At 74.1% G+C, this 55,377-nt stretch carries 58 protein-coding genes and 1 pseudogene (1 of these 59 only partly in view); 37 read left to right on the top strand and 22 right to left on the bottom strand.

Translation table 11 applies throughout. The features are described 5' to 3' along the window. The 9 genes in view from FQ330_RS06115 to FQ330_RS06070 are tightly spaced (at most 31 nt apart) and all read left to right on the top strand, a layout consistent with a single transcriptional unit that may run on beyond the window. Window positions 1-104 carry the final stretch of a tRNA (adenine-N1)-methyltransferase gene (locus tag FQ330_RS06115; RefSeq protein WP_396131187.1) on the top strand. 913 nt of this gene lie to the left of the window's left edge, so only the last 104 of its 1,017 coding nucleotides appear in the window; its start codon lies off the left edge, out of view; it ends in the stop codon at window positions 102-104. Window positions 105-135: 31 nt separating this feature from the next. Continuing rightward, a complete protein-coding gene (locus FQ330_RS06110; protein WP_128189371.1) occupies window positions 136-1,116 on the top strand; it encodes an FKBP-type peptidyl-prolyl cis-trans isomerase in 981 nt (326 codons plus the stop codon). A 22-nt stretch (window positions 1,117-1,138) separates the two neighbouring features. Next, complete coding sequence (locus FQ330_RS06105; RefSeq protein WP_146356056.1) at window positions 1,139-2,182, top strand: helix-turn-helix transcriptional regulator; 1,044 nt, start codon at window positions 1,139-1,141, stop codon at window positions 2,180-2,182. Beyond that, window positions 2,179-3,123, top strand: coding sequence for a helix-turn-helix transcriptional regulator (locus FQ330_RS06095; RefSeq protein ID WP_192575861.1), 945 nt, complete (start codon window positions 2,179-2,181; stop codon window positions 3,121-3,123). Before FQ330_RS06105 ends, FQ330_RS06095 begins: the two co-directional genes overlap by 4 nt. 26 nt (window positions 3,124-3,149) lie before the next feature. Then, window positions 3,150-3,416: a twin-arginine translocase TatA/TatE family subunit gene (locus FQ330_RS06090; protein ID WP_128189367.1), complete on the top strand. Its 267-nt coding sequence runs from the start codon at window positions 3,150-3,152 to the stop codon at window positions 3,414-3,416. Window positions 3,417-3,419: 3 nt separating this feature from the next. Continuing rightward, complete coding sequence (gene tatC, locus FQ330_RS06085; RefSeq protein ID WP_225792718.1) at window positions 3,420-4,205, top strand: twin-arginine translocase subunit TatC; 786 nt, start codon at window positions 3,420-3,422, stop codon at window positions 4,203-4,205. Then, window positions 4,202-6,622, top strand: a complete 2,421-nt coding sequence (locus FQ330_RS06080; RefSeq protein ID WP_128189365.1) for a DEAD/DEAH box helicase — start codon at window positions 4,202-4,204, stop codon at window positions 6,620-6,622. Before tatC ends, FQ330_RS06080 begins: the two co-directional genes overlap by 4 nt. A gap of 13 nt (window positions 6,623-6,635) precedes the next feature. Continuing rightward, the gene (gene lnt / locus FQ330_RS06075) at window positions 6,636-8,210 is read left to right on the top strand and encodes an apolipoprotein N-acyltransferase (protein ID WP_146356054.1); all 1,575 of its coding nucleotides are present in this window, start codon (window positions 6,636-6,638) and stop codon (window positions 8,208-8,210) included. Further along, window positions 8,203-8,931 carry a glycosyltransferase gene (locus FQ330_RS06070; protein ID WP_128189363.1) on the top strand — a complete coding sequence of 243 codons (729 nt, stop codon included), beginning with the start codon at window positions 8,203-8,205 and terminating at the stop codon, window positions 8,929-8,931. Before lnt ends, FQ330_RS06070 begins: the two co-directional genes overlap by 8 nt. A gap of 18 nt (window positions 8,932-8,949) precedes the next feature. Here the strand turns inward: FQ330_RS06070 and FQ330_RS06065 are convergent, their stop codons facing one another. From FQ330_RS06065 to FQ330_RS13270, 3 genes and pseudogenes are all read right to left on the bottom strand, one after another. Beyond that, entirely contained in the window at window positions 8,950-9,690 is a 741-nt protein-coding gene (locus FQ330_RS06065; RefSeq protein ID WP_128189361.1) for a glycerophosphodiester phosphodiesterase family protein, read from the bottom strand. Between the two features lie 332 nt (window positions 9,691-10,022). Beyond that, window positions 10,023-10,940 (bottom strand): annotated as a pseudogene (locus FQ330_RS06060) (SPFH domain-containing protein); the annotation flags it as partial. Window positions 10,941-10,954: 14 nt separating this feature from the next. Further along, window positions 10,955-11,413 carry an NfeD family protein gene (locus tag FQ330_RS13270; protein ID WP_225792717.1) on the bottom strand — a complete coding sequence of 153 codons (459 nt, stop codon included), beginning with the start codon at window positions 11,411-11,413 and terminating at the stop codon, window positions 10,955-10,957. Between the two features lie 124 nt (window positions 11,414-11,537). Between FQ330_RS13270 and FQ330_RS06050 the strand changes: the two genes are divergently transcribed. Beyond that, on the top strand, window positions 11,538-12,329 hold the full coding sequence (locus tag FQ330_RS06050; protein ID WP_146356048.1) for an SDR family oxidoreductase: 792 nt from the start codon (window positions 11,538-11,540) through the stop codon (window positions 12,327-12,329). Continuing rightward, the gene (locus tag FQ330_RS06045) at window positions 12,329-14,338 is read left to right on the top strand and encodes a S9 family peptidase (protein WP_146356046.1); all 2,010 of its coding nucleotides are present in this window, start codon (window positions 12,329-12,331) and stop codon (window positions 14,336-14,338) included. Before FQ330_RS06050 ends, FQ330_RS06045 begins: the two co-directional genes overlap by 1 nt. A gap of 59 nt (window positions 14,339-14,397) precedes the next feature. Here FQ330_RS06045 and FQ330_RS06040 read toward each other — a convergent pair whose 3' ends face one another. The 3 genes from FQ330_RS06040 to FQ330_RS06030 are packed head-to-tail and all read right to left on the bottom strand — an operon-like array spanning window position 14,398 to window position 17,494. Beyond that, a complete protein-coding gene (locus FQ330_RS06040) occupies window positions 14,398-15,453 on the bottom strand; it encodes a hypothetical protein (RefSeq protein WP_146356044.1) in 1,056 nt (351 codons plus the stop codon). Further along, window positions 15,450-16,367: a diacylglycerol/lipid kinase family protein gene (locus FQ330_RS06035; protein WP_146356042.1), complete on the bottom strand. Its 918-nt coding sequence runs from the start codon at window positions 16,365-16,367 to the stop codon at window positions 15,450-15,452. The genes FQ330_RS06040 and FQ330_RS06035 overlap by 4 nt, the downstream gene beginning before the upstream one ends. Window positions 16,368-16,387: 20 nt before the next feature. Then, the gene (locus FQ330_RS06030; protein ID WP_146356040.1) at window positions 16,388-17,494 is read right to left on the bottom strand and encodes a DNA glycosylase AlkZ-like family protein; all 1,107 of its coding nucleotides are present in this window, start codon (window positions 17,492-17,494) and stop codon (window positions 16,388-16,390) included. 36 nt (window positions 17,495-17,530) lie between these two features. Here FQ330_RS06030 and FQ330_RS06025 point away from each other — a divergent pair, with 36 nt between their 5' ends. After that, on the top strand, window positions 17,531-18,592 hold the full coding sequence (locus FQ330_RS06025) for a trans-sulfuration enzyme family protein (protein ID WP_146356038.1): 1,062 nt from the start codon (window positions 17,531-17,533) through the stop codon (window positions 18,590-18,592). After that, window positions 18,589-19,089, top strand: a complete 501-nt coding sequence (locus FQ330_RS06020) for a GNAT family N-acetyltransferase (protein WP_192575860.1) — start codon at window positions 18,589-18,591, stop codon at window positions 19,087-19,089. The genes FQ330_RS06025 and FQ330_RS06020 overlap by 4 nt, the downstream gene beginning before the upstream one ends. Window positions 19,090-19,117: 28 nt before the next feature. On the opposite strand, the gene FQ330_RS06015 is transcribed toward FQ330_RS06020, so the two are convergent. Then, the gene (locus FQ330_RS06015) at window positions 19,118-19,429 is read right to left on the bottom strand and encodes a hypothetical protein (protein WP_146356036.1); all 312 of its coding nucleotides are present in this window, start codon (window positions 19,427-19,429) and stop codon (window positions 19,118-19,120) included. Between the two features lie 126 nt (window positions 19,430-19,555). Between FQ330_RS06015 and FQ330_RS06010 the strand changes: the two genes are divergently transcribed. The 7 genes from FQ330_RS06010 to FQ330_RS05985 all read left to right on the top strand — a co-directional run bounded on the left by FQ330_RS06010 (window position 19,556) and on the right by FQ330_RS05985 (window position 25,028). Beyond that, on the top strand, window positions 19,556-20,089 hold the full coding sequence (locus FQ330_RS06010; protein ID WP_128189347.1) for a MarR family winged helix-turn-helix transcriptional regulator: 534 nt from the start codon (window positions 19,556-19,558) through the stop codon (window positions 20,087-20,089). 127 nt (window positions 20,090-20,216) lie between these two features. Beyond that, the gene (locus FQ330_RS13530) at window positions 20,217-20,396 is read left to right on the top strand and encodes a hypothetical protein (RefSeq protein ID WP_225792716.1); all 180 of its coding nucleotides are present in this window, start codon (window positions 20,217-20,219) and stop codon (window positions 20,394-20,396) included. Continuing rightward, complete coding sequence (locus FQ330_RS06005) at window positions 20,393-21,172, top strand: phosphatase PAP2 family protein (protein ID WP_225792715.1); 780 nt, start codon at window positions 20,393-20,395, stop codon at window positions 21,170-21,172. Before FQ330_RS13530 ends, FQ330_RS06005 begins: the two co-directional genes overlap by 4 nt. 73 nt (window positions 21,173-21,245) lie before the next feature. Beyond that, window positions 21,246-21,716 carry a cupredoxin domain-containing protein gene (locus FQ330_RS06000; RefSeq protein ID WP_146356032.1) on the top strand — a complete coding sequence of 157 codons (471 nt, stop codon included), beginning with the start codon at window positions 21,246-21,248 and terminating at the stop codon, window positions 21,714-21,716. Window positions 21,717-21,726: 10 nt separating this feature from the next. Then, window positions 21,727-22,245: a metallophosphoesterase family protein gene (locus tag FQ330_RS05995; RefSeq protein ID WP_146356030.1), complete on the top strand. Its 519-nt coding sequence runs from the start codon at window positions 21,727-21,729 to the stop codon at window positions 22,243-22,245. Window positions 22,246-22,337: 92 nt separating this feature from the next. Beyond that, window positions 22,338-23,789, top strand: coding sequence for a serine/threonine-protein kinase (locus FQ330_RS05990; protein ID WP_146356028.1), 1,452 nt, complete (start codon window positions 22,338-22,340; stop codon window positions 23,787-23,789). A gap of 36 nt (window positions 23,790-23,825) precedes the next feature. Beyond that, window positions 23,826-25,028: a cysteine desulfurase-like protein gene (locus FQ330_RS05985; protein WP_146356026.1), complete on the top strand. Its 1,203-nt coding sequence runs from the start codon at window positions 23,826-23,828 to the stop codon at window positions 25,026-25,028. Window positions 25,029-25,059: 31 nt separating this feature from the next. Here the strand turns inward: FQ330_RS05985 and FQ330_RS05980 are convergent, their stop codons facing one another. The 3 genes from FQ330_RS05980 to FQ330_RS05970 are packed head-to-tail and all read right to left on the bottom strand — an operon-like array spanning window position 25,060 to window position 27,514. After that, window positions 25,060-25,836 (bottom strand): alpha/beta fold hydrolase, encoded by a 777-nt coding sequence (locus FQ330_RS05980; RefSeq protein WP_225792714.1) that lies wholly within the window; start codon window positions 25,834-25,836, stop codon window positions 25,060-25,062. Beyond that, window positions 25,829-26,257, bottom strand: a complete 429-nt coding sequence (locus FQ330_RS05975) for a GNAT family N-acetyltransferase (protein ID WP_128190020.1) — start codon at window positions 26,255-26,257, stop codon at window positions 25,829-25,831. The genes FQ330_RS05980 and FQ330_RS05975 overlap by 8 nt, the downstream gene beginning before the upstream one ends. A gap of 9 nt (window positions 26,258-26,266) precedes the next feature. Beyond that, on the bottom strand, window positions 26,267-27,514 hold the full coding sequence (locus FQ330_RS05970) for a saccharopine dehydrogenase family protein (protein WP_146356024.1): 1,248 nt from the start codon (window positions 27,512-27,514) through the stop codon (window positions 26,267-26,269). A 163-nt stretch (window positions 27,515-27,677) separates the two neighbouring features. On the opposite strand from FQ330_RS05970, the gene FQ330_RS05965 reads away from it, so the two are divergent. The 5 genes from FQ330_RS05965 to FQ330_RS05945 all read left to right on the top strand — a co-directional run bounded on the left by FQ330_RS05965 (window position 27,678) and on the right by FQ330_RS05945 (window position 31,405). Continuing rightward, complete coding sequence (locus FQ330_RS05965) at window positions 27,678-28,052, top strand: pyridoxamine 5'-phosphate oxidase family protein (RefSeq protein ID WP_263970111.1); 375 nt, start codon at window positions 27,678-27,680, stop codon at window positions 28,050-28,052. Then, window positions 28,049-28,426, top strand: a complete 378-nt coding sequence (locus FQ330_RS05960) for a DUF6578 domain-containing protein (protein ID WP_146356022.1) — start codon at window positions 28,049-28,051, stop codon at window positions 28,424-28,426. The genes FQ330_RS05965 and FQ330_RS05960 overlap by 4 nt, the downstream gene beginning before the upstream one ends. A gap of 44 nt (window positions 28,427-28,470) precedes the next feature. Further along, entirely contained in the window at window positions 28,471-28,998 is a 528-nt protein-coding gene (locus FQ330_RS05955; RefSeq protein ID WP_146356020.1) for a hypothetical protein, read from the top strand. Window positions 28,999-29,007: 9 nt separating this feature from the next. After that, entirely contained in the window at window positions 29,008-29,811 is an 804-nt protein-coding gene (locus FQ330_RS05950; protein WP_146356018.1) for a thioesterase family protein, read from the top strand. A 91-nt stretch (window positions 29,812-29,902) separates the two neighbouring features. Then, a complete protein-coding gene (locus FQ330_RS05945; RefSeq protein WP_146356016.1) occupies window positions 29,903-31,405 on the top strand; it encodes an alanine/glycine:cation symporter family protein in 1,503 nt (500 codons plus the stop codon). Window positions 31,406-31,435: 30 nt separating this feature from the next. On the opposite strand, the gene FQ330_RS05940 is transcribed toward FQ330_RS05945, so the two are convergent. Together FQ330_RS05940 and FQ330_RS05935 are read right to left on the bottom strand one after the other, a co-directional pair. Further along, window positions 31,436-32,296, bottom strand: a complete 861-nt coding sequence (locus tag FQ330_RS05940; protein WP_146356014.1) for a hypothetical protein — start codon at window positions 32,294-32,296, stop codon at window positions 31,436-31,438. Window positions 32,297-32,499: 203 nt separating this feature from the next. Continuing rightward, complete coding sequence (locus FQ330_RS05935) at window positions 32,500-33,165, bottom strand: DsbA family protein (RefSeq protein WP_146356012.1); 666 nt, start codon at window positions 33,163-33,165, stop codon at window positions 32,500-32,502. An 83-nt stretch (window positions 33,166-33,248) separates the two neighbouring features. On the opposite strand from FQ330_RS05935, the gene FQ330_RS05930 reads away from it, so the two are divergent. Next, on the top strand, window positions 33,249-33,545 hold the full coding sequence (locus tag FQ330_RS05930) for a DUF1905 domain-containing protein (RefSeq protein WP_318655685.1): 297 nt from the start codon (window positions 33,249-33,251) through the stop codon (window positions 33,543-33,545). A gap of 57 nt (window positions 33,546-33,602) precedes the next feature. Next, window positions 33,603-35,888, top strand: coding sequence for a protealysin inhibitor emfourin (locus FQ330_RS13690; RefSeq protein WP_146356010.1), 2,286 nt, complete (start codon window positions 33,603-33,605; stop codon window positions 35,886-35,888). A gap of 1 nt (window position 35,889) precedes the next feature. Here FQ330_RS13690 and FQ330_RS05920 read toward each other — a convergent pair whose 3' ends face one another. Continuing rightward, window positions 35,890-37,569 carry a thiamine pyrophosphate-binding protein gene (locus FQ330_RS05920; protein ID WP_225792713.1) on the bottom strand — a complete coding sequence of 560 codons (1,680 nt, stop codon included), beginning with the start codon at window positions 37,567-37,569 and terminating at the stop codon, window positions 35,890-35,892. A 174-nt stretch (window positions 37,570-37,743) separates the two neighbouring features. Continuing rightward, window positions 37,744-38,898, bottom strand: coding sequence for an ATP-binding protein (locus FQ330_RS05915; RefSeq protein ID WP_164877198.1), 1,155 nt, complete (start codon window positions 38,896-38,898; stop codon window positions 37,744-37,746). Between the two features lie 91 nt (window positions 38,899-38,989). On the opposite strand from FQ330_RS05915, the gene FQ330_RS05910 reads away from it, so the two are divergent. Then, window positions 38,990-39,724, top strand: a complete 735-nt coding sequence (locus FQ330_RS05910) for a lysoplasmalogenase family protein (protein WP_164877199.1) — start codon at window positions 38,990-38,992, stop codon at window positions 39,722-39,724. 70 nt (window positions 39,725-39,794) lie between these two features. Further along, window positions 39,795-40,601 carry an aspartate/glutamate racemase family protein gene (locus tag FQ330_RS05905; protein WP_146356006.1) on the top strand — a complete coding sequence of 269 codons (807 nt, stop codon included), beginning with the start codon at window positions 39,795-39,797 and terminating at the stop codon, window positions 40,599-40,601. On the opposite strand, the gene FQ330_RS05900 is transcribed toward FQ330_RS05905, so the two are convergent. Together FQ330_RS05900 and FQ330_RS05895 are read right to left on the bottom strand one after the other, a co-directional pair. Continuing rightward, on the bottom strand, window positions 40,494-41,390 hold the full coding sequence (locus FQ330_RS05900) for a LysR family transcriptional regulator (protein ID WP_146356004.1): 897 nt from the start codon (window positions 41,388-41,390) through the stop codon (window positions 40,494-40,496). The two genes, FQ330_RS05905 and FQ330_RS05900, sit on opposite strands and share 108 nt — an antisense overlap. A gap of 35 nt (window positions 41,391-41,425) precedes the next feature. Continuing rightward, on the bottom strand, window positions 41,426-42,355 hold the full coding sequence (locus FQ330_RS05895; protein WP_128189962.1) for a DMT family transporter: 930 nt from the start codon (window positions 42,353-42,355) through the stop codon (window positions 41,426-41,428). Between the two features lie 31 nt (window positions 42,356-42,386). Here FQ330_RS05895 and FQ330_RS05890 point away from each other — a divergent pair, with 31 nt between their 5' ends. Then, window positions 42,387-42,677 carry a GNAT family N-acetyltransferase gene (locus FQ330_RS05890; RefSeq protein ID WP_128189961.1) on the top strand — a complete coding sequence of 97 codons (291 nt, stop codon included), beginning with the start codon at window positions 42,387-42,389 and terminating at the stop codon, window positions 42,675-42,677. Window positions 42,678-42,683: 6 nt separating this feature from the next. On the opposite strand, the gene dhaM is transcribed toward FQ330_RS05890, so the two are convergent. Genes dhaM through dhaK form a run of 3 tightly spaced genes read right to left on the bottom strand, consistent with a single transcriptional unit; the run spans window position 42,684 to window position 44,981 of the window. Further along, window positions 42,684-43,349, bottom strand: a complete 666-nt coding sequence (dhaM, locus tag FQ330_RS05885) for a dihydroxyacetone kinase phosphoryl donor subunit DhaM (RefSeq protein ID WP_128189960.1) — start codon at window positions 43,347-43,349, stop codon at window positions 42,684-42,686. Then, window positions 43,346-43,975 (bottom strand): dihydroxyacetone kinase subunit DhaL, encoded by a 630-nt coding sequence (gene dhaL, locus FQ330_RS05880; protein WP_146356002.1) that lies wholly within the window; start codon window positions 43,973-43,975, stop codon window positions 43,346-43,348. Before dhaL ends, dhaM begins: the two co-directional genes overlap by 4 nt. 1 nt (window position 43,976) lies before the next feature. Beyond that, window positions 43,977-44,981 (bottom strand): dihydroxyacetone kinase subunit DhaK, encoded by a 1,005-nt coding sequence (dhaK, locus tag FQ330_RS05875; protein WP_146356000.1) that lies wholly within the window; start codon window positions 44,979-44,981, stop codon window positions 43,977-43,979. A 187-nt stretch (window positions 44,982-45,168) separates the two neighbouring features. Between dhaK and FQ330_RS05870 the strand changes: the two genes are divergently transcribed. Together FQ330_RS05870 and glpK are read left to right on the top strand one after the other, a co-directional pair. Continuing rightward, entirely contained in the window at window positions 45,169-45,945 is a 777-nt protein-coding gene (locus tag FQ330_RS05870) for an MIP/aquaporin family protein (RefSeq protein ID WP_128189957.1), read from the top strand. Window positions 45,946-46,022: 77 nt separating this feature from the next. Further along, window positions 46,023-47,534, top strand: a complete 1,512-nt coding sequence (gene glpK, locus FQ330_RS05865) for a glycerol kinase GlpK (protein WP_146355998.1) — start codon at window positions 46,023-46,025, stop codon at window positions 47,532-47,534. A gap of 100 nt (window positions 47,535-47,634) precedes the next feature. On the opposite strand, the gene FQ330_RS05860 is transcribed toward glpK, so the two are convergent. Together FQ330_RS05860 and trpD are read right to left on the bottom strand one after the other, a co-directional pair. Further along, window positions 47,635-48,585, bottom strand: a complete 951-nt coding sequence (locus FQ330_RS05860; protein WP_128189955.1) for a hypothetical protein — start codon at window positions 48,583-48,585, stop codon at window positions 47,635-47,637. Window positions 48,586-48,589: 4 nt separating this feature from the next. Further along, the gene (gene trpD / locus FQ330_RS05855) at window positions 48,590-49,645 is read right to left on the bottom strand and encodes an anthranilate phosphoribosyltransferase (RefSeq protein WP_146355996.1); all 1,056 of its coding nucleotides are present in this window, start codon (window positions 49,643-49,645) and stop codon (window positions 48,590-48,592) included. Between the two features lie 69 nt (window positions 49,646-49,714). Here trpD and ctaE point away from each other — a divergent pair, with 69 nt between their 5' ends. The 5 genes from ctaE to FQ330_RS05830 all read left to right on the top strand — a co-directional run bounded on the left by ctaE (window position 49,715) and on the right by FQ330_RS05830 (window position 55,058). Further along, entirely contained in the window at window positions 49,715-50,359 is a 645-nt protein-coding gene (gene ctaE / locus FQ330_RS05850; protein ID WP_128189953.1) for an aa3-type cytochrome oxidase subunit III, read from the top strand. Between the two features lie 17 nt (window positions 50,360-50,376). Further along, window positions 50,377-51,186, top strand: a complete 810-nt coding sequence (gene qcrC, locus FQ330_RS05845) for a cytochrome bc1 complex diheme cytochrome c subunit (RefSeq protein WP_449683387.1) — start codon at window positions 50,377-50,379, stop codon at window positions 51,184-51,186. A gap of 29 nt (window positions 51,187-51,215) precedes the next feature. Then, on the top strand, window positions 51,216-52,328 hold the full coding sequence (gene qcrA / locus FQ330_RS05840; protein WP_146355994.1) for a cytochrome bc1 complex Rieske iron-sulfur subunit: 1,113 nt from the start codon (window positions 51,216-51,218) through the stop codon (window positions 52,326-52,328). Beyond that, the gene (gene qcrB / locus FQ330_RS05835; RefSeq protein WP_128189950.1) at window positions 52,325-53,914 is read left to right on the top strand and encodes a cytochrome bc1 complex cytochrome b subunit; all 1,590 of its coding nucleotides are present in this window, start codon (window positions 52,325-52,327) and stop codon (window positions 53,912-53,914) included. Before qcrA ends, qcrB begins: the two co-directional genes overlap by 4 nt. 103 nt (window positions 53,915-54,017) lie before the next feature. Beyond that, a complete protein-coding gene (locus FQ330_RS05830) occupies window positions 54,018-55,058 on the top strand; it encodes an LLM class flavin-dependent oxidoreductase (protein WP_225792712.1) in 1,041 nt (346 codons plus the stop codon). On the opposite strand, the gene FQ330_RS05825 is transcribed toward FQ330_RS05830, so the two are convergent. Then, on the bottom strand, window positions 55,055-55,377 hold a 323-nt coding region (locus tag FQ330_RS05825), incomplete at its 5' end, for an integrase core domain-containing protein (protein WP_146355990.1). The two genes, FQ330_RS05830 and FQ330_RS05825, sit on opposite strands and share 4 nt — an antisense overlap.

Genomic DNA, 55,377 nt, shown 5'->3' with positions numbered 1-55,377 from the left:
TGCGCCGCGCGGTGCGGGATGCGCGGCGCCAGGCGGATGCCATCACCGGCGGTGCCGCGGACGGCGGCGCGGGCCGGGAGCCCGACGCCCCGCAGGTAGACTGACCGCGTCTCCCCGACCCTGAAAGGCCTCGCCGTGCGCACACGCCCCCTCTCGATCGCCGCGCTGCTCGTCGCAGCCGCGGGCCTCACCGCGTGCCAGGCGCCCGCGGGCAGCGTCGACGGCTGCTCGCCGCTGCTGCAGCCGGGGGATGCGTCCGACCAGGTGAGCGTCGTCATGGCCGAGGGCGCGCCCGAGGTCGACTTCGAGGTGCCGCTCGTGACCGAGGGCAACCAGGCCCGCCTGCAGGGCGGCGAGGGCGACCGGGCCCGCGAGGGCGACATCGTCGACGCCGACTACGTCGTGTACTCGGGCAAGACCGGCGACCTCATCTCGACCTCCTACGACGACGCGAGCCAGGAGATGGCCCCCGCGAACTCGCTGCGCCTCACCGCCGGCGGCGAGTCTGTGCTCGCCGACGCCGTCACGTGCGCCGCCCCCGGCACGCAGGTGACGCTCACGACGACGGTCGCCGACCTCTTCGGACCGGACGCCGCCTCCGCCCAGCTCGACATCACGCCCGCCGACACCGCCGTCGTCGTGCTCGGCGTGCAGGACCTGCACCCCGGCCGCGCCGAGGGCAACGCGCGCCCCGGCCAGCAGGGCATGCCCGCGATCGCGCTCGCCCCGAACGGCCAGCCCGGCGTCACCTTCCCCGGCAGCCCGGCCCCTGAGGGCCTGACCGTGATGCAGAGCATCGCCGGCACCGGCGAGGAGGTCGCCGAGGGCGACACGCTGCTGCTGCACTACACCGGCATCATCTGGGAGACCGAGGAGGTCTTCGACTCCTCGTGGGACAAGGGCACGCCGGCCGAGTTCGTGATCGCCGACGGCAGCCTCATCCCCGGCTTCGTCGACGCGGTCGTGGGCCAGCCCATCGGCAGCCAGGTCGTCGTCTCGATCCCGCAGGAGCTCGGCTACGCCGACCCTGCGACGCGCCCCGCCTCGATCGGGGAGGGCGAGCACCTGCTGTTCGTCATCGACATCCTCGACCGCGTCGAGCCCGCGCAGGGCTGACGCGGGCAGCGGGGGCGGGCCGATGCAGAGGATCGAGGCGGAGGAGCGCCAGTTCTCGCTCCTGCTCGCGCTCGTCGACACGCGCACCGGCTTCACGAAGCAGGAGCTCTTCTCCCGCGTCGCCGGCTACCAGGGCCAGAGCGCCGGCCAGGCGCTCGAGCGGATGTTCGAGCGGGACAAGGACGCCCTGCGCGAGCACGGCATCGTCATCGACGTCGTGCAGCCCCCGGGCGACGACAGCAACCACGAGGCCCGCTACCGGGTGCTCGACGGCGTGCTGGGCGACCCGGCCGAGCTGCAGTTCGACGCCGAGGAGCGCGAGCTGCTCGACCTCGCGCTGCGCATCTGGCACGAGGGCGGCCTCACCGAGGAGGCGCAGCGCGCAGCCCTGAAGCTGCGCGCCGACCCGGAGTTCCGGGGCGGGCTGCCGCTCGAGCGCACCCCCGGCCGCACCGACGAGCCCGAGGCGAGCGCCGCATCCGTCCTGCAGCCGCGCCAGCGGCCCCGCGAGAGCGCCTTCCAGGCTCTCAAGCGCGCTGCCGACCGTGGCCGCGAGGTGGTCTTCGACTACTTGAAGCCCGGCGACCGCTCGCCCCGCACGCGCACGGTGCAGCCGTGGGCGACGGTGCTCTTCCGGGGGCGCTGGATGCTCGTCGGCCACGACCTCGGCGCCGAGGACGCCCGCACGTTCCTCATGCAGCGCATCGTCTCGCCCGTGCACGACCGCGCCGCGAAGCAGCCCTTCGAGGCGCCGGCGGATGCCGCGGCGGCGGCGCTCGAGAAGCTCGAGGAGATCTGGCAGGGCGCCACGGTCGCGGTGCGCGCCGTGCCCGGCAGCGATGCCGACATCCGGCTGCGCCACCGGCCCGGCACCGCCGAGGAGGACGGCCTGCTCGTGATCCACCACGCCGACCGCCACCTCATCGCCGACGAGCTCGCCGGCTTCGGCGCCGACGTCGCGGTCGTCCGGCCCGACGAGCTGCGCGGCCTCGTGCGCGAGCGCCTCGAGCGCATCCGCGACGCCCATGCGCCCGCATCCGCTCCCGCCTCCGGGGCGCAGGCATGAGCGCCGCGCGCGTCGAGCGCGGCATCGGCCTGCTGCTCTCGCTCATCCAGTACGTCTCGGCCTCGGGCTCGGCGACCGTGGCGGAGGCCGCGGCGCACTTCGGCGTCGACGAGGAGCGGATCCGCGAGGCGGTGCAGCGCGTGTTCATGGCGGGCGTGCCCGACGGCGCCGGCGACTTCATCCGCTTCGACATCGACTTCGACGCGTTCGAGGAGCAGGACGTCATCTCGGTGACGATGCGCCCGGCCTTCGAGGACGAGACGGTGCGCCTGTCGCCCCGCGAGGCGAGCGCCCTCATCGCCGGACTCACCCTCGTCGCCGGCTACACCGACGCCTCCCCGGAGCGCGTGGAGGCGCTGCGCGCCAAGCTGCGCCGCGCCGCCTCGCGCGGCGCCGACACGGTCGCGGTCGACGCGCTCGGCGCGCCGCGGCTCGCGCAGCAGGTGCGCGACGCCATCCGCCGCCGGCAGGTGCTCGAGCTCGACTACCGCAAGCCCGACGAGGGCTCGTCCCGACGCCGCGTGGCGCCGACCCGCCTCGAGCTGCGCGAGGGGCAGGTCTACGTCGAGGGCGTCGACCTCGACCGCGAGGCGATGCGCACGTTCCGCCTCGACCGCATCGAGCGGCTCGAGCCGGCCGACGACGCATGGCCGGATGCGCTGCCCGCGCACGAGCGGCACGTCACGGGCACCGCGCAGGTCGTCGCCACGCGCGCGGCCGCCGCCATGCTCGCCGACTACGCCGCCTCCGCCCCGGTCTCGATCGACGGGGAGCGCGTACGGCTCGACATCGAGGTGTGGAGCGAGGCGAGCGTGCTGCGCGCGGTGGCGGCGTGCGGCGGCGACGCCGAGATCGTCGCGCCGCCGAGCCTGCGCGCCGCGATGCACCGGTTCGCCGAGGCGGCGCTCGGCGCCGCCGCCGACGCCGCCGACGGCCGCTAGACTGGAGTCCGACGGAAGGGGACGCCATGCCATTGGGGAACGCGTTCAACGGCTGGCACCTGCTCATCATCCTGATCGTGGTGCTGCTGGTGTGGGGATCCACGAAGCTGCCCGCGCTCGCCGAGAGCCTCGGCAAGTCGGCGAAGATCCTGAAGAAGGAGATGCGCTCCGACGACGAGGCGCGGCCCGGCACCCCCGGTCCCACCGGCACCGGCACGCCCTCCGGCCCCGCGACCGGCACCGACCGCTCCACCTCGGCACCGGGCAGCGACTCGACGAGCGACCAGCGCTAGCCGATGGCCCGGTCCCGGGCCCGCGGCACCCGCAACGCTGAGGGCCGCATGCGCCTCGGCGAGCACCTCGTCGAGCTGCGCCGTCGCCTGCTCATCTCCGCCGCCGCCGTGCTGGCGTGCACCGTCGCCGGCTTCTTCGTGGTCGACTGGCTGCTCGAGGTCCTGCAGCGCCCGCTCACCGAGCTCGCCGAGCAGGGCCGCATCACCGACCTGCTCTACACGACCGTCACCCAGGCGTTCGACCTCAAGCTGCGCATCGCCATCACCACGGGCGTGATCGTCGCGAGTCCCGTCTGGCTGTACCAGCTCATCCGCTTCTTCCTGCCCGGGCTGCGCACCAACGAGCGCAAGTACGTCTTCGGCTTCCTCGCCGCCGCGCTGCCGCTGTTCCTCGCCGGCTGCGCCGCCGGCTGGTTCGTGTTCCCGCACATCGTGCAGCTGCTCGTGCAGATCGCGCCGGTCGGGTCGCTGTCGTACCTCGACGCCACGATCTACTACGACTTCGCCTTCAAGCTGCTGCTCGCGGTCGGCGTCGGCTTCGTGCTGCCGGTGTTCCTCGTGGTGCTCAACTTCGCCGGCGTCGTCACCGGGCGCGGCATCCTGCGCGCCTGGCGCTGGGCGGTCATCGCGATCACGCTCTTCACCGCGATGGCGACGCCCGCAGCCGACGTGATGAGCATGTTCCTCCTCGCGATCCCCATGCTGGCGCTCTACTTCGGCGCCGCGGGCATCGCGATCTGGCACGACCGCAGGCTCGAGAAGCGCGCTGCTGCCAAGGTGGACGCATGAGCATCGCCACCGACGCGTTCGCCCGCGCGATGCCGTTCGGGCTCGACCCGTTCCAGCGCGAGGCGTGCGAGGCGATCGAGGCAGGCTCGAGCGTGCTCGTCGCCGCGCCGACGGGCGCCGGCAAGACGGTGGTCGCCGAGTTCGCGATCCACCTCACCATGGAGGCGCCCACCGGCCGCGTCTTCTACACGACGCCGATGAAGGCGCTCTCGAACCAGAAGCACCGCGAGCTCACCGAGGTCTACGGCAGCGCATCCGTGGGCCTCCTCACCGGCGACACGTCGATCAACGGCGACGCCCGCATCGTCGTGATGACGACCGAGGTGCTGCGCAACATGCTCTACGAGGGCCGCGACCTCTCGGCGCTCGAGTACGTCGTGATGGACGAGGTGCACTACCTCGCCGACCGCTTCCGCGGCGCAGTGTGGGAGGAGGTCATCATCCACCTCCCGCGCCACGTGCGGCTCGTGTCGCTCTCGGCGACGGTCTCGAACGCCGAGGAGTTCGGCGCGTGGCTCGACGCGGTGCGCGGCGACACCCGCGTGATCGTCAGCGAGCACCGGCCGGTGCCGCTCGACGCCCACGTGCACATCCGCGGACGCCTCGTCGACCTCTTCGACTCGAAGGCGGCGGAGGAGTCGCACCGGCCGAGCCGCGAGCTCGTCGAGCTCGCGCGCGGCGGCGACGTCGCCGACTCGGCCGCGCACGGCCACCGCGACCGCGGCGGGCACAACCGCTACCGCTCGCGGCGACCTCCGAAGGGCGGCCGCCGGCCCGCGCCGCCCGGCCGCGGCGGCTTCGGCGGCCGCGTCGACCGCGTCGCGCTCATCGCCATGCTCGACGAGCGCGAGATGCTGCCGGCGATCGACTTCATCTTCTCCCGGGCCGGATGCGACGCGGCCGTCCGGCAGGTCGTCGAGGGCGGGGTGCGGCTCACCACCCCCGAGGACCGCGCCGAGATCCGCGCGATCGTCGACGAGCGCTGCCGCCTGCTCGACGACGCCGACCTCGGCGTGCTCGGCTACTTCGACTGGCTCGACGGGCTCGAGCGCGGCGTCGCCGCGCACCACGCGGGCCTGCTGCCGGTGTTCAAGGAGGTCGTCGAGGAGCTCTTCCGCGCCCGCCTCGTGAAGGTCGTCTTCGCGACCGAGACGCTCGCGCTCGGGATCAACATGCCGGCCCGAACCGTCGTGCTCGAGCAGCTCGAGAAGTTCAACGGCGAGGCGCGCGTGCGCATCACGCCGGGGGAGTACACCCAGCTCACGGGCCGCGCGGGCCGCCGCGGGATCGACACCGAGGGGCATGGCGTCGTCATCTGGAACGGGGCGCTGCAGCCGGTCGAGGTCGCCTCGCTCGCGTCGCGCCGCACCTACCCGCTGCACTCGAGCTTCCGCCCGACGTACAACATGGCCGTGAACCTCGTCGACCGGCTCGGCGTCGTCGGCACCCGCGAGGTGCTCGAGACGTCGTTCGCCCAGTTCCAGGCCGACCGCTCGGTCGTGCAGCTCGCCCGGCGGGTCGTCGACCAGCGCGAGAGCCTCACGGCGTACGAGTCGTCGATGACGTGCCACCTGGGCGACTTCTCCGAGTACGCCGAGCTGCGCCGGGAGGCGAGCGAGCTCGAGCGCGACGACCAGCGGCAGGGCATCAGCCACGGCGACCACGAGCGCAACCAGCGGCGGCTGAAGCGCCTCCGAGCCGCCATGCGCGCGCATCCGTGCCACGCGTGCCCGGAGCGCGAGCAGCACGCCCGCTGGGGCGAGCGCTACTGGCGGCTGCGGCGCGACATCGAGAAGGCGGAGCGGCAGATCGAGCGCCGCACCGGCCAGATCGCGCAGGCGTTCGACCGCATCGCCGAGATCCTCCGCGAGCTCGGCTACCTCGAGCGCACCGAGCACGGCGAGCGGGTCTCGGCCGCCGGCGACATGCTGCGCCGCATCTACGGCGAGCGCGACCTGCTGACGGCCGAGAGCCTGCGCCGCGGCCTCTGGAGCGGGCTCGACGCGCCCGCGCTCGCCGCGATCGCGTGCGCGCTCGTCTACGAGGGCCGGCGCGACGACGGCATGCTGCCCGAGCGGATGCTGCCGAAGGGGCCGTTCCTCGACGCGCTCGACGCGACGCAGCGGCTGTGGGCGCAGCTCGACGACCTCGAGCAGGCGCACCGGATGCCGGGCACCGAGCCGCTGCAGACGGGGCTCACGCTCGCGATGCACCGGTGGGCGCGCGGCTACCCGCTCGAGCACGTGCTGCGCGACACCGAGCTCGCCGCGGGCGACTTCGTGCGGTGGACGAAGCAGACGATCGACGTGCTCGAGCAGCTCGAGCACGTGGCGCCCAAGCGGCTCGCGCGCACCGCCGCCGAGGCCGTCGACCGCATCCGCCGCGGCGTCGTCGAGGCGTCGGGGTCGGCGCTGTGACGGGCGCGCGCCCGTGACCGTCGGCAGCGCCACCGCGCGCCGCACCCGCGCCCACCTGCCGCTCCCGACCGCGTACGCGTGGGCGGCGGCGATCGCCGCGGGCGCCGTCATGCCGTTCGCCTTCCAGCCGTTCGACTGGTGGCCGCTCATCCTGCCGGCCGTCGCGCTCGCCCTCGTCGCGCTCCGCGGCCGCACCCTCGGGGCCGCCTTCGGCATCGGCTTCGTCACCGGCGCGCTCTTCTTCCTGCTCCACATCCAGTGGATCACCGTGTACCTCGGCCCCGTGCCGCTCATCGCCCTCACCGCGTGGATGGCGACCTGGTGGGGCCTCGGCGGGATGGCGCTCGCCCTCGCGTGGCGCTGGGGGGAGCCGCGGATGCGCGGTCCCGTGGGCTCGTTCCTCGGCCTCCCGGCGCTGCTGGGCGCCGTCTGGACGCTCCGCGAGAGCGCGTCGGCCACGGTGCCCTGGGGGGGCTTCGCCTGGGGCAGGCTCGCGCACTCGCAGGCCTCGAGCCCGCTCGCCGACACGACGAGCTGGGTCGGCCTCACGGGCCTCACCTTCCTCGTCGCGACGGCGTCGGCCCTCGTGCTGCAGCTCGTGCTCCACCACCGCACGATCCTCCGCCGCCGGCTCACGATCGGCGCCGCGGCGCTCATCCTGCTCGTGGCGATCCCCGCGTTCCCGGTCGAGCGCAGCGGCAGCCTGCGCGTGGGCGCGGTGCAGGGCGCGAGCGAGGCGGGGCTGCTCGCGCCGTACACGCAGGGCGAGATCCTGCAGCAGCACGTCGACGCGACCGAGGCGCTCCGCGGCGAGGAGCTCGACCTGCTCGTGTGGCCCGAGAACGCGGCGGAGTTCTTCGCCGACGAGTCGCCCCGCACGATGGCGACCCTCGACCGCATCGCGACCGGCTTCGACGCGCCGCTCGTGGTCGGCACGGTCACCCGCGACGGCGACGACACCTACAACGCGCTGCTGCAGGTCGAACCGGGGGAGGGCGCGGTCGCCGAGTACCGCAAGCGCCACCCGGTGCCCTTCGCCGAGTACCTGCCCCAGCGCGAGGTCCTCGCGCCGATCCTCGACGCCCTCGGGTTCCTCGAGCTCATCCCGCGCGACTACAGCGTCGACCCCACGAGCGCGAACGCCTTCGACGTCGCGGGCACGATCGCGGGCGTCGCGATCTGCTTCGACATCGTCGACGACGCGCTCGCCCGCGAGATGGTGCTCGACCACGGCGCCGAGATCATCCTCGCGCCCACGAACAACGCCGACTTCGGCCGCGGCTCCGCCGAGAACGTGCAGCAGCTCGCGATCGCGCAGCTGCGGGCCGTCGAGGCGGGTCGCGCGCTCGTGAACATCTCGACCGTCGGCACGAGCGCCGTGATCGCCCCCGACGGCACGATGCTCGACCGCCTGCCGCAGTACGAGCCGGGTGCGATGCTCGAGGAGCTGCCGCTGTCGACGACCGTCACCCCGGGCATCCGTCTGGGAGCATGGATCGACCTGGCGCTCTCCATCGGCGCCGCACTCGCGCTCGCGGGCCTCGGCGCCGCGCACCTCGTACAACGGAAGGGACGGGCGGATGCCTGACGTGATGATCGTCGTGCCCACGTACAACGAGGTCGAGGGCCTCGAGCGCACGGTGGGGCGGCTGCGCCAGTCGGTGCCGCACGCCGAGCTCGTGATCGTCGACGACGGCAGCCCCGACGGCACGGGCGAGCTCGCCGACCGGCTCGCCAAGCACGACGCGGGCACGCTCGTCATCCACCGCTCCGAGCGGGGGTACCGCTCGGCCGTGATCGAGGGGATGCGCTTCGCGATGTCGCGCGGCGCGACCCGCGTGGTCGTCACCGACGCCGACGGCTCGTACGACGCCGACGGCCTGCCCGAGCTGCTCGCGGTCTCGAACGAGGGCGTCGACCTCGTCATCGGCTCGCGCTTCGTGGAGGGCAGCGACGTGCGCAACATGGGCGTGCGCCGCCGCCTCGCCGCGCAGCTCGGCAACGCCTACGCGCGCGCCATGCTGCAGACCGACGTGCAGGACCTCACGAGCTCGCTGCGCGTCTACCGCACGCGCATCCTGGCTTCGCTCGACCTCGACGCGATCCAGGTCGACGCGTACGCCTTCCAGATCGCGATGGCCGTGCGGGTCGCGCAGGCCGGCGGCACGATCGCCGAGGTGCCGATCGGCTTCATCGAGCGCGCCGTGGGCAGCTCGAAGATGCGCGTGGCCGAGGAGCTCGGCACGCTGGGCGCGGTCACGAAGTGGGGCCTCGCGGGCGTGCGCGCCCTGCCCAAGCCGCCGCGCTGAGCCCGCGCGCCGATCCGCCTACGGCAGCAGCGGCCGCGCCAGGTCGCAGCGATCGGTGACGATCCCGTCGACGCCCATCGCGAGGAGCTCCTGCATCTCGGCCGGGTCGTTGATCGTCCACGCGTGCACCTCGACGCCCGCCGCGCGGAACGCGGCGATGCTGCGCTCGGTGAGGATCTCGATGCCGCGGTGCCGCCGCGGCACCTGCAGCGCCTCGACCGGCTCGAGCACGCGCGCGAGCGCCCGCTGCAGCCCGAGCCGCTGCGCGGCGAGCGCGCGCACCACCATCGGCTGCGAGGCGCTCGTCGCGACCTCCGGCAGCAGGGCGAGCGCCTGGCGCCGACGCCGCTCGGAGAACGAGGTGAGGAGCACGCGCGAGGCGGCCTTGGCCTCGACGACCGCGCGCACCGCCGGCACGACCGCCGCATCCGACTTCAGGTCGATGTTCCAGCGCGCGTCGGGCAGCGCCAGCAGCGCCTCGCGCAGGCCCGGCACGCCCTCGCTCTGGCCGAGGTCGATCTCGGCGAGGTCCTGCCAGAGCGTCTGCTCGATCACGATGTCGCGCCCGGCCACGCGGTCGAGGCTCGGGTCGTGCGCGATGACCGCGACGCCGTCGGCGGTCGCGTGCACGTCGGTCTCGAGGAACGTCGCCCCCGCGTCGAGCGCCGCGATGAAGGCGCGCATGGTGTTCTCGGGCGCCTCGAGCGCCAGCCCGCGGTGGGCGAGCACCCGCGGCGGGGCCGGGGTGAGGTAGGTCACTGCCGGGGCGACCCGCTGCCGTCGGATGCGCCGCGCGGGTCGTCGCCGTCGGCGCGCGGCAGGTCGGCGGCCGCGTCGCGGGCCGCCTCGAGCGCCTCGCCGTAGTCGGCGTCGGGCGTCTCGTCGGCGAGCGACGTCGAGGAGGAGACCGCGTCGGTCTGCCCGGCGCCCTGCGGGTCGATGCCCGACGCCTGCAGCGTCTCGGCGATCGACGGCACCTCGACGTCGCTCACGGAGTCGGCCTGGAAGGTCTCGTCGAGGATCGACGGCTCGGCGGCGTCGGAGTGCTTGCCCTGCTGCTTCTGGAACGGCACCTGGGCGCGGCCCTCGAAGAACCCGCGTCCCACGCCCTGCAGGGCATCCGTGAGCTCGGACGGGATGATCCACAGCTTGTTGGCGTCGCCCTCGGCGAGCTTCGGCAGGGTCTGGAGGTACTGGTAGGCGAGCAGCTTGTCGTCGGCGTCACCCTCGTGGATGGCGGCGAAGACGCGCTCGATGGCCTCCGACTCGCCCTTCGCGAGCAGCACCTGCGCCTCGGCATCGCCCTTGGCGCGCAGCACCTGGGCCTTCGCCTGGCCCTCGGCGCGGAGGATCTCGGACTGGCGGAGGCCCTCGGCCTCGAGGATCTGCGACTGCTTCGAGCCCTCGGCGGTGAGGATCGCGGCGCGGCGGTCGCGCTCGGCGCGCATCTGCTTCTCCATCGAGTCCTGGATGGAGTGGGGCGGGTCGATCGCCTTCAGCTCGACGCGGCCGACGCGCAGGCCCCACTTGCCGGTGGCCTGGTCGAGCACGTTGCGCAGCTGGCCGTTGATCGTGTCGCGGCTGGTGAGCGCCTCCTCGAGGTTCATGCCGCCGACGACGTTGCGGAGCGTCGTGGTGGTGAGCTGCTCGACGGCCGACAGGTAGTCGGCGATCTCGTAGGTCGCCGCGCGCGCGTCGGTGACCTGGAAGTAGACGACGGTGTCGATCGAGACGACCAGGTTGTCCTCGGTGATCACCGGCTGCGGCGGGAACGATCGCACCTGCTCGCGCATGTCGACGTGGTACGCGACCCGGTCGATGAACGGCACGAGGAAGTTGAGGCCTGGCTGCAGCACCCGGTGGAAGCGGCCGAGCCGCTCGACCACGCCGGTGAAGCCCTGCTTGATGATCCGGATCGACCTGAAGAGCGTGACGAGCACGAACAGGACGACGAGGATCACCACGATCGTCAGGAACACTCCGAGGATGAATCCTCCGTCGATCGGCATGGGGTCTCCTTGGTCTATCGCTGGGCGGGGACGACGATCGCCGTCGCCCCGTCGATGGCGGTGACGACGATGCGCTCGCCGACGTCGGGGTCGCGCGGCTGCACGGTGGGGGAGAGGCGGGCGGTCCAGGTGTCGCCGTTCGCGAGCGTCACCTCGCCGGCGCCGCGCTCGAACGAGCGGGTGACCTCGCCGGGCATCCCGAGCAGGGCCTCGATGCCCTGCTTGTTGACCTCGCCGGACTCGTGGAGGCGCTGCAGCAGCTTGGGCCGCACGAGCAGCAGGAGCAGCAGGGCCGACGCGGCGGCGATCAGGATCTGCGCCCACCAGGGGAGGCCGGTGATGCTCGAGACGAGGCCGACGACCGACGACATCCCGATCATGAGGAACGTGAACTCGAGCGTGACCATCTCGATGATGAAGCACACGAGCGCCACCACGAGCCACGCGATCCATGCGTATTGGATGAGGTCCACGTCGCCAGCGTAGTCAGCGGATGCTGTGTCCGGGCCAGGCGCGCGGCTGCCTGCCCGCGCCTCGCGCCCCGGCCCATCTCGCACGGGCGGCCCAGTAGTGTCGTGGGGAACCGAAGGAGCTCCCGTGCCCGATCCCGCCTCCGCATCCCTCGCACCCGGCTCGCTGTCGGGCCGCACCGCACTCGTCACCGGCTCGAGCCGCGGCATCGGCGCCGCGACCGTCGACCTGCTGGCCCGCGCGGGCGCCGACGTGGTCGTCAACTACCGCGCCAAGGCCCCGCGCGCCGAGAAGGTCGTCGCCGCGGCCGAGGCCCAGGGCGTGCAGGGGATCGCCGTGCAGGCCGACCTGACCGACGCCGCCAGCGTCGCGGCGATGTTCGCCGCCGCCGAGGAGCGCTTCGGCGGCCTCGACATCCTCGTGATGAACGCCTCCGGCGGCATGGAGGCCGGCATGGGCGAGGACTACGCGATGCGGCTCAACCGCGACGCGCAGGTCGCGCTGCTCGACGCGGCCGTGCCGGTGCTGCGCGACGGCGCGCGGGTCGTCTTCGTCACGAGCCACCAGGCGCACTTCATCCGCACGACGCCGACGATGCCCGAGTACGAGGCCGTCGCGCTGTCGAAGCGCGCGGGCGAGGACGCCCTCCGCGAGCGCATCCCCGCCCTCGCCGAGCGCGGCATCGAGCTCGTGGTGGTCTCGGGCGACATGATCGAGGGCACCATCACCGCGACCCTGCTCGAGCGCGCCAACCCCGGCGCGATCGCGAGCCGCCGCGAGGACGCCGGCCGGCTCTACAACGTCGAGGAGTTCGCCCGCGAGGTGGCGCTCGCCGCCGTCGAGCCGGTGCCCGCCGACAGCACGCGCCTCGTCGGCGACGTCTCCGGCTTCGCGACCGACGAGGGAGGGCAGGCCTGATGCGCGCCGACGACATCGAGCGCCTCGTCTCGCTCTCCCGCCCGGCCGTCCACCCGAGCGGCGAGTACGCCGTGGTCGCCGCCTCGAGGCCGAGCCTCCGCGCCAACCGCAACGTCGGCCAGCTGTGGCGCGTGTCGCTGCGCGACGGAGCCCGGCGCCGCATCACCGGCGGCGTCGCCGACCGCTCGCCGCGCCTCACGCCCGACGGCGGCACGCTGCTGCTCGTGCGCGACGACGATGCCGGCAAGCCGCAGGTGTGGGCGATGCGCGTCGACGGCGGCGAGCCGGTGCAGGCCACCGCGCAGCCCGGCGGCGTGCTCGAGTACGCCGTCTCGCCCGACGGCACCCGCATCGCCTTCACGGCAGCCGTGCTCGAGCCGGGCCGCTACGGCTCGGTCGAGGGCGTGAGCGCCGCGCAGGAGCCCGCGCGCCTCATCACGCGCAACCGCAACCTGGCCAACGGCACCGGCAGCCTCATCGGCCGCCGGTCGCACCTGTTCGTCGCGCCGCTGCCCGACCTCGACGGCGAGCCCCGCTACGAGCGCGCCGCGCACCCGCACGACGAGCCGGGTCGCATCGACGACGCCCCGCACGCGCCGGAGGCCATCCGCCTCAGCCACGGCGAGTTCGACCACTCGGCGCCGGCCTTCTCGGCCGACGGCGAGCGCGTGCTGTGCATCACGGCGCGCCACGACACCCGCGACGACGACCTGCTGAACGCGGTCGTCGAGTTCGACGCGGGCGTCGCCGAGGGCGAGCCGCACACGATCCTCAGCTCGCGCGCCGGGCTCTCGGTCGCCGAGGTGCAGCCGACGCCCGACGGCGGCTTCGTGCTGCTCGCGCAGCAGATGGGGGAGTCCGGTCGCGACTTCGTCGGCCGCAGCACGCAGCTGTTCGTGCTCGAGCACCCCGGCGCGCACCCGGAGGAGGTCACCGAGGGCGACACCGTCGACCTGGGCGAGCCGGGCAGCCACGCGACCGTCGTCGAGGACGGCGTGCTCGTGCAGCAGCGCCGCCGCGGCCGCGTCCTGCTCGTGCACGTCACCGGCGGCGGCTCGAAGGAGCTCATCGGCGGCGACGTCGAGGTCATCGGCCACGGCGTGGGCGACGGCGTCACCGTCGCGACCGTCGCGACGCCGACATCCGCGGGCGAGGTGGCCGTGCTCGACGACCGCGGCGTGACCGTGCTCACCGACTTCGGCGCGCCCCTCGCGGAGGCCGGCGTCGCCGCGCCCGTCGAGCACGAGTTCCCCACCCGCGACGGCGGCACGGTGCACGGCTGGGTCTGGGTGCCCGAGGGCGAGGGGCCGCACCCCGTGCTGCTGAACATCCACGGCGGGCCGTTCGCGCAGTACGGCGTGGGCGTGTTCGACGAGGCGCAGGTCGCGGTCGACGCCGGCTACGCGGTCGTGCAGTGCAACCCGCGCGGCTCGGCCGGCTACGGGCGCGAGCACGGCATCGCGATCCGCCAGGCCATGGGCACGGTCGACATGGCAGACGCACTCGACTTCCTCGACGCATCCATCGACGCCCACTCCGAGCTCGACCGCGAGCGGCTCGGCATCATGGGCGGCTCCTACGGCGGCTACCTCACGGCTTGGACGATCGCGCACGACCACCGCTTCGCCGCGGCGATCGTCGAGCGCGGCTTCCTCGACCCCGAGTCGTTCGCCGGAACGAGCGACATCGGCTGGTTCTTCGGCGGCGAGTACACCGGCACCGACCCGGATGCGATGCGGGCGCAGAGCCCGATGGCGCGCGTCGGGGACGTGCGGACGCCGACGCTCGTCGTGCACTCCGAGCAGGACTGGCGGTGCCCGCCCGAGCAGGCGCAGCGCTACTGGGCCGCCCTCAAGCGCAACGGCGTCGAGACGGCGCTGCTGCTGTTCCCGGGCGAGAACCACGAGCTGACGCGCTCGGGCCAGCCGCGGCACCGCGTCGAGCGCTTCGAGCACGTGCTGCGCTGGTGGGCGAAGCACCTGCCGACGCAGCGGAACCACGGGCAGTAGGCGGGACGGCCGGCCCCGTCGAGCGGCATCGCTCGCGCGGCGGGGCTAGGCGGCCCGGGCTAGGCCGTGGGCTGCACCCCGTCGGCGACCGCGGCCACGACCCGGTCGCGGCCCTCGTCGTCGAGCAGGCCCAGCTCGTGCGCGATGCGCGCCGCCTCGTCGTAGGAGGAGTGGAAGCGGATGCCGGCGGCCTCGAGCTCGGCGCGCGCCGCGCCCTCGACGGGCACGACCTCGTGGATGAGCACTGCCACGCCGAGGCCCGCGCCGCGGCGCAGCATCTCGGCGCCCACCTGCGGGTCGGCCTGGCCGCTGTCGCCGAGGAACATGAAGCGGCACTCGGGGAACAGCTCGCGCTCCCGGTCGAAGTTCTGCAGCTTGCGCTGCTTGATCGACTTCTTCGTGAAGAGGTTGAGGAAGGAGCCGCCGAGCACCGCGTGCGGCGGCAGCCCCAGGTCGGCGAGCCCGCCGCGCGTGTACTGCTCGATGAGGCCGCGGGGCCCCTCGGGGCGCGCGGTGACGAACGTCAGGTCGCCGGGGCGCGACGGCTCGCCGGAGTGGCCCTCGTCGAGCTCGATGAGCAGCTCGACCACGCCCGGGTAGACGATGCCGCGCGGGTAGCGCGTCTCGTGCAGCATGGCGCGCACCGTGTCGTCGATGTCGCACAGGATGCGGAGGTCGTGGACGGGGGAGTCGGCGGCCTCGGCGGCGATGTGGGCGAGCACCGCCTCGCGGTCGGCTGGCAGCAGCCGCTCGTAGACGACGTGCTCGAGGTCGTGCCGGTCGCCGGAGGCGTTCAGCAGGTACTTCATGTCGCGGAACGGCTCGCCCGTGAGCGACAGCAGCATGCTGCGCACGCCGTGCGACACCGTCGGATCGAGCGGCAGGCCGCGCAGCGCGTGCACGATGCGCGCGCGCATGGCGGGGCTCAGCTCGGCGGAGCGGTCGACGCACAGCAGCTGCACGAGCTCGCGCCGCTCCCGTCGGCGCAGGAGCCCCGTGAGGAGGTTGCCGGCGATGGCGTCGACCGTGCGCTGCAGGTCGATCTGGGCGAGCACGGACTCGAGCGCGCCCTCGGGGGTCGCGCGCAGCTTGGCCAGGGCCTCGGAGGGATTCACGGCTCCGATCCTGGCACCCGCACCCTGAGCGCGGCGTGATCGATGCGCGCGTCGATCCGCTCAGCCCTGCCCGCCGGGTCGCCGTCGAGCTGCACGGGCATCGGGGCGTCGACGGCGCCGAGCGTCACCCGCTCGGCGCGCCGGTGCCGCAGCACGCCCTCCGCGCGCGCGAGCCCCGCGCCCGCGGCTGCGATGCGGCCCCAGTGCGCGAGGTGGCGCGGGCTCACCGTGGCCACATGCAGCAGTCCGTCGTCGAGCCGGGTGCCCGGCAGCACCCGCAGCCCCGCGGGGATGCGCGCGGCGTTGTGCACGAGCACGCTCCACGCGCGGGCCGCCTCGACCGGCCCGCCGTCGAAGCGGCCGCGCACGGCGAAGCTCGGGTGCCCGAAGCGGCGCGCGCCCGCGGCGACGTAGGAGAGCCAGCCGAGCCGGCGCTTCGCGCGCAGCGACGACGCCTCGACGGCGAGCGCGTCGTTCCCGACCCCGACGACGACCAGGAACGGCGCCTCCGGCTCGCGCTCGCCGCCGGCGCGCGTCAGCACCACGCGGCCGAGGTCGATGTGCGCGGTCGGGCCGGAGACCGCGGCGCGCGCCGCGGCGGCGACGTCGTGCAGCGGCAGGTCGAGGTTCCTCGCGAACAGGTTGGCCGTGCCGGCAGGCACGATGCCGAGCGGCATGCCGGTGTGCGCGAGCTCGGCCGCGACCGCACGGACCGTGCCGTCGCCGCCGACCGCCACGACCGCATCCGCCCCGGCTGCGAGCGCCGCGCGGGCCTGCGGGCCGCCCGGCTCGGCCGCGGTGGTCGCAGCGACCCGCGCGTCGAGGCCCGCGCGCGCCGCCTCGCGCAGCACGGCGTCGACGGCCCGCGCGGCACCGCGGGCCGTGGGGTTGCCGATGACGACGAGCTCGGGCACGCGGCAAGGCTAGCGAGCGCTCAGCCCGCGTCGGCCACGACCAGCCTGCCGCCGAGCCACGCCGCCATCGACTCGAGCTCGGCGTCGACGGCGCGCCGCAGGCGCCGGTCGGGCTCCGCGTCCCAGTGGATGCGGGCCACGCGCAGCGCGCCCGCGTCGCGGTCGGTGCGGGCGTCGACCTTGCCCACCAGCCGGTCGCCGTCGAGGATGGGCAGCGCGAAAGCGCCCCAGCGACGCCTCGCCGCCGGCGTGTACTGCTCGAGCGCGTAGTCGAAGGCGAAGAGCTCCGCCATGCGCCGCCGCTCGGCGATGAGGCGGTCGACGGGGGAGAGGATCGCGACGCGCCCGGCGAATCCCTCCGCGGTCGCCGCCTCGTCGAGCCGCCACTCGCGCCGCGTGCCCTCGACGAGCACCGGCACGCCCGCGTCGCCGACGAGCGCCGGACGCGCGATGCCGAGGGAGCGCAGCCGCCGGCGGTCGCGCTCCGCGGCGGCCTCGGCCGCGTCGAGCGACGGACCCGGCGGCAGCACGCGCTCGGCGAGGTCCCACACCCGCTCGAGGCCGGCGCGCTCGGCGACCGCGACGACCCCGGCGCGCAGCAGGTGCTCCAGCATCATGGCGACGTCGCGGCCGGTGTTCCAGCCGCTCGAGGCGTAGGGCGCGTCGGCGGTGTCGTCGATCTCGCGCTGGGGGAGCGGCCCGTCGGCGCGCAGCTGCTCGAGCAGCCGCTGGCGGAAGCCGGCGTTCTGGTCGAGCCACTCGCCGCCGCGTGCGGCGGCCGCGGCCATCTCGGGTCGGTGCAGCGGCAGGTCGGCCGTCGGCACGAGGGCCACCGCGTGCGGCTCGCGCGGCGACGGCTGCAGGATCCACTCGAACGGCGACTGCTCGACCTCGGCCGCCCGGCGCACCGCGCCGGCGTCGATCGCGTGCCCCAGCCGCGACCAGGCGACGTGCTCGGCGGCGGGCATCACGATGTCGGTGACGTTGACCTGCAGCAGCGTCAGGTGCCGCGCCACGTCGACGAGGTCGTCGGAGCCGCCGACGAGCGCGCGGTCGGCGTCGAGCAGCTGCGCCCGCACCGCGATGCGGCGCGCCTCGGCGCGCGGGATCGTGCGCGGCTCGGCCATGCGTCGACGGTAGTGCCGCGGTGCCAGGATGGTGCCATGTCTGATCGCGCTGCGCTCCGTCCCGAGACCGTCACGGTGAGCGCGGGCCGCCCCGCCCACGTGCCCGGCGCCCCCTTCAACGAGCCGGTGACCTTCGCGAGCGCGTTCGTCGCCGGCGGCGAGCTCGAGTACGCGCGCTACGGCAACCCGTCGTGGACGGCGCTCGAGGAGGCGCTCGGCGCGCTCGAGGGCGGCGAGTGCATCTCGTTCGCGAGCGGCATGGCCGCGGTGAGCGCGGTCGCCGCGCTCGTGCCGCACGGCGGCGCGGTCGTCGTGCCGCAGCACGCATACCAGCACACCCTGATGCTGCTCGACACCGGCGCCGCGGAGGGCCGCTTCGAGGTGCGTCGGGTCGACATCGCCGACGCCGCCGCGGTCGAGGCGGCGATGCCCGGCGCGGCGATGGTGTGGATCGAGTCGCCCACGAACCCCGCGCTCGAGGTCGCCGACATCGCGAGGCTCGCGGCCGCGGCGCGGGCTGCCGGCGCGCTGAGCGTCGTCGACAGCACGTTCGCGTCGCCGCTCGTGCAGCGGCCGCTCGAGGACGGCGCCGACGTCGTGGTGCACTCCGCGACGAAGCTCATCGCCGGGCACAGCGACATCGTGCTCGGCGCGGTCGCGACCGGCAGCGCCGACCTCGCCGAGCGCATCCGCCAGCATCGCGGGCTGCACGGCGCGATCCCGGGCCCGATGGAGGCGTTCATGGCGCTCCGGGGGCTGCGCACCCTCTCGGTGCGCCTCGAGCGCGCGCAGGCGAACGCGCGCGAGCTGACGCGCAGGCTCTCGGATGCGCCGGGCGTCGTCGAGGTGCGCGACCCCGGGTTCGGGACGGTGCTCGCGATCGTGCTCGCCGATGCGGCGGCCGCCGACCGCGTCGTCGAGCGCGTGCGCCTGTGGATCCCGGCGACGAGCCTCGGGGGAGTGGAGTCCACCCTCGAGCGTCGGCGCCGGTGGGCGACCGAGGCACCGACCATCCCGGAGGGGCTCATCCGCCTCTCGGTCGGCATCGAGCACATCGACGACCTCGCCGACGACCTGCTGCGGGCGCTGGCGGCATGACGGCGCGCTCGCTCGCCGACGGCGCGGTGCTGCGCCCCGCGCGGCCCGGCGACGAGCCCGGCATCCTCGCGATGATCGAGGCGCTCGCGCGCTACGAGCGCGAGCCCGACGCGGTCGAGAACACCGCGCCGATGCTGACGGCGGCCCTCTTCGGCGACGAGCCGCGCGTCTTCGCGCACGTGGTCGAGCACGAGGGCGCGATCGTCGGCATCGCGATCTGGTTCGTCACCTACTCGACCTGGACGGGCACGCACGGCATCTGGCTCGAGGATCTCTACGTCGACGAGCGGATGCGCGGGCGCGGCCACGGCCGCGCGCTCATGTCGGCGCTGGCGGCCGAGTGCGTCGAGCGCGGCTACCGGCGCTTCGAGTGGACCGTGCTCGACTGGAACGCGCCCTCGATCGCCTTCTACCGCTCGATCGGCGCCGAGCCGATGTCGGAGTGGACGACGCAGCGGCTCTCGGGCGAGCGGCTCGCGGAGCTCGCCGGCCGCTGAGCGGCCGCGGGCGCCGGGGGAGCGCCGCTCAGCCCAGCCGCAGCCGCGAGGGGCGCACGAGCCGGGCGCCTGCGGCGTCCCAGCCGTCGCGGATCGGTGCCGCGTCGTCGATCGAGAACGACGCCTGCGCCGCCGCGAGGTCGGGGTAGCGGCCGAGCGAGGCGCCGGCGCCGTCGACCGCGACGAACTCCTCGAGGCTCTCCTCGACGAAGCCCAGGAACGTCAGGCCGTCGTCGTCGGCGCGGCTCGCGACCCAGAGGCCGTTGCCGGGCGTGGCCCACGTCACGGCGGTCGCATCGATCGTCTCGGAGCGGTTCGGCCTTGCCATCGTGTCGGTCATGACCGCTCCTTCGAGATTCGTTAGTTCGACGATCGAAATGTATCACGCTCGAACGGTATAGTCGGACCTGACAGCGGATTCCCAGGCACGGCCCGGGGGACGCGGCGCACAGGAGCGGAGGCGGAGATGCGGCAGGCGGAGTCGAACGAGGGCTCGGGCTACTGGTACCCGCAGCACGGCGTGCCGACGAGCGTCGACGTGCTGAACCTGCTGCGCCGGTACCGCGCGACGGAGGGCGCGATGCGCGCCCGGACGCGCTCGTCGATGGGCATGGGCGAGACCGACCTGCTGGCGCTGCGCATCCTGCTGCAGACACAGCGCAGCGGCGAGCTCATGCGGCAGCGCGATCTCGCGCACGCCCTCGGGCTCGCGTCGCCGTCGGTGACGGCACTCGTCGACCGCCTGGTGCGCAGCGGCCACGTGCGCCGCGAGCCGCATCCCGACGACCGGCGCGCGACGATCGTCGTGCCGACGACCGATACCGACACCGAGGTGCGCGCGACGCTCGGCGCGATGCACCGTCGCATGATCGACGTCATCGACAGCATGGACGAGACCGAGCGCCTCGCCGTCGCGAGCTTCCTGCAGCGGATGGTCGCGGCCGTCGAGCAGGTCGACGAGCACGAGGAGCCGGCCCCGGCACCCGTGCTCACCGCCTAGCCCCGTCCGGCGCACCTGCGTCAAGCGCCGATAATGCACATTATGTCGGATCGAGTGCCGGCGAGGCCTCCCCGGGATCCCCCAGCCCCGCGGGCTACCGTGACCACCCACCAGGAAGCAGGCCCCCGTGCTCCGCATCGCCGCATCCGTCCACGACGCGACCATCGCGCTCGACGACCCCATGAACCTCTTCATCCTCGGCGCGACCGGCATCGTCACGCTCGCCGCGCTCGCGCTGATCGGCGCGTTCGCGTCGACGCTCCGGGAGCGAGCCGAGCCGGCTCCTGGCCCTACGCTGAGCCGGTGACCGCAGCAACCCGCAGCCCGCGCATCCTCGACGCCGAGTGGCGTCGCAAGTTCCTCGTCGAGGAGCGCTGCATCTCCCGCTCGGAGCGGCGGACCCTCTACGGCAGTGCCATCGCGCTCGCCGTCGTGGGCCTCACGATCTTCACGGTGATGCTCGTGGGCGTGCTGACCGACTCGGGCGCCGCGAGGCTCAACGAGCCCGTGCAGCAGTGGTTCGTCGACGCCCGCGACGACGCAGAGACCGTCACCATGTCGGTGCTCGCGTACGTCTTCGGCCCCGTCGCGATGCCCATCATCGTGCTCGTGGTCTGCATCGGCTGGACGATCCTCGCGAGCCACGCCTGGCGTCCGCTCGTGCTGTGCGGCGGCATGGCGCTCGGCGTGATCAGCGCCCTCTCCATCGCTCCCCTCGTGCAGCACCCGCGCCCCCCGATCGACCTCATGGTGCTCGGCGCCGACCACACCTTCTCGTTCCCCTCCGGGCACGTGCTCGGCGCATCCGACTTCCTGCTCATCACCGCCTACCTCATCGCCTCGCGGCAGCGGCACATCCCCCTGCGCATCGGCCTCTTCGCGCTCGCCGCGGTCGGCATCGTGGCGCAGATCGGCAGCCGGCTGTACCTCGGCTACCACTGGCTCACCGACGTCATCGCGTCGGTCGGCCTGTCGTTCGTGATCCTCGCGATCGTGATCGTCGTCGACACCCTGCGCACGGCCCGCGTCAAGGGCGAGCCGATCACCGGACCGCTCTCGACGGCCCAGCGCGACGGCACCTGACCCATCCCCCAGACCCATCCCTCCGGCCCGCGGCTCCGAACCGCTGTGGACCCACCGACAAGGGAGCACCGCCATGACACCTCGATCCGCATCGATCACCGCCCTCCTGGCAGCCGCCGCGCTGGCGCTCGCCGGCTGCTCCGCCAGCGGTGAGTCCGCTACGCCGCCCTCCGGCGACGCGGCGCCGAGCTCGGCACCCGCGACGGAGCCCTCCTCCCCCGCATCGTCGGGCGACGAGGCGGGGATGGCGCTCATCGGCATGGTCGGCACGGCCGACGACCCCGATGCGTACGAGATCGCGCTCACCGACGCCGACGGCCAGCCCGTCGAGATGCTCGCGGCCGGCGACTACACGCTCACCTTCGCCGACCGCACCGCCGCCCACAACTTCCGCCTGACCGGCCCCGGCGGCGTCGACGTGGCGACGGATGTCGCGGGCACCGACGAGACGTCGGTGCAGGTGACGCTCGTGGCCGGCACCTACACGTTCGTGTGCGACCCGCACCCGGCGACCATGGTCGGCGAGGTCGAGGTCACCGGCTGATGCGCCGCGCGTGACCACCAGGCTGCTGCTGCTGAGCGACACCCACCTGCCGCTGCGCGCGAAGGCGCTGCAGGAGCAGGTGTGGCGGCTCGTCGACGAGGCCGACCTGGTGGTGCACGCCGGCGACTGGGTGGTGCCGGAGCTCCTCGACGAGCTCGAGTCGCGGGCAGCGCGCCTCGTGGGCGTCGCGGGCAACAACGACGGCGCCGAGCTGCACCGCCGGCTCGGCGAGACCGCGCGGTTCGAGGTCGACGGGCTCCGGTTCGCTGTCGAGCACGAGACGGGCGCGGCCGCCGGCCGGGAGCGCCGCTGCGACGCGCGCTTCGGGCCCTCCTCCCCCGCGCCGGCCGACGTGCTCGTCTTCGGGCACTCGCACATCCCCTGGGACTCGACGACGCCCGGAGGGCTGCGCCTGCTGAACCCGGGCTCCCCCACCGACCGGCGCCGCCAGCCGGTCGGCACCGTGATGACGGCGGTCGTCGATGGCGGCGCGCTCGGCGAGGTGGCGCTCCTGCCGACGCCCCGCTGACGCGCCGGCTGCTTCCTGTGGGCCCGCACGCCTGTTCCTGCGAGTCCGCTGGTCATCCGTCCCCCAAGGGCGGGATACGCTCAGGGGGACAAATGGAGGACGCCATGGGCGCTGCCGACCCGCTCCAGCAGGGAAGCCTGCTCGCCGAGCGCTATCGCATCGGCGAGCGCATCGGCGCCGGCGGCATGGCCTCGGTGCATCGGGCCACCGACGAGGTGCTCGGGCGCGAGGTCGCGGTCAAGGCGATCGTGCGCGAGAGCACCGATCCGGCCGACCTGCAGCGCGAGCGGTCGGAGATCGACCTGCTCGCCTCGCTCAACCACCGCGCGCTCGTCACCCTCTTCGACGCGGGCAGCACGACGCTCGACGGCCTGCTGGTGTCGTACCTGGTGATGGAGCTCGTCGACGGGCCCACGCTCGCCGCGCGCCTCGCCCAGGGGCCGCTCCCGCAGGAGCAGGCGTGGCGCATCGCGCACGACCTGGCCGAGGCGCTCGTCATCGTGCACGCGAGCGAGGTGGTGCACCGCGACATCAAGCCCGCGAACATCCTGCTCGCGCCCTCGCTCGTGCCCGGGAGGGACTTCGACGCGAAGCTCGCCGACTTCGGCATCGCCGCCATCGTGGGCGCCGCGCGGCTGACCGCGACCGGCACGGTGCTCGGCACCGCCGCCTACCTCAGCCCCGAGCAGGCCACCGGCGCGCGCGTCGCGCCCTCCTCCGACATCTACTCGCTCGGCCTCGTGCTGCTCGAGGCGCTCACGGGGCGCCGCGAGTACCCCGGGCCGCTGCTCGAGTCGCTGAGCGCGCGGCTCGCGCGCGATCCCGAGATCCCCGGCTCGATCGGCTACGAGTGGAAGTCGCTGCTGACGGCGATGACGGCGCGCGAGCCCGAGGCGCGCCCGACGGCCGCGGCTGTGCTCGAGCGACTGATCGAGATGGCCGCCGCCGTCGCCACGACCGGCGACATCGACGCGACGGCGGCGCTCGGCAGCGTCGCGACCGCCGCGATCATCGCCGCCAACTCCGGCCCCGCGCCCGTCGCTGCGATGGCTGCCGACCGCAGCACCACCGCCGAGACGCTCCGGTCCGCCGCCATCGCTCCCGAGGCGGGCACGGCCGACGCGGCGACGCGCGGCAGGCGCCGCCGCTGGGCGATCGCCGGCGGGCTCGCCGCAGGCACCGCGCTCCTCGTCGCCGTCCCCGCGATGGCGCTGCAGGCGGGCGACCCGACCGCACCCACGGTCGAACCAGCGGTGATCGAGTCCGAGCCTCCCGCCCCTAGCGTCGTCGCACCTGCCCCGACGGAGCCCGCACCGACCGAGACGGCCACTGCCGAGACCGCGGTCGCCGACCCCGCGCCGGCTGAGCCGGCGCCCGCGGCACCGATCGCCCCGGCGACGGTCACGACCGACGGCAGCACGTCGGGCGGCGGCGGCACGTCCGGCGGCGGCCAGGGCGGCGCGAGCACCGGCGCCGAGAACTCCGGCAACGAGAACGCCGGACCCGGCGGCGGCAACGGCAACGGCGGCGGCGGACGCCCGTAGCCTGAGCGGGATCCGTCCCGCACCCCGAGGAGCACCATGGCCTTCGACGTCGCCGCCTTCCGCGCGCACTTCCCATCCCTCGCCTCCGGCATCGCCCACTTCGACGGGCCCGGCGGCACGCAGACGCCCGCGGTCGTCGGCGAGGCGATCGCGCGCACGCTCACCGGGCCGCTCTCCAACCGCGGCGGCCTCGTCGAGAGCGAGCGCAACGCCGACCGCGCCGTGGCCGCCTTCCGCGCGGCGATGGCCGACCTGCTGGGCGCCGACGCCCGCGGCATCGTCTACGGCCGCAGCGCCACCCAGCTCACCTACGACCTCTCGCGCGCGCTCGCGAAGACGTGGCGGCCGGGCGACGAGGTCGTCGTCTCGCAGCTCGACCACGACGCCAACGTGCGCCCGTGGCTGCAGGCGGCGGAGGCGGCCGGCGCGGCCGTGCGCTGGCTGCGCCTCGACCCCGGCAGCGCCGACCTGCGCCTCGACGAGCTCGACGCGGTGATCACCGACCGCACCCGCCTCGTCGCCGTCACCGGCGCATCCAACCTGCTCGGCACGAAGCCCGACGTCGCGCGCATCGCCCGGCGCGCGCACGAGGTGGGCGCGCTCGTGCACGTCGACGCGGTGCACCTCGCCGCGCACGCCGCGATCGACACCGCGGCGCTCGGCGCCGACACACTCGTCTGCTCGCCGTACAAGCTCTTCGGACCGCACTGCGCCGCGCTCGCCGCCGACCCGGCGCTGCTCGAGTCGCTCACGCCCGACAAGCTCCTGCCGTCGACCGACGCGGTGCCGGAGCGCTTCGAGCTCGGCACCCTGCCGTACGAGCTCATGGCGGGCGTGACAGCCGCGATCGACCTGCTGGCGGATGTCGCCGAGGTGCCCGGCTCGCGGCGGGAGCGCCTGCTCGCGGGCCACGCGGGCATCGAGGCGCACGAGCTGCGCATGCGCGAGCGCATCGAGCGCGGCCTCGCCGGGCTCGGCGACCGCGTCGTGATGCACTCGGTCGCGGCGGAGCGCACGCCCACGCTCTTCGTCACGTTCCCCCGCAACGACGCGCGAGCGGTGTCGCGCGCGCTCGCCGACCGCGACGTGCTCGCGCCCGCCGGCACGTTCTACGCGCTCGAGCCGTTCCGGGCGCTCGGCCTCGACGTCGACGAGGGGCTGCGGATGGGCGTCGCGCCCTACACCGACGACGGCGACGTCGACCGCCTGCTCGAGGGCCTCGAGGCGGCGCTGCGCTGACGCCGCTCCCCCGCTCGGGGGCTCGAGGCGGTCAGCGGTGCGCGACGATCGCGGCGGCGACGGCGCGCGGCGCGGAGTGCTGCGCGGCGTGGTGGTGCCCGGGGATGCGCACGAGCGCGGCGTCGGGGGTCGCGTCGCGGAGCGCGCGGCACCACGCCTCGCCCGCGACGGTGTCGTGCGCGCCGCGCACGATGAGCAGCGGGCGGCGCAGCACCGGCAGGCGCCGCTCGATCGGGTAGGCGAGCGTCTGCCGCAGCTGCGCCGCGTACCAGGCGACCCCGCAGCGCAGGTAGTCGGTGCAGGCGATCTCGACGAGGCTCGGCGGCTCGCGCACCGCGTCGGCGAGCAGGGCGACGAGCTGCTCGCGCACCGAGCGATGCGCGGCGTCGACGACCGGCGCGATCGCGACGACGCGCGAGACGAGCTCCGGCCGCTGCACCGCGAGCTCGACCGCCCACTGCGCGCCCATCGAGTGGCCGACGAGCACGACCGGCGGCAGGCCGAGCCGGGCGAGGAGCGCGCCGAGCGCCCCCGCCATCTCGACCACGTCGACCTCGCGCCGCGGCACCGGCAGGCCCGCATGGCCCGGCATGTCGATCGAGAGCACGAGCGCGCCGGGCCGCAGCGTCCGGTGCAGCCGATGCATCGCGCGCTGCGACATGCCGATGCCGTGCACCAGCACGATCGCCTCGCGCGGGCCGGGCCGTTCGCGCAGGTCGCCCGAGACGCGGAACTCGAGGTCGCCGATCCGCTCCCGGCGGGTGCGGCCCGCGCGCGGCGCGCGATCGCGGCGGCGCAGGTCAGGCACGGATGCCGTCGCGCGGGGCGAGGTCGAGCGTCATGCCGAGCGGGTCGCCGTCGGCGGCCGCGAAGCCGAGGCCCTCGTAGACCCCGACGGCCTCGGGGCTCGCGAACAGGCCGACCACGGCATCCGCCGGCGCCTGCGCCCGCGCCCACTCGAGCAGCCGCTCGACGATGCGCGACGCGATGCCCTCGTCGCTCGCCTCGGGCCGCACCATCACGTCCTGCACGTAGAAGTAGCGCACCCCGTCGCCCACGAGCCGCCCGACCCCGACGACCTCGTCGCCGTCGAGCGCGACGACGCCGTGCAGCGAGCCGATGAGCGAGGCGCCGATCGACGCCCAGTCGAAGTGCTCGCCCCAGCCGACCGACGTCGCGACGGCGCGCTGCTCGTCGACGGTGGGCACGCGATCGGCGAAGGTGAGCATCCTGGCACTCTACGGCCGCCGCCCGGCAGCGGGCTGGAGCTCGCGCACGTCGAGCCGGAAGCCGCGCCGGCGCAGCCGCTCGACGAGCACGTCGCCGAGCGCCACCGCGGGCGTCAGCACGCCGCCGTCGGGGCTGCAGCACGCACTGTCGACGGCGAGCGCGAGCGCGGCCTCGCCGAGCATGACCGCGGTGGCGGCATAGCCGGGATCGCCCTCGGCCGCGACGGTCGCCGCGTACCGGCGGCCGCGGGTCGTGGTGGTCGTCGTCTCGACCTCGAACGAGCCCGCCGCCCGCCGCTCGGCCGACGGCCCCTCGCCCGGGGCGGGCAGCGCCCGCGCCACCAGGGAGCGGATGCCCGGGGTCGCGAGCGCGCCCGCGAGCGCGGCGAACGCCGCGGCGAGCGCCGTCGCGCGGAGGCGTCCGGCGCTGCCGCGACCGGTGGGCACGACCTCGCGGTAGCGGAAGCCGGCGTCGTCCTGGATGGCGCGGAGCGCATGCGAGCGGCGCACGAGGCGGGTGTTGTACGCCGCCATGACGAACGGCGCATCCCACTCCCCCGTCTCGGCGTCGCGGAAGGGCACCACGACGTCGAGCTGGCCGGGAGCGAGCGGAGCGCCGCCGCTCAGCGCGGCCGGATCCCGCACGACACGACCGAGCGACGCATCCGCCCGCGTGCGCTCGAGCTGCTCGCGCAGCGACGCGATCGTGCCGCCGCTCACGCCGCCGACGAGGCGCCGCACGCGCAGCGTCGTGTCGCCGAGGCCGCCCGCGCCGTCTGCGGCGGCGCGCTCGCGCAGCAGGTGCACCGCGAGGTCGGACGGCACCGAGTCGAAGCCGCACGAGACGACGAGCCTGGCGCCGGTCGTGCGCGCCCGGTCGTGGCAGCGATCGATGAGCGCGCGCACGTAGAGCACCTCGCCGGTGAGGTCGACGCAATCGGTGCCCGCCGCGGCGCACGCCTCGGCGAGCGGCAGGCCGTGGCGCAGGTAGGGGCCGACGGTGGTCGCGACCACCCGCGTGCGCTCGGCGAGCGCCCGCACACCGGCGGCGTCGCCGCTGTCGACGATCAGCAGCGGCCAGTCGGCGGCCGCGGCGCCGAGCGAGGAGCGCACGGCCTCGAGCCGCTCGCGCGAGCGCCCGGCGAGGGCCATTCGCAGGCCGGCGGGCGCGTGCTCGGCCAGGTGGCCGGCGACGAGCCGGCCCACGAAGCCGCTCGCGCCGAGGAGGACGAGGTCGAGGTCGCGGTCGTCGGGCATGCGCCCATCGTGCACCCCCAGCCTGCGCACAGCCCCCGGTGCGAGCGTGGCGCCATGACTGCACACGACGACCGGCTCGACACCATCGCCGAGATCATGCGCTCGACGCGCATCGCCTCCCTCGCCGACGTTCTCTCCCCAGGGCGATCTCGTCTCGACGCCCATGGGGACGCAGGACTTCGAGCACCCAGGCACCGTCTGGTTCATCAGCGAGCGGTCGACCGACAAGGTCGCGGCGATCGAGGCCGACCCGCGCGTCAACGTGCACTACGCCGGCAAGGGCGGCTGGGTGTCGCTCGCGGGCACCGCCCGCTTCGTCGACGACCGCGCGAAGCTGCGCGAGCTGTGGGACGCCTCCGCCGGCATCTTCATGTCGGGCGGGCCCGACGACCCCGACAACGGCCTGCTCGAGGTGACGGCGACGAGCGCCGAGTACTGGGACTCCCCCGGCGCCGTCGCGACCGCCGTGCAGCTGGTGAAGGGCCTCGTCACCGAGGGCGAGCCCGACCTCGGCGACAGCGGTATCGTCCGCATGTGACGCAGCGCGCGACCGTCTGGCTGACCGACTGGCAGGTCGGGGACACCGGCCTCGCCGCCGCTCCCGGGATCGAGGTCGAGTGGCGACTCTCGGCACCCGACGTCTGGACCGCGAGGCTCTTCGGCGATCCGCGCTCGATCGACTTCGAGCTCGACACCGAGGTGGATGCCGTCCCGGGCCGTGCCGTCATCGTGACCCGCGGTCTCGTCGAGGACGTGGAGTGCGTCCGGGTCACCCGGAGTCCCGACGGAGCTGCCGTCGACGGGTCGGCGACGACCGAGCGCGTGCGCTCGACGCTCGAGATGCTCGAGGGCGACGTCATGGGCTACCTCGTGCGGCTGCGCGTCGACGCCATGACGCCCGACGTCACCTGACCCTGCGCGCGGAGGGTTCGGCGCACCCCCGTACGATGCTCGGCGTGGACGTGGACCCGGCGGATGCGGCGGCGGTCGAGCGCGCGCGGGCGGCGCTCGAGCGCGTGGCCGAGCGCCTCGCGGCGGCCGGCGCGCGCGACGAGGCGCTCGCCGAGCACGTCGAGCCGAAGCCGGTGCTCGGCATCCGCCGCCGGCCGACGATGCGCTCGCTCGGCCGCGCCTGGCGCCTCGGCGCCCTGCTCGTGACGCGCGACGGCGCCGTGTGGCAGACGGGCATCTCGACGCGCGTCGCCGAGCCGGGCCGGCCCCAGTTCCACGCGGCGTCGGTCGAGCAGCGCCGCGCCTACCGCGCGGCCGCGCTGCAGGGCGGCTTCCCGCTCGGCGAGACGGTGAACCACGCGATCGCGCCGATCCCGATCGACGCGCCGCTCATCGGCGGCGACGGCGCGCTCGTCGTGCGCGGCGGCGAGGCGCTCGTGCGCTGGGGCACCGACGCGCCGGTGCCGCTCGAGCGCTACCTCGACGACCTGGCCGACCTGCTGCTGCACCCGCCGGAGGGCGCGGGCGGCTAGGTTCGGAGGATGCGCGCCGACCCTGCAGCCCCCGCGTACCTGCGAGCGCTCGGCGACGGCCGCTACCTCCCCACCGAGCACGCGAGCGGCGCCTGGCAGCCGGGCGAGCTGCACTTCGCGCCGCTCGGCGGGCTGCTGACGCACGCGATCGAGCAGCACCGCACCGCCGCGGGCGCGGCCGACCTGCTCCTCGGACGCATCGCCTTCGACATCCTCGGGTTCCTCGCGCTCGACGAGATCGCGGTGCGGGTCGAGACCCGTCGCCCCGGTCGCACGATCGAGCTCACCGAGGCCACCGCATCCATCGCCGGCCGCGACGTCGCCGTCGCCCGGGCGTGGCACAGCGTCGCCGCCGACACCGCCGCGGTCGCCGGCGGCACCGCCCCTCCCCTGCCGGCGCGCGACGAGGCGCGGCCGACCGCGTTCGACGAGGCGTGGGGCGGCGGATTCGTGCGGTCGCTCGAGGTGCGCGAGTGCGGCCGGGGAGCCCCGGGCCGCAGCCGCATGTGGATCTCCTCGCCGCTCGCGCTCGTCGAGGGCGAGGAGGCGAGCCCGCTCGCCCGCTGGATCGGCCTCGTCGACGTCGCGAACGGCGTCGCCGTGCGCGAGAGCCCGGACGACTGGATGTTCCCCAACCTCGACCTCACCATCCACCTCCTGCGGCAGCCGCGAGCAGGCTGGATCGGCTTCGACACGACGGTCGCGTTCGGCCCGACGGGGCAGGGCATCACGGCCGCAGAGCTGCACGACGAGCACGGGCCCGTCGGGCGCGCGGCGCAGACGCTCACCGTGCGGCCGAGCCGGCAGCGCTGACGGCGGATGCGGCCCGGGACGCGCTCCCGGGCTAGGGTCGTTCCCCGGTGCGAGCCACCACGACCCCGACCGCACGACACCGGAAGCGCCCATGAACCTCGAGCCGCTGCAGACCGCCCTCGATGCCCTGAGCGGCATCATCTGGGGCCCGTTCCTCCTCATCCCGCTGCTGGTCGGCACCGGCCTCTACCTGACGATCCGGCTCGGCGGGCTGCAGTTCCTGAAGCTCGGCGCGGGGCTGCGGCTCGGTCTCCTCCAGCGCAAGGACGACGGCGCCGAGGGCGACATCTCGCAGTTCCAGGCGCTCACCACGGCGCTCGCGGCGACGGTCGGCACCGGCAACATCGTCGGCGTCGCGACCGCGATCGGCATCGGCGGCCCCGGCGCGCTGTTCTGGATGTGGGTGACGGGCCTGGTCGGCATGGCCTCGAAGTACAGCGAGGCCTACCTCGCCGTGCGGTTCCGCACGACCGACGACGCCGGCGAGAAGTCGGGCGGCCCGCAGCACTACCTGCAGAAGGGCATCCCGGGCCCGCTCGGCAAGGTCCTCGCGCTCTCGTTCGCCGTCTTCACCATCGTCGCCTGCTTCGGCATCGGCAACATGACGCAGGGCAACTCGATCGCGACGAACGTCGACAGCAGCTGGGGCGTGCCCACCTGGGTGACCGGCATCATCCTCGCCGTCCTCACCCTCGTCGTGCTGGTCGGCGGCATCAAGTCGATCGGCCGCGTCACCGCCGGCTTCGTGCCCGTCATGATCGTGCTCTACGTGCTCGGCGGCCTGTACATCCTCGGCGCGAACCTCGGCGGGCTGCCGGCGGCGATCGCGCAGATCTTCACGGATGCGTTCACGGGCACGGCCGCGGTCGGCGGGTTCGCGGGGTCGGTGCTCATCATCGCCGTGCAGTACGGCGTCGCGCGGGGCCTGTTCTCGAACGAGTCGGGACTCGGCTCCGCGGCGATCGCGGCCGCCGCGGCCCGCACGACGCACCCCGTGCGCCAGGGCCTCGTGTCGATGACGCAGACCTTCATCGACACGCTGATCGTGGTCTCGATCACCGGCCTCACCATCGTCGTCACGGGCGTCTGGGACGACGTCGACCAGGCGACCGGCGAGCCGATCAGCGCCGCGCTCATGACCGGCGAGGCGTTCAGCACCGGCCTGCCCGGCGAGTGGGGCCACTGGATCGTGACGCTCGGCCTGCTGATGTTCGCCTACTCGACGATCCTCGGCTGGTCGTACTACGGCGAGCGCAACGTCGAGCGGCTGCTCGGGCGGCGCTGGGTCATGCCGTTCCGGGTGCTCTTCTCGGCGGTCGTCTTCATCGGCTGCACGACGCAGCTGTCGCTCGTGTGGTCGTTCTCGGATGTCGCGAACGGCCTGATGGCGCTGCCCAACCTCATCGGCCTGCTCATCCTCTCGGGCCTCGTCGCCCGCGAGACGCGGCACTACCTGCGTCACGACCCGCACCTGCGCGCGTCGAAGGAGGAGGTCGAGGCGTTCATGGCCGACCAGCCCGGCTGGGACGAGTGGAAGGCGGGCGACCGCATCGGCACGTCGCGCATCGATCTGCGGGCTGCCGCGCGCGACTGAGCCCAGCGCAGGGCCGCTGACGGCGGCCGCTCAGGGCAGGGCAGCGCAGCGGGCGACGACCCAGTCGAGCAGCGCGTCGCGCTGCGCGTCGGGGCTCGGGAGCACGAGGTCGACGGGCCGGTCGCCGTGCTCGGCGCGGATGCGGAAGAGCGTGCCCTGCTTGTCCTCGGCGACCGCGTGCAGGTCGCAGCGGCCGGGCACGAGCGGCACCCGCACCGCGATGGGCGCCGCGCCCGCGCGCAGCTCGATGCCGAGCGGCAGCGCCTCGGCGCGCTCGCCGTCGGCCTCGAGCGCGAGGAGCACGGTCGCGGGGATCGCCTCGAGCCGCCCGAGCGGCTCGCCGTCGCCCGGCACCGGCGTCACCTCCACCCGCAACGCCGCCGGCCGCGAGCCGTCCTCCGGGATGTCGGGCTCGCCCCACGCGAGCCCGGCCACCTCGCGCTCGAAGGCGCGCAGGTCGCAGACGGCGTCGTCGAGCGCCTCGAGCTGCCCGTAGGGGTCGGTCGGCTCCGCCTCGAGCTCGCGGCCGTCGGCGAGGCGGAGCGTCGCGCGATGCTCGAGCGGGCCCGCGTCGCACGTGGGCTCCGGCAGCGGCAGGCGCAGGTTGCGGCGCGCACCGGGCGGGATGCGCGCCTCGTCGTCGCGCACCATCGGAGCGCTCCAGCGGCTCGACTCGTAGGCCGCCGAGGCGATCACGAGCTCGCGGTCGCCGCGGTTCGTGACGCGCAGCTCGACGTGCCCGGAGGCGACGTCGCCGCGCAGCTGCACGAGCTCGACGAGCACGTCGGGAGCGGGCCCCTCGTCGGGCGCGGGCGCGCCCGCGCAGCCGAGCGGCGCGACCGCCAGCAGGCACGCGGCGGCCAGCGCTCCGAGGCTCCGACGGCGCGGCACGTCGCCATCCTGGCACCTGCGGAGGCAACGAGCTCCCGGCGGGGAGAACTGCCCATTCCGCCCGGCCGGGCGAGCCAGCTAGCGTCGCTCGCGACAGAGGGCGGATGGCGTCGGTCGTCGGCCTCGCGTCGAGCCGCCGGCGGCTCCTCCTCCCCGTCGGGCCGTCGGCGGCTGCCCTGCCGAGGCGCGCTCGGGAACCGGGCCTACTGCTCGAGCGCCGCCTGGATCGCCGTCTCGAGGTCGGCGAAGTCGCGCAGCTCGAGCTGCTCGCCGTCGACGAAGAACGTCGGCGTCGACTGCACGCCGAGCGAGATGCCGGCGTTGGCGTCGAGCGCGACGCGGTCGAGCGTCGCGGGGTCGGCGACGGCGGCGTCGTAGGCCTCGAGGTCGAGGCCGAGCTCCTCGGCGTAGCCGCGGAAGACCGCCGCGGCGTCCTCGGTGCCGGCCCACTCCTGCTGGCGGTCGAAGAGCAGCTCGTGCATCGCCTCGAACTGCCCCTGCTGGGCGGCCGCCTCGGCCGCCAGCGCCGCTGGGATCGCCGCGTCGTGGCTCGGGAGCGGGAAGTAGCGCACCGCGAAGGTGACCTCGCCCGCGTAGGTCGAGCGCAGCTCCTCGACGATGGGGTGGAACTGGCCGCACGCGGGGCACTCGTAGTCGAGGAACTCGACGACGACGGGTGCGCCCTCCCCCGCGTCGTCGAGGATGTGCGTGGTGTCGTCGACGAGCTCGGCGGGCGGGCCGCTCGCCGCGGCCGACGCCGGCGCGGCGGTGCTCGGCTCCCACGGGCGCACGATCAGCAGCGCGGCTGCGACGATGAGGACGATCGCCCCGACGAGGACGGAGATGCTGACGGCGGCGCTTCGCGACATGCGCTCCAGGCTATCGGGGCGACGGCCATTACCCCGACCCCGCCGGCGCGCTGCAGGATGCAGCCGGCTGCCCGAGGAGTAGCGTGCCGACGGTGGAGCTCGAGTTCAGCACGACCGCGATCGAGTGGCGCGGCCCCGCCCCCTTCGTCTTCGCACCCGTGCCCGCCGACGAGTCGGAGCTGATCGCCGAGAGCGCCCGCGAGCTCACCTACGGGTGGGGCGTCATCCCCGTGGAGGCGACGGTCGGCGGCACGACCTTCACCACCTCGCTGTTCCCGCGCGACCGCGGCTACCTGCTGCCGCTCAAGGTGGTCGTGCAGCGCGCGGAGGGCATCCTGGTCGGCGACCCGGTGCGGGTGCGGATGCGCCTCGGCCGCTGACGACCGCGTCAGCGCCGCCGAGTAGCATCGGCGTCTCACGAGGCGAAGGGGTGCGGGATGCAGCTGGCAGCACGGATCGGGGCGACCGCGGCGGTCGCCGCCCGGCGCGCGGAGCGCGCGCTCCACCGCCTCGCCCGCCCCGCCGCCTTCGCGCTCGCCCCGGTGCTGCTGGGGCAGGCGAAGCGCCTGCAGTCGGGGCTCGTGTGGCTGCCGGAGCCCGCGGGCACGCGCGCGGGCACCGTCGGCGAGGGCGACGGCGCGCCGCTGCGGCTGCTCGTCATCGGCGACTCGACCGCGACCGGCGTCGGCGCCGAGCGGCTCGACGACAGCCTCGCCGTGCAGACCGCCGCGCTCGTCGCCGGCTACCGCGGCCGCCCGGTCGCGTGGCGCATCGAGGGCCTCGAGGGCTCGAATGCCGCGCAGGTGCTCGAGCGGCACCTGCCCGCCGTCGGCGCGCCCGACGACGCCCCGTGGGACGCGATCGTGCTGCTGGTCGGCGCGAACGACGCGCTGCAGCTCGTCAGCCGACGCGCGTTCGCGCGCGCGATCGGCGGGCTCGTCGACGGCCTCGAGCAGCGCCTCGCGCCCGGCGGCGTGCTCGGCCTCGCCGGCGCGCCGCAGATCGACACGTTCGAGTGGCTGCCGCAGCCCATCCGCTCCCTCATCGGCGGCCACGCCCGCAGCCTCGACGACGTGCTGCAGCGGATCGCCGCCGCCGAGCCGCACGTGCTGCACCTGCCGACGCCCGCGATCCTCGAGCCGCACCTGCACGCATCCGACGGCTTCCACCCGTCGGCGGCCGGCTACCGGCACTGGGCGGCGATCATCGCGCCGCGCATCGCGCGCGCGCTGCGCGAGCGGCAGTCCGACGGCGCGCCCCACCCGTCCGCGCGGCACGGCATCGTGCCGCCGTTCCTGCTCGAGCGCCTCGCCGCGGCGGGCAGCCCCGCCGCCTCGGTCGCCGCGCACACCCTCGGCCTCGACCGCGGCATCCGCGCCGAGCGCGCCGCCGCGCCCGCGCATCGCGGGCTGCGCGCCCCCGCCCCCGCGCGCGTGCCTGGCGAGCGCCCCGCGCCCCACCGCATCGTGAGCGACGCGCGCGGCACGACGGCGCTGCCCGGCGACCCGGTGCGCACCGAGGGCGACCCGGCCACCGGCGACCCGGCGGCCGACCAGGCCTTCGACGGGCTCGGCGACTCGTGGCGCGTGCTCTTCGAGGCGCTGGGGCGCGACTCGCTCGACGGGGCGGGGATGCCGCTGCTCGCGACGGTGCACTACGGGCAGCGCTACGACAACGCGTTCTGGGACGGCGAGCGCATGGTCTTCGGCGACGGCGACGGCGAGGTCTTCGCTGGCTTCACCGGCGCGGTCGACGTCATCGGCCACGAGCTCGGCCACGGCGTGATCTCCGCGACCGCCGACCTCGTCTACCGCGACGAGCCCGGGGCGCTCAACGAGTCGATCGCCGACGTGCTCGGCGCGCTCGTGAAGCAGCACTCGCTCGGCCAGCGCGCCGACGAGGCCGACTGGCTCATCGGTGCCGGGGTCTTCACCGAGCGCGTGCGCGGCGTGGCGCTCCGGTCGATGGCCGCCCCCGGCACCGCGTTCGACGACCCGGTGCTCGGCAAGGACCCGCAGCCGGGCCACATGCGCGACCTCGTGGTGACGACCGACGACCTCGGCGGCGTGCACATCAACTCCGGCATCCCCAACCGTGCCTTCCACCTCGCGGCGACCGCCATCGGCGGGCACGCGTGGGAGGCGCCGGGCCGCATCTGGATGGACGCCCTCACGGGCCCGCTCCCCCGCACGGCCGGCTTCCGCGACTTCGCCGAGGCCACGCTCGCCGCGGCGGCCACGCGCTACGGCGACGACGCGCGCGAGACCGGCGCGGTGCGGGCCGCGTGGGAGGCCGTCGGCGTGCTCGAGCCTGCGGTCGGACCGGCGCACGGCGACGGCGCGGCGCCGACGGATGCGGCGCCGACGGATGCGGCCCATGACGCCGTGCGGGTCGCTCGCTCAGGCGGCATGCTCGGCCGCACCCGCGCAGCCGTGCTCGAGCTCGAGGCCATCCCCGGCGCGGATCGCGAGCGGCTCGACACCCTCGTCGCCTCGGGTGCCCTCGAGGCGCTCGACGGCCAGGCGATGCCCGACGCGCCGCTGTGGCGCGTGACGGTCGAGACGCGCTGCGACGTGACGGTCGCCGAGCCGCTGCTGCCGGAGGAGGTGCTCGAGCTGCTGCGGCGCCTGCTCGAGCTCGGCGACCGGCCGCTCGGCGGCGACGAGCCGGTCGCGCACGAGGGCGACGAGCCGGTCGCCCTCGAGGGCGACGAGCCGGCGTGACCTACCGGGCCGCGGCGCGGGTCGCCGCCTCGACGATCTCGAGCATGTAGGGCGCGACGACCTGCTGCGAGACGCGGCAGTCGGCGACGAAGACGCCCTCGGCGCCGCTCGCGAGCCAGGCCTCGAGCTGCGCGAGGTCGGCGAGCGTCTCGATCACCGCGCCCTCGGCGCCGACGGCGCGGCCGAGCGCGGCGAAGTCGACCTGGTCGATGAGCATGGGCTGCTCGGCGACGCCGCGCACGGCGTACTGGTGGATCTCGGCGCCGTAGGCGGCGTCGTTGACGATCACGACCACGCCGCGGCGCACCGTGCGCGCCACGCTGTCGAGGTCGGCGAGCGCCATGAGCGCTCCGCCGTCGCCCGAGACGAGCACGAGGGTGTCGTCGGGCCGGGCCGCCGCGGCGCCCACCGCGCTCGGGAAGCCGAGCCCGATCGTCTGGAAGGCGGTGCCGACCATGAGGAGCCGCTCGGGGTCGGCGATCGTCAGGTGCGTCGGCGCCCACCCGATGAAGTGCCCGCCGTCCGAGACGACCACGCGGTCGTCGGGCAGGATGCGCTCGAGCGCGTGGAAGAGGCTGCGCGGGTCGAGCCGCCCGTCGGGCGCGGCCGGCTCCCCCGCCTCGCGCTCGAAGTGGATGCCCGTGACGTCGCCGAGGCCGGCCGCGGCCCACCCCTCGTCGCCGCGCGCGTCGCCGTCGCCGAGCAGCGCGAGCAGCGCGTCGGCGACGAGGCGCGCGTCGCCGCGCACGAGCTCGTCGACCCGCGGGTTCGTGGCTGCGTCGAGCACATCGACCTGCACGATGCGGGCGGCGGGCGCGAAGGCGTCGCCGAACCGCGTCTGGAACTGGTTGAGGCCCGCGCCGACGACGAGCACCGCATCCGCCTGCTCGATCGCGGCGGCGGCGCGCTCGGAGGCGAAGCCGCCGGAGATGCCGAGGTGCCGGTGGTCGGCGGCGAAGACGCCGCTGCCGAGCGCGCTGGAGGCGGTGCGGGCACCGAGCCGCGCGGCGAGCGCGCGGAGCGGCTCGGCCGCGCCCGCGAGGTGCGCGCCGCGGCCGGCGAGCAGCAGCGGCCGCTCGGCGGCGTCGAGCAGCGCCGCCACGCCCGCGAGCTGCTCGGCGTCGATCGCGATGAACGGCGGCACGGGCGCGCGCTCCGCCGTGGCCACGTCACCGGTCTCCTCCTCCGCCGGCCGGTGGGCGAGGTCGTACGGCAGCGCGAGCACGACGGGGCGGCGCTCCACGAGGGCCGCCTGCGCCGCGCGGCGGGCGGCGGCACGCGCGTCGCCGGTGCCGACGACGATCGTCTCGACGCCGACCGCGGCCGCGATCGCGGCCTGGTCGACGTCCCACGGCCGCGGCCCGGTGGTCGGCTGGTCGCCGACGACGAGCACGAGCGGCACCCGTGCCTGCGCGGCCTCGGCGAGCGACGTGAGCGCGTTCGTGTAGCCGGGCCCGTAGGTGGTGGTCGCGATCGCGAGCCCGCCGCCCGCGCGGAAGCAGGCGTCGGCGGCGGCGACCGTCGCCGCCTCGTGGCGCACGGCGGTGACGCGCATGGCGCCGCGGCGCACGACGGCGTCGAGGAACCAGGCGTTGCCGTTGCCCATGAGGGCGAAGACGTGCGACGCGTGCTGCTCGAGCTCGGCGGCGACGGCGGCGGAGACGGTGGTGGTGTCGGACACGGGCACTCCAGGGCGGGACGGAGGCTCATCCACGGTCGCGGCAGCGGGTGCGGCGCGACGTGGCACGGAACCTCGACGATGGGGTTCGTGTGTGTCGCGCGCGGATGCGCGTGGTCCCATTTCTCGAGACCGGCGCGCGAGGGCGCCTGACGTGATGAGCGTAGCCGACGGGCGTCAGTCGCGGAACGTGCGGCGGGCGGCGGTCGGGAGCCCCAGCTGCGCGTCGTGCGGATGCTCGCGCAGGTGCTCGCGCATGCGCGGGATGGCGAAGTCGACGAGTCCCCGCCCGGGCACGACGATGACGCCCGCATCGAGCAGCCGCGCGCGCTGCCTGCCGGCGTTGCCGCTCGTCGCGCCCATCCGCTCGGCGACGTCGGCCGTGGTCGCCGGCCCGTCGTCCTCGGCCATGGCGAGCAGGTAGTCGCGGTCGCGGCCAGACAGGCCGCGCAGCGCCGGCACGATGACGCTCTCGCCCATCGTCGCGTAGGCGACCTCGACGGCGTGCTCGACCGCATCCGCTGTGATCTCGTCGTCGGCGGGGCGGTGCTCCCACGCGCGGGCGCCGATCGTCTGCACGAGGAACGGGTAGCCCTCGCTCGCGCGCGCCGCGCGCTCGAGCGCCGCCTCGCCGATGGAGCGGCCGTGGGCGCGCACCGGCTCGGCGATCGCCGCTCGCGCCTCGGCGAGCGTGAGGGTGTCGAGCCGCACCTGCTGCGCGCGGCGGAAGAACGTGAGGCCGTCGGCCTCGAGCGCAGCGGCGATGGAGGCGGGCACGCCGGCCGCGACGATCGCGACGCGGCGGTCCTCGCGCAGCAGGTGCTGCACCGCGATCGCGATGCGGCGCAGCTCCTGCATCGACTCGACGGCGACCTCGTCGAGCGAGAGCAGCACGCCGGCTCCGCGCGCCTCGGTGAGCTCGACGAGCCGCGCGAGCATGCTCTCGAGCCGGGGCTCCCGCGGGTACTGCGGCACCACCTGGGTCGTCGCGCCGCCCAGCTGCGGCAGCGTGACGCCGGTGAGCTCGCGGGCGTAGGCCTCGGGATCCTGCGCCTGCAGCAGCGCCGGCAGCCGGTCGCGCTCGAGCGCCTCGACGAGCCCGACGTGCAGCGTGCCGTGCACGACCGTCCAGCCGCGGCCCCGCGCCTCGTCCTCGACCGCGTTGAGCAGCACCGTCTTGCCGACCCCGCGCATGCCCGTGACGAGCGCGGCGCGGAAGGGCGACCACGCGCCGAGGCCGAGCACCTCGCGCCACTCGGCGAGCAGCGCGTCGCGGCCGGCGAGCAGGGGCGGCGAGATGCCGAAGCCGGGCCGGAACGGGTTGTCGTGCACGCGGACACTCTGCCACCGACCGCCCACCCGGCTCGCCGACACGGCGACAGCCCGGCCCCGCCCACCGCGCTCGGCGTGGAACGATGGCGGCATGTCCGCCACGCCGACCGCAGGCCTGCGCGCCGGGCCGCCCGCGGGCGGGCCGGTGGGCGTGCCGCGGCCGCTGCGCCTCGCGTTCTGGTGCTCGGGCATCGCGCTCGCCGCGAACGTCGGCGCCGCGCTGCTGCTGGGGCTCGAGATCGGCGACGCCGGGCTGCTCGAGCTCACGCGCAAGGCGCTCATGTGGGCGCTCGCGACCCCCATCGCCGTGGCGCTCGTGCTCATCGGGGCGCTCCGCCACGCGGTGGGCCGCTGGCACGTCGCCGCGCTCGTGCTGTGCGCGCTCGGCGACGGCCTGGGCGCCGCGACGGCCATCACGATCGTGCTGCTGGGGCTCTTCCTCGCCGGGCACCTCGTCTACCTCGCGGCGCTGTGGCCGACGCGGCGGCGCTCGCTCGCCTGGAGCTGGGCTGCGCCCGGCTACGCGTTCGTGGCGCTGCTCGCCGGCACCGTGATCGCCGCGAACGCCGGACCCTTGGCCGTGCCCGTGCTCGTGTACGCGCTCGTGCTCGCGGGCCTCGCCGCGTTCGCCGCCATCGACACCCCGGGCCTCGTGGGCGGCCTGCTGCTGCTCGCGACCGACCTCATCCAGGGCTTCGGGCTGTTCGTGCTCGAGATGCCGGATGCGCTGCGCGCGTTCGCGGTGCTCATCCCGTACGCGGCGGCGCAGGCCCTGCTCGCGCTCAGCCTGCAGCAGCGCCTCCGGCTCGGCGTCGCCGACGTATAAGCGACGGTTATCCGAGCGCTGAGCAACACAGGCTGGACTGATGCCCACTGTGGGTGGTGGAGTGGACGGCATGCACCCCGCACCCCTCGGCATCCTCGGCGGCATGAGCTGGCACTCCACCGCCCACTACTACCGCGCGATCAACGAGCGGGTCGCCGCGGTGCGCGGCGGCCACGCCTCCGCCCGCATGCTGCTCGCGAGCGTCGACTTCGCCGAGGTGCGCGACTGCCAGCTGCGCGAGGACTGGCCGGGCGCCGCGGCGATCCTCGCCCGCGAGGCGGCGGCCCTCGAGCGCGCGGGCGCCGGCTCGATCGCGATCGCGACGAACCTCATGCACAAGGTGGCGCCCGAGGTCGAGGCCGCCATCGGGGTGCCGCTCGTGCACATCGCCGACGCCGTCGCGCACGCGGCACGCGCGGTCGGCGCTCGCACGCTCGGCATCGTCGGCACGCGCTGGGTCATGTCGGAGCGCTTCTACGCCCACCGCCTCGCCGCGCACGGCATCCGCGCCGTCGTGCCCGACGCATCCGCGCAGGTCGAGCTCGACCGCATGGTCTTCGACGAGCTCACGCGCGGCGTCGTGACGGAGGCGTCGCGCGCGGCCTTCCGCGACGCCTTCGCCGCGCTCGCCGACGCGGGCGCCGAGGCGATCGTGCTCGCCTGCACCGAGATCATGCTGCTCGTCGACGCGAGCGACGCGCGCGTGCCGCTCATCGACTCGTGCGAGCAGCACGCGGCCGCCCTCGCGCGGATCGCGCTCGGCGAGGCGTCAGCCGACGCGCTCGCTCCAGAGCCGCTGCATGGCGTCGAGCACGGTCTGCACCGCGGGAACGCGCTCCGCACCGTGGCGGTGGCGCAGGGAGACGGTCCGGCCTGAGCCGTCGGCGAGCGGCGCCACCACCACGTCGTCGCGCGTGAGCACCCGCAGCGCCATGTCGGGCAGCAGCGTGACGGAGCCGGTGGCGGCGACGAACGACTGCGCCGCGACGAAGTCGTCGGTCTCGAACTGGATGCGCGGGGCGAAGCCGGCGTCAGCGGCGAGGGCCTCGAGGTGCGACCGGCAGCGCTCGCAGCCGCCCACCCAGTCGGCGCTCGCGAGGTCGCCGATGTCGACAGGGCGGCCGTCGGCGAGCGGGTGGTCGCGCGGCAGCACGATGCGCGAGGGGTCGGGGCCGAGCTCGATGCGCGCGAGCTGCACCTCGTCGTGCAGCTCGTCGTACTCGAAGGCGACCGCGACGTCGGCGTCTCCGGCGAGCACCGCCTCGATCGCCTCGGGCGGCTCGACCTCGATGACGCGGGCCGTGAGGCCCGGCACGGCGACCCGCGCCGCCGCGATCGCGCGGGGCACGAAGTCGGCGAGCGCCGACGGGAACGCGGCGATGGTGACCGTGCCGGCGCCCTCGGCGAGCGACGCGAGCTCCGCCTCGGCGGAGCCCAGCAGCCCCGCGATGCCGTCGGCGTGGCGCAGCAGCCGCTGGCCGGCCTCGGTGAGCGTGACGCCGGTCGACGAGCGCAGCAGCAGCGCCTGGCCGACCTCCTCCTCGAGCAGCCGGATGTGCTGGCTCACGGCGGGCTGCGTCCACCCGAGCGCGCGCGCCCCGCCCGAGACGGAGCCCTCGCGCGCGACGGTGCGGAAGATCAGGATGCGTCGCGGGTCCAGCTGCATGGGTCAAGCATGCCGCACGTCTGCTGGCGCGGCCGCTACTCCCCCGGCATGCGCACGGGCGCGTCGATCGCGCCCGTCGGCGTCTCGTCGCGCGTCGCGGTCGCGTGCCGGCGCGCGGCGAGCAGCTCGACGGCGTACATGGCGCCGAGGATCATGCCGCCGCCGACGAGCAGCCGCCAGGTGAGCTGCTCGCCGCCGAACGCGATCGCGAACGCCGTCGCCCACACCGGCTCGGCGGTCATGATGACCGCGGCCCGGGTGGCGCTGATCTGCGCCTGCGCCCACGTCTGCACCCACATGGCGCCGATCGAGGCGAAGACGACCATGTACGCCATCGACAGCCACTGGCCGCCGGTGTCGGGCAGCGTGATGCCGTCGGGCGCGCCGCCGGCGAGGCATACGAGCCCGATGACCCACAGCTGCACGATCGAGATGCCGAGCGCGTGCTCGGTCGTGGCCCAACGCGCGGTGGCGATGATGTGGAGCGCGTAGGCGAGCGCCCCGCCGAGCGTGAGCGCCTCGCCGACGCCGAACGAGATGCCGGTGAGGGTGAGCACGACGAGGCCCGCGGCGGCGACGGCGACCGCGACCCAGGTGCTGCGCTCGATGCGGTGGCGCAGCGCGAGCGCGGCGATGAGCGGCGTGAGCACGACGTACAGGCCGGTGAGGAACCCGGAGACGGATGCGGGGGTCGTCTCGAGGCCGATCGTCTGCAGGATCTGCGCGGCGGTGTAGAGGCCGCCGAGCGCGGCCGAGCGCAGCAGCAGCGGTCGCCCGAGCCGGGCGATCGACCGCCATGCGATGAGCGTCATGACGACGGCGGCGAGCAGGAACCGCACGCCGAGGAAGTCGAGCGACGGCACGTGCTGCACGAGGTCGCGGATGAGGAAGAAGGTCGAGCCCCACACGATCGTCAGGGCCACGAGCAGCGCGGTCGCGAGCCGAGTCGTCCCTGTCGCTGCCACCGGATCAGCCTAGGGCGGTAGCGTGACCGCCATGGACCAGCAGCAGCAGATCGAGATCGTCGACAACGCCGAGGCGCGCCGGTTCGAGGCGCACCTGGACGGCGCCCTCGCGGGCTTCGCCGACTACCGCGACGCCGACGGGGTGCGCTCCTTCGTGCACACCGAGGTCGACCCGTCGTTCGGCGGGCGCGGCGTCGGCTCGCAGCTCGTCGATGCGGCGCTGCGCGCCACCATCGCCGACGGCAAGCGCGTGCGGCCGCTCTGCTCGTTCGTGCGCGCGCGTGCCGCCGCCGACGAGTTCGCGGTGCACGTCACCGGCTGAGCCGGGCTACTCCCCGAAGCGGTTCCGCGCGAGCGCCTCGATCGCGGCGAGCGCGTCGCGGGCGTCGGGGCCCGTCGCCTCGAACACGACGCGCGAGCCGCGATCGAGCCCGAGCGCGAGCACGCGCAGCATGCTCTTCGCGTCGACGCCCTCGACGGTGACGGCGGCGTCGAAGCCGCTCGCCGTGCGCACGAGCTCGGCAGCCGGGCGGGCGTGCAGCCCGTGCTCGTTCTCGAGCACGAGCTCGAGGCGCTGCGCCTCGCCCGCGGGCTCGTCGCCCGCCTGCGGGGGCGCGGCCTCCGCCTGCCGCGCCTCGGCGGCGGCGACGACCGCGTCGAGCCCGTCGCCCGACTCGGCGGCGACCGCGGCGGCGACCGCGCCCTCGACGATCGGCGCGTCGGCGATGCGGATGCGCTCGGGCGCCTCCGCGAGCTCGAGGGCGGTCTCGGCCGTGAGCACGGCAGAGCCCAGGTCGCACAGCACCACGACGCCGTCGCCGGACTCCGCCTCGGCGAGCGCCGCCTGGATGCGGTCGAAGCTCGTGCCGATGCCACCGTCGTCGGTGCCGCCGGCGGCCGCGATCGTCACGCTCGGCGCCATCTGCGCCGCGAGCTCGACCACCCCCTCCGCGATCCGGGCGGAGTGCGAGACGACGACGAGCCCGACGGTCACCGCGTCTCCGCGGCGGCGCGCAGCATGAGCGCGGTCGACTCGGCGCCCGGGTCGCGGTGCCCGATCGCCCGCTCCCCGAGGTACGAGGCGCGCCCCTTGTGGGCGACGAGCGGCTCGGTGGCGACGGCTCCGGCCTGGGCGGCCTCCGCGGCCGCCTCGAGCACGGCGCGCACGTCGTCGCCCGCTGCCGCGGCGGCGTCGACGGCCGGCGTCCACGCATCCACCATCGTCTTGTCCTGCAGCTCGGCCTTGCCCCGCGCGACGATGCCGTCGCGCGCGGCGGTGAGCACCTCGACGAGGCCCGCGGCATCGAGCGCGTCGCGCTCGCCCGCCGCCATCGCGCCCTTGAGGAACGCGGTGCCGTAGAGCGGACCGGCGGCGCCGCCGACCGTCGAGATGAGCGTCGTGGCGACGAGCTTCAGCACGGCGCCGGGCGTCGCGCCGTCGTCGAGCGCGTCGAGCTTGCCGAGGACCGCCTGGAAGCCGCGGTCGAGGTTCTCGCCGTGGTCGGCGTCGCCGATCGCGCGGTCGAGCGCCGTGAGCTCGGCCTTGCGGCTCGAGACCGCGGCGGCGACCGCCTCGATCCAGCGTCGCGTCCAGGCGCCGTCGAGGTGCTGCTCGGCCACCTCAGCGGCCCCAGCGGAGCGCCGCGGTCTGCACCGGCGCGTCGTAGAGGTCGAGCAGCTCGTCGTCGACCTGCAGGAGCGTGATCGACACGCCCTGCATCTCGAGGCTCGTGACGTAGGAGCCGACGAGCGAGCGGGCGAGCTCGATGCCGCGCTCGGAGAGGATCTCGGCCGCGCGACGGAAGACGATGTAGAGCTCCGACAGCGGCGTGCCGCCCATGCCGTTGACGAGCAGCACGACCCGGTCGCCCTTCGAGAAGGGCAGGTCCTCGAGGATCGGCTCCATGAGGCGGTCGACGATGCGGTCGGCGGGCTCGAGCGCGATGCGCTCGCGGCCGGGCTCGCCGTGGATGCCGATGCCGATCTCGACCTCGTCGTCGCCGAGGTCGAAGCTCGGCTCGCCCGCGTGCGGCACGGTGCACGGCGCGAGCGCCATGCCCATCGAGCGCACCCGGCTGTTGACGGTGCGCGCGACCTCGGCGACCTGGTCGAGCGTGTCGCCGCGCTGGGCGGCTGCACCCGCGAGCTTCTCGACGAGGAGCGTGCCCGCGACGCCGCGCCGGCCGGCCGTGTAGAGCGAGTCCTTGACCGCGACGTCGTCGTCGACGACGACCGACTGCACCTCGATGCCCTCGGCGAGCGCGAGCTCGGCGGCGGTCTCGAAGTTCAGCACGTCGCCGGTGTAGTTCTTGACGATGTGGAGCACGCCCGCGCCGGCGTCGACCTGCTTCGTCGCCTCGAGGATGGGGTCGGGCGTCGGCGACGTGAACATGGCGCCCGGCACCGCGGCGTCGAGCATGCCGAAGCCGACGAAGCCCGCGTGCAGGGGCTCGTGGCCCGAGCCGCCGCCCGAGACGAGCCCGACCTTGCCCGCCACCGGCGCATCCGCGCGCACGACGGCGAACGGCGGGTCGACCACCACTCGCACGAGGTCGGCATGAGCGGCGGCGAAGCCTGCGAGGCCCTCGTCGACGGTCTTGGCGGGGTCGTTGATGAGCTTCTTCACGGTGGCTCTCCTTCGGACGACAGCGGGTCTGTGCTCACGCTACGCCTCGACCGCTGGAAACTCGACGGATCATCTGAGACATCCTCCAATCGACTCCACACAGCCAACCCATTGCTGGTTACAGTGGCGATACCACCCGAGCGGGCGGTACGGGCGATGAGGCCCGTGGACGAGAAAGCAGGGTCCTGTGGACGATCCGAACATCGGTCTGATTTTCCTGTCCGAGCTGGTGGGCACCGCGATGCTCGTCCTGCTCGGCTGCGGCGTGGTCGCCAACGTGGTGCTGAAGGGCAACAAGGGCTTCGGCGGCGGCTTCCTGATGATCAACTTCGGCTGGGGCCTCGCGGTGTTCGCCGGTGTCACCGTCTCCATCTACTCGGGCGCGCACATCAACCCGGCCGTGACCTTCGGCCTGCTCGCGAACTCCCTCGCGACGGGCGCGGAGTACAACTGGGCGGCGCTCCCGGCCTACCTCGGCGGCCAGTTCCTCGGCGCCTTCCTCGGCGCCGTGCTCTGCTGGCTGGCCTACAAGCAGCACTTCGACATCGAGGAGGACCCGGGCGCCAAGCTCGGCACCTTCTCGACCGGCCCCGGCATCCGCAACACCGGCTGGAACCTGATCACCGAGATCATCGGCACCTTCGTGCTGGTCTTCGTCGTGATCGGCTTCGGCGCGCAGAACGGCACGGAGGACGGCGTGCCCGCCGGCCTCGCCGCGCTCGGCGCACTCCCTGTGGCGCTCCTCGTCGTCGGCATCGGCGCCTCGCTCGGTGGACCCACCGGGTACGCCATCAACCCCGCCCGCGACCTCGGACCGCGCATCGCGCACGCGGTGCTGCCGATCCGCGGCAAGGGCGACAGCGACTGGGGCTACTCGTGGATCCCGGTCGCCGGCCCGATCATCGGCGGCGTGCTCGCAGGGCTCGCCGCGCCGGCGCTGATCGCGACGATCGCGGCGGCCTGAATCGACGGGGAGGGGGCGGATCGCCCCCTCCCCTCCTCTTTCCCTGCACGCATCCACCACCAAACGAAGGAGTTCCGGTGAACGACTACGTCATCGCCATCGACCAGGGCACGACCTCCACCCGTGCCATCCTCTTCGACCACGCCGGCAGCATCGTCTCCACCGGCCAGCTCGAGCACGAGCAGATCTTCCCCCAGGCCGGCTGGGTCGAGCACGACCCGAAAGAGATCTGGAACAACACCCGCGAGGTGATCGGCCAGGCGCTGTCGAAGGCCAACGTGACCCGCCACAACGTCAAGGCGATCGGCATCACCAACCAGCGCGAGACCGCGGTGGTCTGGAACAAGCAGACCGGCGAGCCGGTCTACAACGCGATCGTCTGGCAGGACACCCGCACGCAGAAGATCGTCGACCGCCTCGCGGCGGGCGACACCGACCGCTACAAGCAGAAGGTCGGCCTGCCGCTCGCGACCTACTTCTCGGGCACGAAGATCGTCTGGATCCTCGAGAACGTCGAGGGCGCGCGCGAGGCGGCCGAGGCGGGCGACCTGCTCTTCGGCACGACCGACTGCTGGGTGCTCTGGAACCTCACCGGCGGCGTCAACGGCGGCGTGCACGCGACCGACGTCACGAACGCGTCGCGCACGCTGTTCATGGACCTCGAGTCGCTCGAGTGGGACGACGCGATCCTCGCCGACTTCGGCGTGCCGCGCTCGATGCTCCCCGAGATCAAGCCGTCGTCGGGCGAGTTCGGCGTCGCGGCCTCGGAGTCGCTGCTGCGCGAGACGCCCATCACGGGCATCCTCGGCGACCAGCAGGCGGCCACCTTCGGCCAGGCCGCGTTCGACAAGGGCGAGGCGAAGAACACCTACGGCACGGGCAACTTCCTCATCTTCAACACCGGCGAGGAGATCGTCCACTCGAAGAACGGCCTCCTCACGACCGTCGGCTACAAGATCGGCGACGAGCCCACCCACTACGCGCTCGAGGGCTCGATCGCGGTGACCGGCTCGCTCATCCAGTGGCTGCGCGACAACCTGGGCCTCATCCCCGACGCCCCGGCGGTCGAGCAGCTGGCGAAGTCGGTCGACGACAACGGCGGGGCGTACTTCGTGCCGGCGTTCTCGGGCCTGTTCGCCCCCTACTGGCGGCCGGATGCGCGAGGCGCGCTCGTGGGCCTCACCCGGTACGTCAACAAGGGCCACATCGCGCGGGCGGCCCTCGAGGCGACCGCCTTCCAGACGGCGGAGGTCGTCGACGCGGTGAACGCCGACTCGGGCGTCGACCTCACCGAGCTCAAGGTCGACGGCGGCATGATCGCCAACGACACGCTCATGCAGTTCCAGGCCGACATCCTGCGGGTGCCGGTCATCCGCCCGGTCGTCGCCGAGACGACCGCGCTCGGCGCCGCCTACGCGGCCGGCCTCGCGGTCGGCTTCTGGGGCTCGCTCGACGAGCTGCGCCAGCAGTGGCAGGAGGACCGCCGCTGGGAGCCGCAGATGGAGCAGGAGGCGCGCGACCGCACCTACCGCAACTGGAAGAAGGCCGTGCAGAAGACCCTCGACTGGGTCGACGACGACGTCGAGTGATCCCTCGAGCCGGAGGGTGATCGGAGGGGGCGGCTGCGGCCGCCCCCTCCTCGCGTCGGAGCGCTCGGTGTCAGAGCGCTCGGTGTCAGAGGGCGCGGTGTCAGAGGGCGCGGTACTGCGGGTCGGTGATCCAGATGATCGCCGCGGCGATGCCGAGGATCACCATCGCCGCCCTGGCCGTCGAGACCGCGAGCACGATCGATGCCCACCAGTCGTCGTCCTCCGAGAGCCGGCCGCGCGCGACCGGCTGCTTCGCCGAGATCGCGACCGCGATGGCCAGCAGGTCGAGGCCGGCGAGCGCGAGGATGAGCGCGGAGCGCAGCCGCGGCCGCTCCCCCGTGCGCGATGCGCGCCCCGAGCCGTGCGGCTCGGCGACGTTCGCGACCGGCAGCAGTGCGCGCATCCACCCGTCGAGCCACCACGCGAGCAGCACGAGGCCCAGCAGCAGCGCGAGCAGCACCGAGCGCACGAGCGCCTCGTCGGCGATCGACACCTGCTCGGCCCACGGGTCGGCGGCGAGGCGCGGGCGCAGCAGCGGCAGCGCCCGCCCGAAGAAGGCGGCGCCGGCGGTCGCGTAGCCGAGCACGACGATGAGGATCGTCAAGGGGTGCCGCATCCGCACGAGCATCCACGCGACGATGAGCGCGCCGCCGGCGAGGAAGTCGATCGCGTCGAACGCGCCGTACGTCGTGGCGCCGAGCAGCGTCGTCGACTGCATGAGCACGATCGGCACCTGCGCGATCGCGTACAGCACGATGCAGAAGACCGCGCCGATGCGGTAGCCGAGCGAGGCCGGGGCGACGACCGCGGCGAGCATCAGCAGCAGCACGCCGATGCCGCGGAGCGTGACCGAGGGCACGATCGCCGGCGGCCGGTGGAGCAGCAGCGTGAGCCCGTAGCACGCGAGCAGCCCGCCGACGGCGAGCGCGGCGAGCAGCAGCGAGCGCGAGCTGCGGTCGGCCCAGCCGAGCCGCCAGGTGTGCCAGACCTCGTCGCCCGACCAGGATGCCTGCCGCTGCACCCGGTGGTGCTCGGTCGCGGTGCCGCTCACCCGCTCAGCCCGCGGCGGCGGCGCGCCACGCCTCGAGCGTGCGGGCGGCCGCGCCCGAGTCGATCGACGCCGTCGCGGTCGCCAGCTCCTCGGCCATGCGCTCCTTGAGCGGGCGGTCCTTCTGGCGCGGGTCGCTCTCGAGCCGCCACGCGACGAGCGCCGCGGCGGCGTTCAGCAGCACGATGTCGCGCACCGGCCCGGGCTCGCCCGCGATGGTGCGGCGCAGCACCTCGGCGTTGTGCTCGGGCGATCCGCCGCGCAGGTCGTCGAGGCTCGCGCGCGGGATGCCGAGCTCGCGCGGGTCGATGTCGTGCTCGACGACGTCGCCGCGCGAGACCTCCCACAGCTCGGAGTGGCCGGTGGTGGTGAGCTCGTCGAGCCCGTCCTCGCCGCGGACGACGAGCGCCGTCGCGCCGCGGGTCGCGAAGACGCCCACGAACTGCTCGATGATGTGCTTGTCGGCGACCCCCACGACCGAGACCTCCGGGCGCGCCGGGTTGACGAGCGGTCCGAGGTAGTTGAAGACCGTCGGCACGCCGAGCTGCGCCCGCACCGGGGCCGCGTGGCGGAAGCCGGGGTGGAAGCGCATCGCCCAGGCGAACGAGATGCCGGCGGCCTCGAGGATGCGCCGCACCTCGGCCGGGTCGTCGCTCGCGGGCACGACGCCGAGCACGTCGAGCACGTCGGATGCGCCGGAGGACGACGAGACCGCGCGGTTGCCGTGCTTCAGCACCGGCACGCCGGCGCCCGCGACCACGATGCTCGCTGTGGTCGAGATGTTGACGGTGTGCTGCCGGTCGCCGCCCGTGCCGACGATGTCGACCACCCGCGACTCGCCCGGGAGCGGCACCGCCGCCTCGAGGATCGCGTCGCGGAACCCGACGAGCTCCTCGGCCACCACGCCCTTGCCGCGCAGCGCGATGAGGAAGCCCGCGATCTGCGCCTCGGAGGCCCGGCCGGCGACGACCTCGGCCATCGCCCACTCGGCCTGCCGGATCGCCAGATCCTCGCCCTCCAGCAGCGTCTCGAGCACGCATGGCCAGGTCAAGAGACGATCCATTGCTCCAGCCTATCTTCGCGCGGCACGCTGGCCGTCCGGGTCCGGACCCCGGGCCGATCTGTCACTAGGATGGATGTCGTGTCCACTACTGCGCTCTCCACGTCGCCGTCGGCGCCGATGATCAGGCGGCCGAACACCGTTGCGGTCGGCACGATCGTCTGGCTCGGCAGCGAGGTCATGTTCTTCGCCGGCCTGTTCGCGATCTACTTCACGCTCCGCTCGATGTCGGGCGACCTGTTCGCCACCGAGGCCGAGCAGCTGAACGTGCTCTTCGCGACGATCAACACGGCGATCCTGCTGGCGTCGAGCTTCACCTGCCAGGCGGGTGCGAACGCGGCGGAGCACCACCAGGCGTTCCGCACCGGCAGCGCGCTGCAGCTGTCCAAGTGGGGCATGGTCGAGTGGTTCTACCTCACCTACGCCATGGGCGCGGTCTTCGTCGTCCTGCAGGTGTTCGAGTACGTCGTGCTCGTCGGCCACGGCATCACGCTGTCGTCGAACTCCTACGGCTCGGCGTTCTACATCACGACCGGCTTCCACGGCCTGCACGTGACGGGCGGGCTCTTCGCCTTCCTGTTCGTGATCGGCCGCGCGTACGCGGTGAAGCGGTTCGGGCACAAGGAGGCGACGAGCGCGCACGTCATCTCCTACTACTGGCACTTCGTCGACGTGGTCTGGATCGGCCTGTACCTCGTCATCTACTGGCTCAAGTAATCGGTTGGTGAGCAACATTGGCAACTCGTAAGAAGACCGGCCGCAGGCACCCCCTGGCGAGCGCGGCGATGCTCCTCATCGGCCTGGTGGCCGCGGGCGGCGCCTCGGCGGCGGTGAGCACCGTGGCCAACGCCGAGCCGGCTGGCACCGCTCCGCGCGCGCAGCAGCTGACCGTCGAGGACGGCCAGGAGCTGTTCCGCGCCAACTGCGCCTCCTGCCACGGCTTGAACGCCGAGGGCACCGAGAACGGCACGAGCCTCATCGGCGTGGGCGCCGCATCCGTCGACTTCCAGGTCATGACCGGCCGCATGCCGATGGCCTACTCCGGCCCGCAGGCCGAGCAGCGCGACCCCATGTTCACGCAGGAGCAGTCCGACGCGATGGGCGCATGGGTCGCCTCGCTCGCGCCGGGGCCCGAGGTCCCGTCGGAGGAGCTCCTCGACGTGTCGCAGGTCGACGAGGAGGGCGTCGCCCGCGGCGCCGAGCTCTTCCGCATCAACTGCGCCATGTGCCACAACGTCGCCGGCGCCGGCGGCGCGCTGACCGAGGGCAAGTGGGCCCCGCACCTGCGCGACATCGACCCGGCGCACGTCTACGAGGCGATGCTCACCGGCCCGCAGAACATGCCGGTCTTCAACGACGCCAACATCAGCCCGGAGCAGAAGCGCGAGATCCTCGCGTACCTCGACTACCTCGACGAGAACCCGTCGGTGGGCGGCTTCGACCTCGGCAGCCTCGGACCGGTGTCGGAGGGCCTGTTCATCTGGATCTTCGGCCTCGGCGGCCTCGTGGCCGTCTCGGTCTGGCTCACCTCGAAGCCGAACTGATCATGACGCAGGACACAGAGAGGACCAGCATGTCGGCTGAGGACCACGCCGGGCATGAGCAGCAGCAGGTCGCCGTCTACGACCGCGGCGCGGCCATCGAGCAGTCGGACGCGTTCGAGAACCCCGGCCTGCCGCCGCACCGCCCGCGCCAGACCGACCTGCACCCCGAAAAGGAGCGCCGCGCCGAGCGCCAGGTCGTCGGCTGGTTCCTGGTGTCGATGCTCGGCACCGTGCTCGCGATCGTCGCGTATGTCGCGGTGCCGATCGTCGAGGGCGACATGACGAGCGTGCGCCTCAGCAACCTCTTCCTCGGCCTCGCCATCGCCCTCGCGCTGCTCGGCATCGGCATCGGCGGCATGCACTGGGCCCGCCAGCTCATGAGCTCGCACGAGGTCGTCGAGGAGCGCCACCCGTCGCGCGGCTCCGAGAAGAGCCGCGCCCGCGCCGTCGAGATCTTCCAGCTCGGCGACCAGGAGTCGGGCTTCACGCGCCGCTCGCTGATCCGCAACACGCTCATCGGCGCCATCGCGCTCGTGCCGCTGCCGGCGATCGTGCTCTTCCGCGACCTCGCCCCCGCGCAGGACGCCGTCGAGGCGATCTCCAACACCATGTGGCGGCAGGGCACGCGCCTCGCGCTCGACCCGACGGGCACGCCCATCCGCGCCGCCGACGTCACGATCGGCTCGGCCTTCCACGTGATCCCCGAGGACCTCAAGGACCTCGACCACGACGGCGGCTACCTCGACCAGAAGGCGCTCGCCTCGGTGCTGCTCGTGCGCGTGCCGCTCGACCGCCTCAACGAGCAGCCCGACCGCGCCGGCTGGTCGTACGACGGCATCGTCGCCTACTCCAAGATCTGCACGCACGTCGGCTGCCCCGTGGCGCTGTACGAGCAGCAGACGCACCACCTGCTGTGCCCCTGCCACCAGTCCACGTTCGACGTGACCGACCACGCCAAGGTGATCTTCGGTCCCGCCAAGCGTCCGCTGCCCCAGCTGCCGATCACGGTCGACGACGAGGGCTACCTGATCGCCCAGAGCGACTTCACCGAGCCCATCGGTCCGTCGTACTTCGAGCGTCTGCACCACATCGACGAGGGCCACATCCCGCTCTCGGCCGCTGAGACGGAGAACCGAGCATGACCTCCACCGCAACGCGCGACACCTTCACCTCGAGGGCGTCGAACTACCTCGACGAGCGCACGAGCATGTCGACGCTCGTCGCGACGCTCGGTCGCAAGGTGTTCCCCGACCACTGGTCGTTCATGCTCGGCGAGGTCATCCTGTACTCCTTCGTCGCGATCCTGCTCTCGGGCACGTTCCTGACGTTCTTCTTCGAGCCGTCGATGACCGAGGTGCACTACGAGGGCTCGTACGTGCCGCTCAAGGGCATCGCGATGTCGGCTGCGTACGCGTCGTCGCTCGACATCTCGTTCGACATCCGCGGCGGCCTGCTCATGCGCCAGGTGCACCACTGGGCGGCGCTGCTGTTCGTGGCCGCCATCGGCCTGCACATGCTCCGCGTGTTCTTCACGGGTGCCTTCCGCAAGCCGCGCGAGATCAACTGGGTGATCGGCTTCGTGCTGTTCATCCTGGCGATGGCCGAGGGCTTCACGGGCTACTCCCTCCCCGACGACCTGCTGTCGGGCAACGGCCTCGCGATCATCAACGGCATGGTCAAGGGCATCCCGATCGTGGGCACCTGGATCTCGTACCTGTTCTTCGGCGGCCTGTTCCCGGGCGTCGACATCGTGCCGAGGCTCTTCGTGCTGCACATCATGCTGCTGCCGGCGCTCGTGATCGCGCTGATCGGCGTGCACCTCGTGCTCATGGTCATCAACAAGCACACGCAGTTCGCCGGTCCCGGCAAGACGAACGACAACGTCGTCGGCGCGCCGATCATGCCGCTGTTCGCCGCGAAGGCCGGATCGTTCTTCTTCATCGTGTTCGGCGTGCTGGTGCTCATCGCCTCCACGTTCACGATCAACCCGATCTGGAACTACGGCCCCTACGACCCGTCGCCGGTCTCCGCCGGCACGCAGCCCGACTGGTACATCGGCTTCGCCGACGGCGCCCTGCGCCTGGCGCCGGGGCTCGAGTCTGAGCTGTGGGGCATGACGCTCTCGTGGAACATCCTCATCCCGATGGCGGTGCTCGGCATCTTCATCGTGCTCGTCATGTTCTACCCCTTCATCGAGCAGTGGATCACCGGCGACAAGCGCGAGCACCACATCGCCGAGCGCCCGCGCAACAACCCGACGCGCACGGCCATCGGCTCCGCGGGCATCGTGTTCTACGCGGTGCTGTGGGCCGCGGCGTCGTCCGACCTCATCGCGACGCACTTCCGCCTCAACGTCTTCCAGGTCACCTGGTGGCTGCAGGCGACGCTGATCCTCGGACCGGTGATCGCGTACTTCCTGACGAAGCGCATCGCGATCGGCCTGCAGAAGAAGGACCGCGAGATCCTGCTGCACGGCTACGAGTCGGGCCGCATCCTGCGGCTCCCCGGCGGCGAGTACGTCGAGGTGCACGAGCCGCTCGACGAGTACGAGTCGTGGAGGCTCAAGTCGTTCGACACGTACGAGCCGGTCATGGTGCGCCCGAACGCGAAGGGCCGCATCACGCCGGGCACGCACCTGCGCGCAGCGATGACCCGCTGGTTCTTCGAGGACCGCATCAGCCCCGTCACGCGCGGCGAGCTCGAGGCCGCGAAGCACGACGGTCACTGATCTGACGCACGACGAGGAAGGGCCCGGGATCGCTCCCGGGCCCTTGCCTCTGCGCGGAATGCCCCGCGCGCTCCCCCGGTTGGCCTGAGCGGAGAGGATCCCCATGCCCATCGAGTTCGGTGTCCACACGTTCGCCGCAGTGCCCGTCGTCGACGGCGCTCCGCTCAGCCACGCGCAGGTGCTGCGCGACGTCGTCGCGGAGGGCGTCGCCGCCGACCGGCAGGGCCTCGCGTTCTTCGGCGTCGGCGAGCACCACCGCGACGACTTCGCGGCGAGCGCGCCCGAGATCCTGCTGGGCGCGCTCGCGACGGCGACCGAGCGCATCCGCCTCGGCACCGCCGTCACGGTGCTCTCGTCGAACGATCCCGTGCGCGTGTTCGAGCAGTTCTCGACGCTCGACGGCATCTCGAGCGGGCGCGCCGAGATGATCGTGGGCCGCGGCTCGTTCGTGGAGTCGTTCCCGCTCTTCGGCTACCGGCTCGAGGACTACGAGGCGCTGTTCGAGGAGCGGCTCGAGCTGCTCGCAGCGCTCGTGCGCGAGGAGCCGGTCACCTGGTCGGGCACGCTGCGCTCGCCGCTGCACGAGCAGCCCGTCTACCCGCGCTCGCACGCGGCGGAGCACGGCGGCCGCATCCCCGTCTGGGTCGGCGTCGGCGGCTCCCCCGAGTCGGTCATCCGCACCGCGCGGCACGGGTTCGACATGATGCTCGCGATCATCGGCGGCAGCCCCGCGCAGTTCGCGCCCTTCGCGGGCCTCTACCGGAAGGCGATGGAGCAGTTCGGGCACGCGCCCGGCCGCATCGGCATGCACTCCCCCGGCCTCGTGGCCGAGACGGACGCGGAGGCCAAGCGCATCCTCATGCCGCAGTGGATGGTCTACCGCAACCGCATCGGCCGGGAGCGCGGATGGGGCGACGCCACCGAGCGCGAGTTCGACGCGTCGATGGCCGAGCACGGCGCGATGTTCGCCGGGAGCCCCGAGACGGTCGCGCAGAAGATCGTCTGGGCGAAGGAGACCCTCGGCGTCGAGCGCTTCGACCTCAAGTACGACTCCGGCACGAGCCACGAGGACAACCTGCGCTCGATCGAGCTGTTCGGCACCGAGGTGGTGCCGCGCGTGCGCGCGCTGCTCGGCGAGGCCTAGGTGTAGTTCCCCGTGACGTTGTGAACGCGTTGGGCGGGGGTGAGGCCTCCGATGCCGGTGTGGGGTCGGTGGTGATTGTAGGCGTGGAGCCAGGCCGCGTAGGTGGCTGCGCGGTCGGCGTCTGACGCGTAGGTGACGGCGTAGGCCCATTCGGCGGCGAGGGTGCGGTTGAAGCGCTCGACCTTCCCGTTGGTCTGGGGCCGGTAGGGGCGCGTGAATCGGTGCTGCGCGCCCTCGAGCGCGTCGCGGAAGGCGTGCGAGCGGTAGCAGGCGCCGTTGTCGGTCATCACCGCGGCGACGTCGATGCCGGCGTCGCCGA

The organism is Agrococcus sediminis, from assembly GCF_007923295.1.
Taxonomy (GTDB): Bacteria; Actinomycetota; Actinomycetes; order Actinomycetales; family Microbacteriaceae; genus Agrococcus; species Agrococcus sediminis.
The sequence above is the reverse complement of the archived record's forward strand: the minus strand, read 5'-3'. Positions and strand labels throughout refer to the sequence as shown.

What these genes read in the sequence shown, in the direction of transcription:
- FQ330_RS06105 (WP_146356056.1), top strand. Translation starts at nt 1,139, where the DNA reads ATGCAGAGGATCGAGGCGGAGGAGCGCCAGTTCTCGCTCCTGCTCGCG.
- FQ330_RS06095 (WP_192575861.1), top strand. Translation starts at nt 2,179, where the DNA reads ATGAGCGCCGCGCGCGTCGAGCGCGGCATCGGCCTGCTGCTCTCGCTC.
- FQ330_RS06090 (WP_128189367.1), top strand. Translation starts at nt 3,150, where the DNA reads ATGCCATTGGGGAACGCGTTCAACGGCTGGCACCTGCTCATCATCCTG.
- tatC (WP_225792718.1), top strand. Translation starts at nt 3,420, where the DNA reads ATGGCCCGGTCCCGGGCCCGCGGCACCCGCAACGCTGAGGGCCGCATG.
- FQ330_RS06080 (WP_128189365.1), top strand. Translation starts at nt 4,202, where the DNA reads ATGAGCATCGCCACCGACGCGTTCGCCCGCGCGATGCCGTTCGGGCTC.
- FQ330_RS06070 (WP_128189363.1), top strand. Translation starts at nt 8,203, where the DNA reads ATGCCTGACGTGATGATCGTCGTGCCCACGTACAACGAGGTCGAGGGC.
- FQ330_RS06045 (WP_146356046.1), top strand. Translation starts at nt 12,329, where the DNA reads ATGCGCGCCGACGACATCGAGCGCCTCGTCTCGCTCTCCCGCCCGGCC.
- FQ330_RS06030 (WP_146356040.1), bottom strand. Translation starts at nt 17,494, where the DNA reads ATGGCCGAGCCGCGCACGATCCCGCGCGCCGAGGCGCGCCGCATCGCG.
- FQ330_RS06025 (WP_146356038.1), top strand. Translation starts at nt 17,531, where the DNA reads ATGTCTGATCGCGCTGCGCTCCGTCCCGAGACCGTCACGGTGAGCGCG.
- FQ330_RS06020 (WP_192575860.1), top strand. Translation starts at nt 18,589, where the DNA reads ATGACGGCGCGCTCGCTCGCCGACGGCGCGGTGCTGCGCCCCGCGCGG.
- FQ330_RS06015 (WP_146356036.1), bottom strand. Translation starts at nt 19,429, where the DNA reads ATGACCGACACGATGGCAAGGCCGAACCGCTCCGAGACGATCGATGCG.
- FQ330_RS06010 (WP_128189347.1), top strand. Translation starts at nt 19,556, where the DNA reads ATGCGGCAGGCGGAGTCGAACGAGGGCTCGGGCTACTGGTACCCGCAG.
- FQ330_RS06000 (WP_146356032.1), top strand. Translation starts at nt 21,246, where the DNA reads ATGACACCTCGATCCGCATCGATCACCGCCCTCCTGGCAGCCGCCGCG.
- FQ330_RS05990 (WP_146356028.1), top strand. Translation starts at nt 22,338, where the DNA reads ATGGAGGACGCCATGGGCGCTGCCGACCCGCTCCAGCAGGGAAGCCTG.
- FQ330_RS05985 (WP_146356026.1), top strand. Translation starts at nt 23,826, where the DNA reads ATGGCCTTCGACGTCGCCGCCTTCCGCGCGCACTTCCCATCCCTCGCC.
- FQ330_RS05975 (WP_128190020.1), bottom strand. Translation starts at nt 26,257, where the DNA reads ATGCTCACCTTCGCCGATCGCGTGCCCACCGTCGACGAGCAGCGCGCC.
- FQ330_RS05970 (WP_146356024.1), bottom strand. Translation starts at nt 27,514, where the DNA reads ATGCCCGACGACCGCGACCTCGACCTCGTCCTCCTCGGCGCGAGCGGC.
- FQ330_RS05965 (WP_263970111.1), top strand. Translation starts at nt 27,678, where the DNA reads ATGGGGACGCAGGACTTCGAGCACCCAGGCACCGTCTGGTTCATCAGC.
- FQ330_RS05950 (WP_146356018.1), top strand. Translation starts at nt 29,008, where the DNA reads ATGCGCGCCGACCCTGCAGCCCCCGCGTACCTGCGAGCGCTCGGCGAC.
- FQ330_RS05945 (WP_146356016.1), top strand. Translation starts at nt 29,903, where the DNA reads ATGAACCTCGAGCCGCTGCAGACCGCCCTCGATGCCCTGAGCGGCATC.
- FQ330_RS05935 (WP_146356012.1), bottom strand. Translation starts at nt 33,165, where the DNA reads ATGTCGCGAAGCGCCGCCGTCAGCATCTCCGTCCTCGTCGGGGCGATC.
- FQ330_RS13690 (WP_146356010.1), top strand. Translation starts at nt 33,603, where the DNA reads ATGCAGCTGGCAGCACGGATCGGGGCGACCGCGGCGGTCGCCGCCCGG.
- FQ330_RS05910 (WP_164877199.1), top strand. Translation starts at nt 38,990, where the DNA reads ATGTCCGCCACGCCGACCGCAGGCCTGCGCGCCGGGCCGCCCGCGGGC.
- FQ330_RS05905 (WP_146356006.1), top strand. Translation starts at nt 39,795, where the DNA reads ATGCACCCCGCACCCCTCGGCATCCTCGGCGGCATGAGCTGGCACTCC.
- FQ330_RS05900 (WP_146356004.1), bottom strand. Translation starts at nt 41,390, where the DNA reads ATGCAGCTGGACCCGCGACGCATCCTGATCTTCCGCACCGTCGCGCGC.
- FQ330_RS05890 (WP_128189961.1), top strand. Translation starts at nt 42,387, where the DNA reads ATGGACCAGCAGCAGCAGATCGAGATCGTCGACAACGCCGAGGCGCGC.
- trpD (WP_146355996.1), bottom strand. Translation starts at nt 49,645, where the DNA reads ATGGATCGTCTCTTGACCTGGCCATGCGTGCTCGAGACGCTGCTGGAG.
- ctaE (WP_128189953.1), top strand. Translation starts at nt 49,715, where the DNA reads ATGGATGTCGTGTCCACTACTGCGCTCTCCACGTCGCCGTCGGCGCCG.
- qcrA (WP_146355994.1), top strand. Translation starts at nt 51,216, where the DNA reads ATGTCGGCTGAGGACCACGCCGGGCATGAGCAGCAGCAGGTCGCCGTC.
- qcrB (WP_128189950.1), top strand. Translation starts at nt 52,325, where the DNA reads ATGACCTCCACCGCAACGCGCGACACCTTCACCTCGAGGGCGTCGAAC.
- FQ330_RS05830 (WP_225792712.1), top strand. Translation starts at nt 54,018, where the DNA reads ATGCCCATCGAGTTCGGTGTCCACACGTTCGCCGCAGTGCCCGTCGTC.